The following is a 56,118-nucleotide window of genomic DNA, read 5'->3' on the forward strand; positions in this document are numbered from 1 at the left end:
GACACATCTCTGATGACCACCCAATCTCTCGTAGGAGCTGCCGCAGGCTGCGATCTTTTGGCGTCTGCAAGGGCACCGAAGATCAAAAGATCGCAGCCTGCGGCAGCTCCTACAGATATCACCCACCCACAATGAAGCGGCGTGCCCGCTCCCACCACTCAACAGGCCGAGCGTTAGCTCGCCTGCCGCTGTTGATCTTGATCCACCCGCCCCTTCGGGAGGCCGAGTGGAGGTGTTCAGCAGGGGGTTGGCGCGCAGCGCCGTACGGCGCAGCCGGACACATCGAGAGGAGGTCGTCGCGCAGCAGACCGTAGGCGATGCCCCCTGATGAATGCCGGAGCGAGGGGACGCCGAGCCTAGGCGAGGTGCCGTACGCTCGGGGCGAGCGTTTTTTTGCTTACTTTTTTTAGGCGCTTGTAAAAAAAGTGAGGCGCCGTCAGGGCGAAACCCTAAGTGGCCGTTACCGCAGGAATGGATATGTACACCTGCAAGAGATTGGTCGGCTGTCAGGCCGCCATCGCGAGCAGGCTCGCTCCCACAGTGGATTGGTATACATCTGCAAGAGATTGGTCGGCTGTCAGGCCACCATCGCGAGCAAGCCCGCTCCCACAGTTGAACTGTATACATCTGCGGGAGATTGGTCGGCTGTCAGGCCGCGGCAGCTCCTACGAGTTAACTGACTTCACCTTTGAGAATGTCAAACAACGCCTGCGCCGCCGCCGACAACTCATGACCGGGCTTGGTCAACACCCCGATGGCCCGCTCAATCACCGGATCACTCAAGGTAATGCAGCAAGCGCCAAGCTCGCGCATCTGCTCAACACACAGCGCCGGCACCGCACTAACCCCAAGCCCACTGGCAACCATCCGCCCGACGGTTGCCAACTGATGACTTTCAAACTCCACCGGCAGCTTCATCTGCCGTGCCAGCAAGTGCTCTTCAAGCATCACCCGCACCGTCGACGGCCGCTGCAACGTGATAAACGGCTGCTCCAACAGGGTTTTCCAGTCAATCTCGGCACACTCGGCCAGCGGCGAATCACTCGGCACTACAGCGACAAAACGGTCGATGTACAACGGGGTGAACGCAAGCGACGAACTCTGCATCGGCTCAAAAGCCACACCCAGCTCAACCTGGCGATCACGGACCATTTCCAGCACCTGCTCGTTGATCACGTCATTCACCGTGACGTTGACCTTGGGGTAACGCGCGCGAAAGGTCTTGAGGATCGGCGGCAACAAGTTACCGGCAAACGATGGCATCGCCGCCAGCGTCACCCGACCGCGCTGCAGGGTGAAACGCTGGCGCATCTCATCCTCGGCGTTGTCCCAGTCAGCAATCAACCGCCGCGCCAGCGGCAGCAAGGACTCGCCTTCCGGGGTCAGCGCGACGTTACGGGTAGTACGGCTGAACAAGCGCCCGCCCAGTCCGTCCTCCAGCGCCTTGATGGTCAAACTCAACGCCGACTGCGACAGGTGCAGCCGCTCACAGGCCACCGCAAAGCTCAAACTCTGCGCCACCGCCAAAAACGCCCTGATCTGCTTGACTGTCATCACCGTTCCTCAACATGCAACCGCAACCGATTGCTGAGTTTTATCTATCAATCAACCTTAAAAATCAACTTATCAAATCAATCTGGTAGAGCAACACTCCATCCATACGGCTAGCCAGCCGCCCACAAAGAATAAAAGAGGTGCATATGGCAGGTTTCGACAAGCGCGTGAGTTCCTATGAGGAGGCTCTGGCAGGCCTCGAAGACGGTATGACCGTGATCTCTGGCGGCTTCGGTCTGTGTGGCATTCCGGAAAACCTGATCGCCGAGATCAAGCGCAAAGGTACCCGTGATCTGACCGTGGTTTCCAACAACTGCGGCGTCGACGGTTTTGGCCTGGGCGTGCTGCTGGAAGACCGGCAGATCCGCAAAGTGGTCGCCTCCTATGTCGGCGAAAACGCCCTGTTCGAGAAGCAACTGCTGAGCGGCGAGATTGAAGTCGTGCTGACCCCGCAAGGCACCCTGGCGGAAAAAATGCGCGCTGGCGGCGCTGGCATTCCGGCGTTCTTCACCGCCACCGGTGTCGGCACTCCGGTGGCCGAGGGCAAGGAAATCCGCGAGTTCAAGGGCCGTCCGTACCTGATGGAAGAATCCATCACCGGCGACTTCGCCATCGTCAAAGGCTGGAAAGCCGACCACTTCGGCAACGTGATCTACCGCCACACCGCGCAGAACTTCAACCCGCTGGCGGCCACCGCCGGCAAGATCACCGTGGTCGAAGTCGAAGAGATCGTCGAACCCGGCGAGCTGGACCCTTCGCAGATCCATACCCCTGGCATCTACGTCGACCGGGTCATCTGCGGCACGTTCGAAAAACGTATCGAACAACGCACCGTGCGTAAGTGATCCCCTGCCCCCCAGCTCAACGGAGAATAACAATGGCTCTTACCCGCGAACAAATGGCTCAGCGCGTCGCCCGCGAAATGAAAGACGGCTACTACGTGAACCTCGGCATCGGCATTCCGACCCTGGTCGCCAACTACATCCCGGAAGGCATGGAAGTCATGCTGCAATCGGAAAACGGCCTGCTCGGCATGGGCGCCTTCCCGACTGATGACGAAGTCGACGCCGACATGATCAACGCCGGCAAACAGACCGTCACCGCGCGCATTGGCGCCTCGATTTTCTCGTCCGCCGAATCCTTCGCGATGATCCGTGGCGGCCACATCGACCTCACCGTGCTCGGCGCTTTTGAAGTCGACGTACAGGGCAATATTGCCTCCTGGATGATCCCCGGCAAATTGGTCAAGGGTATGGGCGGCGCGATGGACCTGGTGGCCGGTGCAGACAACATCATCGTCACCATGACTCACGCCTCCAAGGACGGCGAGTCGAAGCTGCTGCCACGTTGCAGCCTGCCGCTGACGGGTGCCAACTGCATCAAACGCGTGTTGACCGATCTGGCCTACCTGGAAATCGAAAACGGCGCGTTCATCCTCAAGGAACGTGCACCCGGTGTGAGCGTCGAGGAAATCGTCAGCAAGACTGCTGGTAAACTGATCGTTCCCGACCACGTTCCGGAAATGCAGTTCGCCTGAACCGCACCCTGAGGAGAAATTCGATGCAAGAAGTCGTGATTGTTGCCGCCACCCGTACCGCCATCGGCAGTTTTCAGGGGTCGCTCGCCAGCATTCCAGCGCCGGAACTCGGTGCCGCGGTCATTCGTCAATTGCTCGCGCAAACCGGTCTGGCGGCGGATCAGGTGGATGAAGTGATCCTCGGTCAGGTACTGACCGCAGGCTCAGGCCAGAACCCGGCACGTCAGGCGTCGATCCTCGCCGGCCTGCCCCACGCCGTACCGGCGCTGACCCTAAACAAGGTCTGCGGCTCGGGCCTCAAGGCGCTGCATCTGGGCGCCCAGGCGATTCGGTGCGGCGACGCCGAGGTGATCATCGCCGGCGGCATGGAAAACATGAGCCTGGCGCCGTACGTGTTGCCGGCCGCTCGCACCGGCCTGCGCATGGGTCACGCGAAAATGGTCGACAGCATGATCAGCGATGGCCTGTGGGATGCGTTCAACGATTACCACATGGGCATCACCGCCGAGAACCTGGTGGACAAGTACAACCTGACCCGTGAGGAACAGGACGCTTTCGCCGCCGCTTCGCAGCAAAAAGCCGTAGCCGCTATCGAGGCCGGGCGTTTTGTTGACGAGATCACGCCAATCCTGATCCCGCAGCGCAAAGGTGATCCGTTGTCCTTCGCGGTCGACGAACAACCTCGCGCCGAGACCACCGCAGCGTCGTTGGCCAAGCTCAAGCCGGCGTTCAAGAAAGACGGCAGCGTCACCGCCGGCAACGCCTCTTCGCTGAATGACGGCGCTGCTGCGGTGTTGTTGATGAGCGCCGACAAGGCCAAGCAATTGGGCTTGCCGGTACTGGCAAAAATTGCCGCCTACGCCAATGCCGGCGTTGACCCGGCGATCATGGGCATCGCTCCGGTGTCCGCGACCCGCCGCTGCCTGGACAAGGCCGGCTGGACGCTGGATCAACTGGATTTGATCGAAGCCAACGAAGCCTTCGCCGCGCAGTCACTGGCGGTCGGCAAAGAGCTGGAATGGGATGCGAGCAAGGTCAACGTCAACGGTGGCGCGATTGCGCTGGGTCACCCGATTGGTGCGTCGGGTTGCCGGGTGCTGGTGTCGCTGCTGCACGAGATGATCAAGCGTGACGCCAAGAAAGGCCTTGCCACCCTGTGCATCGGTGGCGGTCAGGGTGTGGCTCTGGCAATCGAGCGAGCCTAAGCCCGCATGGGTTCAACAGTCAGTGTGCGGACCCACGATATCCGCTCGCTGACTGGCAACACACCCGGCGCGATTTCGGTGGCGCCGGGTCTTTTTTTGCCTCGCGCAAACGCCTTTCCCAAGAATCCTGACTCGATCGCTCAGGATCAAAACCTTGCTGGCCTATCCGTTACGCGACTGCGAATTCCGCTTGCAGCATCGCCACGAAAGCCTCGCGCGCAGGATGGTGCCGAGAGTGCTCGTGCCAGTAGAACAGGTTGTCGATGGCGGTCAGTTCGGGGAATTCGTAGCTGGCCCAACCGGCACCCTGCCCGTACTGTTCGAAAATCCCCCTGGGCACCAGCGCGACCCCGGCACCCGCGCTGACACAACCGACAATGCTGCCATAACTCGCGATGCTGATGATCGGCAATACCTGCCCCTGCCGCTGAAGCCAGCGCTCCAGCGCCGCCCGGTAAGGACAACCCGATGGCCACATGAATATCGCCTTGCCCTGCAGATCCGTCGCATCGCGCAACGGCCCCAATGACGGCGAGGCAATCAGCACCAGATCTTCGCGGTACATCAGCGCCCGCTTGAGCAGCGGACGCTCGACATCCACCGCGACGATGGCACCGTCGAGCTTGTGATTGATCGTGTCCTCGAGCAACTGCGCCCAGGAACCGGTGGTCAACTCAAGGGCTACGGCGGGGTAACGCGCGTGGAATTTGGCCAACAACCGGGGCAAGCGCCCACTCGCCGACGATTCGATTGCGCCAATTCGTAGCGGCCCGGACGGCGGCGCCCCAGGATCAACCGCGCGTTTCGCCTCATCCGACAACGCCAGTATCTGCGAGGCGTAGGTCAGGAAAATCTCGCCGGCCGGGCTGATCCGCAATCCCCTGCCCGCCCTGTAGAACAGGTCGACGCCGAGTTCGGTTTCGAGGGACTTGATTCGCGCCGTGATGTTCGACGGTACGCAGTGCAGCACCTCGGCGGCCCGGGCGATGCTGCCGGTATCGAAAACCGTCTTGAACATTCGAATCCGAGCCAATTCCATACATCACCAAAAGTGAATATTCGACTCAGGTTAAGTCAGTTGTGGTGAATAAGTAAGCCTCCAATACTCAGCAGGCAGAAGCCGTCACGCCGTAACGGTCTTCGTTGCACACCTGAACAGGCAGCCGAACTTCATGCCCTCTCGCTCGACGTTGAAGATCATCTTTGCAGTGATGTTTGTCATTCTGTGTTGGGGCTATTCGCCGACGGGAATCCGCATTGGCTTGCAGGCCTATGATCCCGCTCATTTGGCGTTGCTGCGGTTTCTCATTGCCTCGGCGTTCATGGCCGTCATTGCGGCGTGCAAAGGCATCGCGTTACCGCGAGTGAGTGACCTGCCGCTACTCGCCCTGCTGGGATTCTTTGCCGTGAGCCTGCACCACATCGCGCTGAATTTTGGCCAACGTGGTGTCAGCGCCGGTGCCTCCAGTGTGCTGGCGCAATCCACTCCGCTGTTCAGTGCGCTGCTGGCGCATTTCATCTTCAATGAACGCGTGAGCGCATGGCGGTGGTTCTGTGTTTTTTTAGGGATGTTCGGTGCAGCGATCGTCGTCGCCGGAGACAAAGGCCTGGGCAGCGTTGACCCGCACGGTGTGTTGATCTTGCTCGCGGCGTTGTCCTGGAGCCTCTACTTCGCGCTGCAAAAACGCCATTCTCATCGTTACAGCGGGTTGACCATGGTCTGTTACACGGTGTGGTCGGGCACTGCGCTGTTGCTGGTTTTCTTGCCCGGTCTTGCCGATGAAGTGGCCAAAGCCCCCGCGCAGGCCCATCTGGCGGTCACCCTTCTCGGGATATTCCCGAGCGCGCTGGCCTATCTCGCCTGGGCTTACGTATTGAGGCAGATTGAGGCCAGCCGTGCGTCGATGGCGCTTTACCTGACGCCACCGACGGCCATGTTGATCGCCTCTGTCCTGCTGGGGGAACAACCTGCGTTGATGGTCATTGTCGGGGTATTAATCGTTTTGGTCAGCGTGCTGGCATTGAATCTGGAACGTGTGCGGCTGCTGGCGACTGTTGAGAAGGTCTGATCAAAACAGAAACTAGGACGCCTCGGCTAATACCAGTCAGTCAACAGAAAAGCGCGTCGAACGCAAACCTTGTGGCGAGGGAGCTTGCTCCCGCTCGACCGCGAAGCGGTCGTAATCCGGCAATCGCGTTCCATCTGAATACTTGCGGTGACTGGTTTTAGGGTCGCTTTGCGACCCAGCGGGAGCAAGCTCCCTCGCCACAATTGATCAATCGTCCAAGGGTGTCGGTGGCGCTTCCGGTTTTGCAGCTTTGCCTGCTTTCCCCCCTTTTCCGCCTTTTCCGCCTTTGGTTGGCGTGGCCTCTGGGGGCGGAGGTGGTGGTGGCACCGCTTCTTTCTCGGCGGCGGGCAGTTGGTCAATAGTGCTGAACAAATCCTTGGCCTCTATCGGCCCGAGGTGGTCGAGTTTTTTCTCGCCGTCCTTGCCCACCAAAATGACTTTGGTCTCGCCACTGACGCCCAGTTTCAGTTCACGAATAAGCGCCATGGTGGTTTGCGCATCGAGGTCCTTGCCATCACGTTGGCCCATGAGGTTGACCACGGTGTACAGCACCATATTGCGTTCTTTGAAGGCCTGGCTATTGGCAGGTTCGGCCAGGGACTTTTTCAGGCTGACCAGCGTCGGGTCGATGCTGCTGGGAGCGATGACGATCAGCGGCCGGTTCCTGCCGAGTTCCTGGGCCAGGGGCGTGTCGTTGTCTGCGGCGAATAAAGGGCCGGCGACAGCGAGCAGAGTAGCGAGGGTCAGTGACCGAATGAGCATGCGCATCTCCTTTTGATTTCCACACTTTATGATTGCGCATCAAAGCGAAAGATTCAGGGTCTGTTGACGTTTGTTGCCGAACCGCGTTGCGATGCCAAACGTCAACAGACCCGACTCAGCCGCCTGAAATTTCTATCGCCATGTTGCGAAGCTTAGGTCAGCGGGCTTAATCCGCAACCGTATCCAGCGACGCGGGCTCAGGTCACTCCGTTTGTCCAGGCTCGCGCCGCCAAGGCCAAAACTCAAGGCGCAGTGTTTTATCGCGTACTACACTTAATTTGTCCCCCGTAGGGGGGACGTTGCCAAATCCGGGTCCGTAAGCAGCGAGTCTGCAGATAAACCTCGCTCTTGACGCTGGAGCCACTGGCCTATCGTAATTGTCCTGTGGGGCACGGCCCCACAGTGACATCATGCAGGACGACGTTTTCGCGTCCCACTCGCCCGGACATGTCGTGTGTCCGGGCATTCGCGTGGTAGACGATTTGGCTTCACAACGCGCCTGTACTGTCGCCCTGATCATCCACTCGACCACCGCCTGAAAGGTTGCTGCCTCCACACGCGCCCCCTTCGCCGGTGGTCTTTTTTGAGGAGGACCGGTTATGGACGAAGCCAAACTCAATGACTTCATGGGCAAGGTGGTTTCCGACATGGGCGGCGCAGCGATGCTCGCGAACATGATCCTGGGCGATGAGCTCGGTCTGTACCGGGCCATGGCCGACAGCCAACCCATCACCCCCGAAGCGCTGGCCAGCAAGACCGGCTGCAATGCGCGGCTACTGCGCGAATGGCTCAGCGCCCACGCGGCCTCCGGTTACATGGAACACATTGACGGAAAGTTCCGCCTGCCAGAAGAGCAAGCCCTGGCGCTGGCGATCGAGGACTCACCGGTTTATGTCGCAGGCGGCGCCTCAGTGATTGCCTCGTTTTACCATGACAAAGACAAACTGATCGCGGCCATGCGCGGAAATGGTGCCCTCGCCTGGGGCGATCACCACAGCTGCATGTTCAACGGCACCGAGCGCTTCTTCAGACCCGGCTACCGCGCACACCTGGTCGGCGAGTGGTTACCCGCGCTTGAAGGCGTAGTAGAAAAACTGCAAGCCGGCGCCAAGGTCGCGGATGTGGGCTGCGGCCACGGCGCGTCAACGGTGGTCATGGCCAAAGCCTTCCCGGCCTCGAACTTTGTCGGTTTCGACTATCACGCGCCATCCATCACCACCGCCACCCAACGCGCTGAAGAAGGGGGCGTGGCTGATCGTGCTCGCTTCATTCAGAGCACGGCCAAGAACTACCCGGGCAATGACTACGATTTGATCTGCTACTTCGATTGCCTCCACGACATGGGCGACCCTGTGGGCGCTGCCAAACACGCCTATCAGTCACTCAAGTCCGACGGAACAGTGCTGTTGGTGGAGCCGTATGCCAATGACCAGCTCGACGAAAACGCGACCCCGGTAGGACGACTGTTCTACGCCGCGTCGACGTTCATCTGCACGCCTAACTCTTTGTCTCAGGAAGTCGGTCTGGGGCTCGGAGCCCAAGCCGGAGAAGCACGGCTGCGGGATGTATTCACCAAGGCCGGATTCAAGCATTTCCGCCGGGCAGCAGAGACACCGTTCAACCTGATTCTGGAGGCACGCAAGTAATCGCGGGGGGCATCCCTGAAGCACGGCACTGAGAGGGGCAGCGCCGTGCCGGGGATCAAAAATCGCGGCGCCTGGATCAGTCGCCTGAAAGATAGTCGGTTAACGCTGGATCAAAACGCCAACTTGTAGCCGATAAACACCAGCATGACGGCCAGGCAAGGACGCAAGACGCCATCGGAAATACGCCCGGACAAATGACTGCCGACGTAGATCCCCGGCAATGAGCCCATCAGCAGAAAACCCAGCAAATGCCAATCCATGTTGCCCATGCTCGCATGCCCCAGTCCCGCGACCAGGGTCAGCGGCACGGCGTGCGCGATTTCTGTACCGACCAGGCGTTTGGTCGCCAGAAACGGGTACAGGATAAACAGCGCCACAGTCCCCAGTGCGCCGGCACCGATGGACGTCAATGCCACCATCGCGCCGAGTATCGCGCCCGTGACGATGGTCAGCAGGTTCAGGTTCCGGTTACTGAGGTGATAATGGTCGCCCGCATGTTTCTGGGCAAACGCAAGCAGCTGGGTTTTGAAGAAAATCGCCAGCGCCGTCAGCAGCAAAACAAACCCCAGGGCCTGTTTGATAATCGCATTGGTCGCTTGCGGATCGGTATTGAAGTATTTCAGGAACAACAGGGTCATTGCGACAGCAGGCACACTGCCCAGCGTCAGCCAGCCGGTGATTTTCCAGTCGATGTTCCGGTTCTTTTGATGAACCAGCACACCACCGGACTTGGTGATCGCGGCATACAGCAAATCGGTCCCGACGGCGGTGGCCGGGTTGATGCCGAACCATAGAAGGATCGGCGTCATCAACGAGCCGCCGCCCACACCGGTCATTCCGACAACGAACCCGACAACCAAGCCTGCGACTACAAAACCCAAATTACCGAAGTCCATTGCCATACCTTACAAAACCAGCGCGACGACTTAAAAATCTGGCAGCCAGCATAGCGATTTTTCTTATAACCACTTATACCAATATGATCTGACTTTATAACTTTAGGTCATTAACTTTGGCCTGCCAAGCCTTCTACAGCTCGCTTTTGACATTTTTATTTTCACATAATTGATTTATGAAATAAAACGTGTCAATCATATACGCCATGGACACTTAATCCGCTGCACACCCCGCCAGACCGGAAGGCATTCACCTCTCAATCGCCCCACCCACGGAGTCAACAATATGAACAAGACCGGACTTCTGGCTGCTCTGGCATTTTGCGCCGTCAGCACCCTGGCCCACGCCGACGAAGACAGCCTGCGTATCGGTATCGAAGCCGCGTACCCGCCGTTCTCCTTCAAGACCCCGGAAGGCAATATCAGCGGGTTCGACTACGACATCGGCAACGCCTTGTGCGAAGAAATGAAGATCAAATGCCAGTGGGTCATCCAGGAATTCGACGGGATGATCCCCTCGCTGAAAGTGCGCAAGATCGATGCGGTGCTGTCGTCAATGTCGATTACCGACGACCGCTTGAAGTCAGTCGACTTCAGCAAAAAGTACTACCACACCCCCGGCAAGTTCGCGATGAAGGCCGGCCAGGTCCTCAACGACCCGATGGTCGATCTCAAAGGCAAGAAACTCGGCGTGCAGCGCTCCTCGACCTACGACCGTTACGCCACCGAACAGCTGGCACCCGCCGGCGTCGAGGTCGTGCGCTATTCATCGCAAAGCGAAGCTTCCCTGGACCTGGCGTCGGGTCGACTGGACGCCACCCTCGCCGACAGCGTCAACACCGATGAGAGCTTCATCAAGACCCCGGCCGGGAACGGCTTTGCCCTGGTGGGACCGGATATCAACGACCCGAAATACTTCGGTCGGGGCGCCGGGATTGCGCTGCGCAAAGGCGATACCGCGAACGCAGCGCGCCTGAACGCGGCGATTGATGCGATCCGTGCCAATGGCAAGTACCAGCAGGTAATGGCCAAGTACTTCGCGTTCGATATCTACGGCGAATAAACCTTCCTGAAACACTGGCGTTGGCCTTGCGCCGACGCCGCTTTTCTTGCTGTTCCCGCGCGCCTGCCGGCGCTTCGGGTGAGGAACTTCATCATGCTTCACGGCTACGGATCGAGCATTCTCGATGGCGCCTGGCTGTCGATCAATCTGGCTCTGAGCTCCATGGCACTGGCCATTACCCTGGGCCTGATCGGCGCGGCGTTTCGCCTGTCACCGCTCAAATGGTTGTCGACACTGGGCGAAGGCTACACAACGGTGATTCGCGGCATCCCCGACCTGGTACTGATCCTGCTGATCTTCTACGGCGGCCAGGACCTGGTGAACCGCATAGCGCTTGGGCTCGGTTACACCCACTACATCGACATCAACCCTTTTGTGGCGGGTGTCTGCACCATGGGTTTCATCTTCGGGGCCTACCTCTCGGAAACCTTTCGCGGCGCCTTCATGGCAATCGCGCAAGGTCAGGGTGAAGCCGGGGCGGCCTACGGCATGACCAGCGCCCAGGTGTTCTGGCGGATTCTGGTGCCGCAGATGATTCGCTTCGCGATTCCCGGGTTCACCAACAACTGGCTGGTGCTGACCAAATCCACCGCGCTGATCTCGGTGATCGGCCTGCAGGACATGATGTTCAAGGCCAAGAACGCCGCCGACGCGACCCATGAACCCTTTACGTTTTTCCTCGCGGTGGCGGCGCTGTATCTGGTGCTGACCAGCGTCTCGTTGCTGGTGCTGCGCGCACTGGAAAAACACTACTCGGTCGGCATCAAAGCCGCCGATCTGTGAGTGGGAGCGAACCGACCATGCTCGACTACAACCTGATCTGGGAAAACCTGCCGCTGTATTTCAGTGGCGCGTTATTGACCCTCAAAGTACTGCTGATTTCCCTGGCCTTTGGCCTGATGCTGGCCATTCCGTTGGCGTTGATGCGCGTCTCCCGCTCGCCACTGATCAACTTCCCGGCCTGGCTCTACACCTATGCCATCCGCGGCACGCCGATGCTGGTGCAGTTGTTTTTGATCTATTACGGTCTGGCGCAGTTCGAAGCGGTACGCCAAAGCGTGCTCTGGCCGTATCTGTCCAGCGCGACCTTTTGCGCCTGCCTGGCCTTTGCGATCAACACCAGTGCCTACAGCGCGGAGCTGCTGGCCGGCAGCCTGAAGTCCACGTCCAGCGGCGAGATCGAAGCGGCCAAGGCGATGGGCATGTCACGTCTGACCCTGTACCGCCGCATTCTGCTGCCCTCGGCCCTGCGCCGGGCGTTGCCGCAGTACAGCAACGAAGTGCTGATGATGCTCCAGACCACCAGCCTGGCGTCGATCGTCACCCTGGTTGATATCACTGGCGCGGCGCGCACGGTCAGCTCGCGGTTCTACCTGCCGTTCGAAGCCTTCATTACCGCCGGCCTGATCTACCTCGCCCTGACCTTCATTCTCGTGCGCCTGTTCAAGCTCGCCGAGCGCCACTGGCTGGCCTATCTGGCCCCACGCAAGCATTAAGGAAATCCCATGGAGCACATTCATTACGTCCTGCCCTGGAGCGCCTGCGGCACTGAACGCACGCTGTCGCTGTTTCGGTTCGGCAGCGGCGCGCGCAAGGCTTATATCCAGGCCTCGTTGCATGCCGACGAACTGCCCGGCATGCGCGTCGCCGTCGAACTCAAGCGCCGTCTGCGCGAGCTGGAATCACAAGGCCGATTGACTGGAGTGATCGAGCTGGTGCCGATGGCCAATCCGATCGGTATCGGGCAAATGTTCCAGGCCACCCATCAGGGGCGCTTCGAGTTCAACAGCGGCAAGAACTTCAACCGTGACTTTCCAGAGCTGGCCGAAGCTGTGGCCGTGCAACTGGAAGGTCAGCTGGGCGCGGATGCCGACGCCAACGTGGCGCTGATCCGCCGGGCGATGGTCGAGGTCATCGCCGACATGCCGCTGGCCGAATCGGAACTCGACGGCCTGCGCCGCCTGCTGTTGCAGCACGCCTGCGATGCCGATGTGGTGCTGGACCTGCACTGCGACTTCGAGTCGATCATGCTGCTGTATGCCCTGCCACAAAACTGGCCGCGCCTGCGTTCACTGGCTGCACGCCTCGACGCCGGTGCCGTTCTGCTGGCCGAGGACGCGGGAGGCAATGCCTTTGATGAAGCCTGCGCGATTCCCTGGTTGCGCCTGGCCGAACTGTTCCCGCAGGCGAACATTCCGCTGGCCTGCATCGCGACCACCATCGAACTGCGCGGCATGGCCGACACCGATCGCGAACCGTGCATGGCCAGTGCCGAGCAGATCCTCGGCTATCTGGCCGAACAAGGCTTGATCCGTGGCGACTGGCCAGACGCGCCATCCACCTGCTGCGATGCGACGCCCTTCGCCGGTGCGCAATACGCCTATGCGCCACACCCAGGCGTAGTGAGTTTTCTGCAACCGCTGGGGGCTCGGGTCACGGTCGGCGATCCGCTGTTCGAAGTGCTCGACCCGCTGACCGATCGCCACAGCGTGGTGACGGCCAGCACCGACGGCATCCTTTATGCCCGCGAACGTCTGCGCTTTGCCCAACCCGGGTTGTGGCTGGCCAAGGTCGCAGGCTCTACCCCCATTCGCCAGGGTCGCTTGCTCAGCGACTGACTCAAGAGAATCGACACCATGAACACACTTGAAATTCAGGACCTGCACAAACGCTACGGCACCCACGAAGTGCTCAAGGGCGTGTCTCTGGAGGCGAAGGCCGGCGATGTGATCAGCATCATCGGCTCCAGCGGTTCGGGCAAAAGCACCTTCCTGCGCTGCATCAACCTGCTGGAGCAACCCAATTCAGGCAACATCCTGCTCAATGGCGAGCAGCTGAAACTGGTCGCCAACAAATCCGGTGGGCTCAAGGCGGCCGAGCCGAAACAGCTGCAACGCATGCGCTCACGGTTGGCAATGGTGTTTCAGCATTTCAACCTGTGGTCGCACATGAGCGCCCTTGAAAACGTCATGGAAGCGCCAGTGCATGTGCTGGGCATGGACAAGAAACTCGCCCGGGAAAAAGCCGAGCACTACCTGAACAAGGTCGGCGTGGCCCATCGCATGGGCGCTTATCCGGCGCACATGTCGGGTGGCGAACAACAGCGCGTGGCGATTGCTCGCGCGCTGGCGATGGAGCCGGAAGTGATGCTGTTCGACGAACCCACCTCGGCCCTCGACCCGGAGTTGGTCGGCGAGGTGCTTAAAGTCATGCAGGACCTGGCCCTGGAAGGCCGGACCATGGTCGTGGTGACCCACGAAATGGGCTTTGCCCGCGAAGTGTCGAACCAACTGGTGTTCCTGCACAAAGGTCAGGTTGAAGAACGTGGTAACCCGCGTGAAGTGCTGGTCAACCCACAGTCCGAACGCCTCCAGCAGTTTCTGGCCGGCAGCCTGAAGTAAGCCGCTCGCCGACTGTTGGCCTGCTGCACGCCAACGGTCGGCTTCGGATACACTGGCGCCCATCGGTATCGACACCTCTCTGATAACCACCAAATCTCCCGTAGGAGCTGCCGCAGGCTGCGATCTTTTGGCGTCTGCAAGGACGCCGAAGATCAAGAGATCGCAGCCTGCGGCAGCTCCTACGGGTGATCGGACCAAATGTGTAGATATCCATGCACTCATGCCGGGAACCATGTTTGGTCCCTTCCAATCTTCAGCGGATGTTGAGCCGGTTATGCCTACTCCTTCGAAAAACACCACGGTCTACGCCGCGCCGGTGATGCGCAAACTGGCGGAAATCCTCGCTGATTTGCAGCCGTCGCTGCGCAAGGTGGCGGACTTTATCCTGCGTCACCCGCTGAAGGCCGCGACCCTGACCATCGAGGAGATGGCCTTTGAGACCGCCACCTCGCCGGCGGCGGTCAATCGCTTGGCCAAGGCGTTGGACCTGGGTGGCTACAGCGGCATGAAAGCCGAGCTGGTCGCGACCTTGCAGCAGATGGTGTCCCCGGTGGACAAGCTGCGCAACGAACTGGCGCACCGCCCCGGTGGTGCATTCGGTCTGCATGAGCAAATCCAGAGCGCCACCAGCAACCTCGGCACCGCCGGCACCAACAACCACCCTGACACCTTCGAAGCGGTGGTCACGTGCCTGATCGAGGCGCGCAAGATTTACATCCTCGGGTTTGGCAACAGCGTCTACATGGCGGGTCTCGCGGCCTCGACGCTGATGCCGTTCTGCGCCGACGCCACCGCCATCAGCATGGAGGGCGGCAACGAAAACGCCGCCTACCGACTGGCCGCGATCACTGACCAGGACGTGCTGCTGGCGATCTCGCTGCCGCGTTATTCCCTCGACACCCTACAGCTGTCGCGCTTTGCCCACGAGCGCGGCGCGACCGTGCTGGCGATCACCGACTCCCCCGCCTCACCCTTGACCCACATTGCCCAGCACGTACTGTTTGCTCCGGCCGACCACCCGGTGCTGACCAGCTCCAACATCGCCGTTCTGGCGCTGATCGAAGGCTTGGTCGCCGGGGTGATGGCACGCAACAAGGAAGCCGTGAAACTGGCGACCGAACTCACTGAAAGCGTGATGAATTACCTGCACATTCCCGGCAGCAGCAAAACCTCGAAAAAGTGAGGCTGCGCGTCACAGCCACCAGCGCAGCAGGAAAAAGAACCCCATGCTCAGCAGCATGCTGATCAAGGTACTGCGGGTGTAGAGCACCAGGCCGATGGCGACCAGCGAACTGATCAGGTATGGATTGTCGTACTGCAAATTCAGCTGGTGGTCGGGCATGAACACAATCGGCCCGCAGATCGCCGTGAGCATGCCCGGCACCGCGAAGCCCAGAAATTGCCGCGCATTGCTGCTCAAACGCACCGGTAGCCGTGGTTCTAGGAACACGTAACGGTTGAGAAAAACCAGCAAGCCCATGCCGAAAATTACCGCCCAGACCATCATGTGCGCCCCTCATAAAGCTTGTTGCAGATAAACCCGGCACTCATCCCGAGCAACCCGGCCAGCACCAGTGCCGAACCCCAGTGCCAGTAGTTGAACAACACCGAGCAAAACAGCGACACCGCCACACAGACCACCGTTGGAACGTTGCGCACCACAGGGGTGATCAACGCGATAAACGTGGCCGCGATGGAAAAATCCAGACCCAGATGCTCAAGACCGGGAATGCTGCTGCCCAGCACAATCCCGGCCAGGGTGAAGAGATTCCACGCCACATAAAAGGTCAGGCCCACCCCGAGGGCGTACCAACGATTGAACTGCTGTTTGTCATATTGGCTGGTCAGCGCGAACAACTCATCGGTGAGCAGAAAGCCCAGCCCTACCCGCCAGCGACCCGGCAGCGGCGAAACCACCGGGCGCATGCTCATGCCGTACAGCAAGTGTTGCGATGTCAGGAGCAAGGTGGTCAACAGAATCGAGAAAATCCCGGCGCCGCCCTTGAGCATCCCGATCGCAACCAGTTGCGCAGCGCCCGCAAAGACAATGCTCGACAGGCCCTGGCCTTGCAGTGGAGTGAGGTTGGCCTCAATGGCCATCGAACCCGCCAACAGCCCCCACGGCGCAGTCGCCAGGGACAAGGGCATTACGGCAGCGGCACCGCGCAGAAAAGCACCGCGCGGCAATAAGTTGTCAGACATAGCTCTCTACAACGAAGGAAAGGTCTCTGACTGTGTCAGTCGATCAGCCTTCTGTCTTGAACAATCTTGCGCAATTGCCCTTCCAGACTGGTGGCTAAGCGCGAACAAGCAAAAAGTACTGCTCGATAGACAAGGCAGTCGCAGGAGATGGTCTATTTTTAATGAGTGCCGACTTCGGGTCGTTTGCGCGCTGGTGAACCTTATCGCCGGATATCCGGTCGATAGGTGCAACCCAGCCAGGTTTGCCGGTGACCCCGTCGATGGTAGCAACTGGCCCGTTTCATTTGCTGGAGAATGCCCCTTGATAACGACCCGACGCATGGCCACGCTCAAAGCCTGGGGCGCCCACGGCTTTACCGCTACCGGCGTGGTGACCGCCTTCCTGGCGACTCTCGCCTTGTTCGATAATCAGCCCAGAGCCTGCCTGCTGTGGCTGGGCGTGGCGTTGATCGTCGATGGTGTGGACGGCTCGCTGGCGCGCAAGGTCAATGTCCAAACGGTACTGCCGCATCTCGACGGGTCCGTGCTGGATCTGGTCATCGACTACCTGACCTACGTGTTTATACCGGCCCTGTTCATCTACCGTTACATCGATTTACCGGCCTACACCCCGCTGCTGACCACCTCGGTGATCCTGGTCTCGTCGCTCTATTGCTTCTGCAACGTCAACATGAAGAGCAAGGACAACTACTTCCAGGGCTTCCCCGCCGCGTGGAACGTCGTCACCCTGTGCCTCTACATCATTGCCCCGACACCCTGGCTGACACTGCTCACCATCATCGGCCTGGCGCTGTTGACGGTGACCCGAATGAAGTTTCTTCACCCGTTTCGGGTGCGCAGGTTCATGCCGATCAACATTGCCGTGACGTCCATCTGGTTGCTGTGCAGCCTGTCACTGGTCCTCAACCACCCGACCGTCAACCCTTTGGTGATGGGACTGTGGCTTGCGATGTCGGCTTACTTTCTGGGGATCTGCATCTGCCGCACAGCCGCGGACTGGCTCGAGCGCACCCATCACTAATGGAGCATGAATGCCTATCCATATCGTGCAACTCGGCTCACCCCGAGCCCTCCATGAAGGCCTGCGCCTGGGCACGGTCCGCCGCCCGCCCCGTGGCGTACCGAAAGCCGAGTTCGCCAGCCGTGACTTCTACGACACCTGGCTCCCCATCCTCTCCCCCAGCGCAGAGCTGGTGGCCGAAGCCAAAGCTGCGGAAGACGAAAAAGACTGGGGAGCCTTTCGACGCAAATTCAAGGCCGAAATGAATCAACCGGCCCCCAGCCAACTGCTGGATATGTTGGCCGCCCTGTCCCATCAAACGTCGCTGGCCATCGGTTGCTACTGCAAGGATGAACGCCACTGCCATCGTTCGGTGTTGCGAGAGCTGTTGATTGCTCGGGGGGCGGTGGTTGTAGCGTCTCAAGAGGCGTAGCAGGACGTGCGGTTTTGCTTCGAGGGGCGTTTGCGACGGGATATGAACAGCATTGCGCCAATCGACAGGCTTTGTCGTTTCGGCGGCGACGCTACCGGCTGGCTGCGCAAGGTTGCGGGCGGCGCAATCCCGGCCTATGGTCCAAGCGAGGCATTGCCTGCAACTGGCACGCTTGACTGGCCGCAGGATGCTGTCCATCCAGTGCGAACTCCCGCAGCGAGGTGACGACATGCCGAACGACTCCCGCCCCGCCGTGCTCGAACTGATCGGCAATACGCCGCTGGTGCGCGTCAGCCGCTTCGATACCGGCCCGTGCACGCTGTTCCTCAAGCTCGAATCGCAGAACCCTGGCGGTTCGATCAAGGATCGCATCGGCCTGGCGATGATCGACGCCGCCGAGCGCGATGGCTGCCTGCGACCCGGAGGCACCATCGTCGAGGCCACCGCCGGCAACACCGGCCTCGGTCTGGCCCTGGTCGGCCGCGCCAAGGGATACCGGGTGGTGTTGGTGGTGCCGGACAAGATGTCCACCGAGAAGGTCCTGCACCTCAAGGCGATGGGCGCCGAGGTGCACATCACTCGATCCGACGTCGGCAAGGGCCATCCCGAGTACTATCAGGACGTTGCCGCGCGGCTGGCGCAGGAGATTCCCGACGCTTTCTTCGCCGATCAGTTCAACAACCCGGCCAACCCGCTGGCCCACGAGTGCAGCACCGCTCCGGAGATCTGGGCGCAGACTCAGCATGATCTGGATGCCATCGTCGTCGGCGTCGGTTCGGCCGGCACGCTGACCGGGCTGACCCGCTTCTTTCGCCGCGTGCAACCGAACCTGGCCATGGTGCTGGCCGATCCGATCGGCTCGGTGGTCGCCGAATACAGCCGCAGCGGCACCCTCGGTACGCCCGGTTCCTGGGCGGTAGAGGGCATCGGCGAAGACTTCATTCCATCTATTGCCGACCTTTCCAGCGTGCGCCAGGCCTATTCGATCAGCGACGAGGAAAGCTTTAATCATGCCCGTCAACTGCTGCGCGCCGAAGGCATTCTCGGCGGCTCTTCGACCGGCACATTGCTGGCAGCGGCACTGCGCTACTGCCGCGAGCAAACCGAGCCGAAACGGGTGGTCAGCTTCGTCTGCGACACCGGCACCCGCTACCTGTCGAAGGTCTACAACGACCAGTGGATGACCGATCAGGGTCTGCTGCAGCGCAAGCACTACGGCGATCTGCGCGACCTGATCGCGCGGCGCTTCGAGGATGGCCGGGTGATCAGCGTGGGCCCGGACGACACGTTGCTCACCGCCTTCCAGCGCATGCGCCTGGCTGATGTGTCGCAGCTGCCGGTGCTGGTGGACGGACAGCGGCTGGTCGGCGTGATCGACGAGTCCGATATTCTGCTGGACGTGCACAAAGACGCTTCGCACTTTCGTATGACCGTGGCCAGCGCGATGACCGACAAGCTGGAAACCCTGCCCCCCGGCGCCAGTCTGGCTGAACTGCAGGCGGAGCTCGACCGTGGGCTGGTGGCGATCATCAAAGACGCCTCGGGCTTCCACGGCCTGATTACCCGCGTCGACATGCTCAATCACTTGCGGAGATCCCTCACATGAGTCAGCACGATGAAACCGCCGCACCACGCGCCTTCGCCACCCGTGTAATCCATGCCGGACAGGCGCCGGACCCTTCCACCGGGGCGCTGATGCCGCCGATTTACGCCAACTCCACCTATGCGCAGCAGAGCCCCGGTGTACACAAGGGCCTCGACTACGGGCGCTCGCACAACCCCACGCGCTGGGCGCTGGAGCGTTGCGTCGCAGACCTCGAAGGCGGTACCCAGGCCTTCGCCTTCGCCTCCGGGCTGGCGGCGATCTCCACCGTGCTCGAACTGCTCGACACTGGCGCGCACATCGTCTCCGGCAATGACCTGTACGGCGGTACTTTCCGACTGTTCGACAAGGTGCGCCGGCGCAGCGCCGGGCATCGCTTCAGCTTCGTCGATCTGACTGACCTGGCAGCATTCGAAGCGGCGCTGCAGGACGACACGCGGATGGTCATGGTCGAGACGCCGAGCAATCCGTTGCTGCGCCTCACTGACCTCGCCGCCATCGCGCGCATCTGTCGCGAGCGAGGCATCATCTGTGTGGCCGACAACACCTTTGCCAGCCCGTGGATACAGCGCCCGCTGGAGCTGGGCTTCGATATCGTGCTGCACTCGACGACCAAGTATCTGAACGGCCACTCCGACGTGATCGGCGGCATCGCGGTGGTCGGACAGAATGCAGAACTGGGCGAGCGCCTGGGCTTCCTGCAGAACGCGGTGGGTGCGATCGCCGGACCGTTCGACGCTTTTCTCACCCTGCGCGGAGTGAAGACCCTGGCGCTGCGCATGGAACGCCACTGCAGCAACGCGCTGGAGCTGGCGCAATGGCTTGCGCGTCAGCCGCAGGTGGCGCGCGTCTATTATCCGGGCCTGCCGTCGCACCCGCAGCACGAACTGGCGCGGCGGCAGATGCGCGGTTTCGGCGGGATGATTTCCCTCGACCTGAACAGCGACCTGGCCGGCGCCAAACGTTTCCTCGAGAGTGTGCGGATCTTCGCCTTGGCCGAGAGCCTGGGCGGAGTGGAAAGCCTGATCGAGCACCCGGCGATCATGACGCACGCCAGCATCCCCTTCGATACTCGCGCGCAGCTCGGCATCGGCGATGCGTTGGTGCGTTTGTCAGTGGGTGTGGAGGATGTCGAAGACCTGCGCGCCGACCTGGCCCAGGCGCTGGCACGGATGTGAGCAATGACGGCCTGATCGGCCTGGTGTGTATCGCGCAGGCGCCACGTGTAGTTCTCCTGCACACCGCCGAGCGCTATACCGTCATGCTCTGACATCGTCCCATCGTGTAGACGATGGTTCTCATTTTGCCTGGTTGGTCTCAGATTATAATGTTAAGGCATCTCAACCTGCCCCGGAGAGCCTTGCCATGAACTCGCCCCATCTCTACGAACGCCTGACCCGCGAAAATGCCATCCTGCTATTGGTCGACCATCAGGTCGGCCTTTACACCGGTGTGCGCGACATCGACACACTGGCCCTCAAACACAACGTCGTCGGCCTGGCCAAGGCAGCGCTGGCGCTGAAGTTGCCAATCATCGTCACCACGACAACCGAGGGAATGTGGGGGCCGCTGATCCCTGAACTCGCCGAAGCGCTACCAGGCGTGAAGCGCATCGAGCGCACCACCGTCAACGCCTGGGACGAGCGTCGCGTCGTCGATGCGGTCAAAGCGACCGGCCGCAAGAACCTGATCGTGACGGGTATCTCGACCGACGTTTGCCTCGCCTTCCCGGCGATTTCGGCCATTGCCGACGGCTACAACAGCTATGCAGTAATCGATGCTTCCGGCGGCTTCACCCAGACGCAAGTCGCCATGGGCGTGGCACGCATGCAGCAGGCCGGCGTGATCCCAGTCGGTTACTCGAGCGTTGCCGTTGAGATTCTGGCCGACAACGCCGCGCCCGAAGCCGAGGCCGTCTACGCTGCGCTCGGCATGCCCTTCGCCGGCCTCGTGTATGGCCTGAAGCAGTACTTCTCGCCCAGCTGAGCGCCTGCCGATTCAGCACGTTGGCAAAGCTGGGCCAACAACCGTCTCTTACCCTTGAGTATCTTTCGCAGGGGGTGATCACGAAACGATTCATTGACGGTGACGGGACCTGCAAATCGAACGACCTATTCTCGAATAGGTTATTTCCGACAACCCACCCACTACCGCGAAAGTTTCGCGGCAGTGGGTGCTGATTGACAGGCGGAACTGCATTACGACCCCGTTGGGATAGTTGCCTGTCGATTAAAGGTGAACGTTCAGGAAGGCTTGCGAAAATGGGCTCCCTTAAAAAGAGGGAGTCGTGTCGATTAGTACCGATAGGTTGCCTGCACTGAAACTCCATTCGCACTGTTTTCGTAATTGGCACTGTATGCAGGTTGAAGACCGGAGGTGTTCGGCTGATTTACCGAGGCTTTGGAATCCCAGAGATAACCATAAGCAAAGTCTATTGTCAGATCGGGATTCGGCAAATAAGCGCCGCCCAAAGTCACGGCTTGGCGGTTACCAACCGGAATACGCACGCTGCGATCGGCATTTCCAATTGGCGACGGATCATAGGCGTAGCCTGCGCGCATCAGCCATTGCGGAGTCAATTGATAGGATACGCCAACTGCGGTGGACCAAGTGTCGTGCCAGTTCAATGGTTCGCCCACACTCCCCAGGCCGACACTCTGGCCAGCGGCGGAAACATCGCTGTTGATTGCCTCGAACTTGTCGAGCCGGCTCCAACGTTTCCAGGTGGCCCCCAGGTATCCGGTCCAGCGACTATCGAAATGATGGGTGATGGACGTGTCTACTGATTCGGGCATAACAATAGCTATCTTGGCGGGATAACTTCCGTCCACCGGGAGAACAGCCGGGGAGCCGGAAACCGTAGTATGCCCTTTGAGTTGATAGCTCACCTTCGAGTGATAGTTAACCCCCCAACTCGTTGCCTCACTCAAGTCAACCAAGAGGCCGAGGTTGTAGCCCAGTGCCGTGTCATCGCCCTTGATGGTGACCTGTGTGTCCTGGCCGTTGTTCAGGGCGCCGGTGGCCAAGTAATTCTGAAGATTTGCATTGAAATGGTTTATGGTCGGTCCGCCACCAATGGACACGTAATCATTGATCCGATAGGCAATGGTGGGCTGCAGGGTCACCTCCTTGGTCGAGCTATAGGAACCATGGTAGCGGCCCTGAAAAGTGCTCTCGTAGTCATTGATCAGACCACTCGGAGCATAGAGGCCCAGACCAATCGAAAGACGATCATCAAGCGGCGTCGACATATAGACGAAGGGCACTACCCCCAAAGGTACCGAGTTCCCCTTACTCGTTCCTGCGACACTGCTCTGCGCATCACTAATGTCGTCGCTCACCGAGACGACCGCGGCCCCGCCGGAAATCTCACTGCGCTTCAACTTGGTCAAGCCTGCAGGGTTTCCGAAGATGGTGCTGGCGTCCAGCGCGGATGACGACCTTCCCGCATAAGCAGTTCCCGCACTGCTGGCACTTTGTTCGTTAAGGGCTATGCCATTGGCACCTGCAATTGTAGAGGCGCTGAGTAGTGCCATGGTACTGGTGAACTTAATCCACGCAGCACACTTTCGCTGAGCAGAGATACACGGGATCGCACGGCTATTCAGTTTCATATTCCACCTCTTGTTTATTGTTTTTGTTGATTGCACGCAGGCAAGGCTTCGCCTTCCTGTGCACTTGTCAGCGCCGGTTGGAGTTGATCGAAGTTGTGTAAAAGGCCCTGACTGATTAGTACCAGGGCATGTTTGCTGGACTTACGGAGGCGAATTCGGGCTCATTTAAGCCATTCCACTTGAAAGCTGTAGCGACCTAGAAGGAGGGCCAGGTTTTCCTCATCGGCCCCGGCCCGGATGCATGCGACTAGCCCACGACGACCATCCTGTACCACCTCTACCGCAATCTCCCGCAAACACAGGCGCTCCACTTCCTGCTGGACTACCCTGCCAATCTCCCGCTGCTGCAAGGCAGGCTTGAATATCTTGCCCACGGCAGTCAGTGGCAGCGCTTCGAGGATTTCAATGCGCTTGGGAACTGCTGCTCGCTCGCTGATGTTGAGATGAGCGAACGCCTCAAGTTCTTCGGCGTTGCAGGCGTGCCCAGGTCGCAGTTGAACGTAGGCGACCGGCACCTCGCCCGAGTAGACGTCGGGGCTGCCGATTGCAGCGGCTAAGGCGACGGCGGGATGAGCCTGCAGAGCCTCTTCAATTTGCTTGGGATCGATATTGTGGCCACCGCGGATGATCAACTCCTTCTTGCGTCCGGTCAGCCAAAAGTAACCCTGTGCATCCTGACGACCCAAATCGCCCGTATTCAGCCAGCGCTGACCGTCGATATCGATCCACAAACCCCGGTTATGACTCTCCTCCAGATAGCCATCAAAGAGGTTCGGACCACTGATCGTGATCAGGCCGATCTCATCCACGTCGGCGTCGCGCAAGTACTCTCCGGCGTCATTGAGCAAGACCGCGCGCATATTCTGATAGGCGATCCGTATCCCGATAGAGCCCATACGGCGCTCGCCATGGGGAGGATTGACCGAGGAGACACAGGCGCCTTCCGTGAGGCCATAGCCTTCGAGGATCTTCACCCCGGTCCGGCGCTCGAATTCTCGGAAAAGTTCCGCTGGCATTGGGGCGGCGCCACACATTGCATAGCGAAGACTGGATAGGTCGCGGCCCTGCCATTCATTTTGCAAAAGTGCAGCATAGACAGTGGGTACGCCGGAAAAAAAGTTGATACCGAAGTGCTCGACCATCTCCCAGAATCGCGGGATCACCCCCTCGCCACGATACCCATGAGGCGTCCCAAGGATCACATGGTCGCCTTGAGTCCAAGGCATCAGTCCAGTCACCAGTTGTCCATTGACATGAAATAGTGGCAGACCACAAAAGATAACCTGGCCACCCTTGCGCGGCTGCAAGTGAGCGGCCACGGCCCATGCATTGAATACTTCAGAACCATGGGTGCGCGCGGCGATCTTGGGAAGCCCGGTGGTGCCACCGGTACAGATGTAGGAGGAGCATTCATCCGGGCGGATTTGCCGACCGTTCTTCAGGTGCGTGTGCGGCTGAGTATCCATCAGCGATTGCAAATCGTGGATCGCGATACCGCTGTGTAAGTCTCGCTCCTTCAGGGCCGCTGCTCTCAGGACCTCACGCACAGGTTCGACGACATAGTCCTCCATGCTGACCCAAACGACATGCCTGATTGTTGGTAATTGATCCAGCTGCGAGGCCAATTTTGGCCATAGATCGCTGCCCGCAGTCGGCGCAAGCGTCACCACCACGGTTGCCTTTGCGGCATTCAGCAAGCCAGCCATCTGCTTGGCCTCGAGCAGAGGATTGATCGCCATGACGATGCCTGCCGCCTCGCCGCCCCATATAGTGAAGTGAGTTTCCGGCAAGTTGGGCAGGATGAAGGCAAGCACCTCGCCCGGTTTTATGCCCAGGTCGTGGAAAGCATTTGCCGCGCGGGTTATATCCGCGAAGAGCTCAGAATAGGTCCACTGGTAGATGCGGCTGAAATCGGCGGCATCGGTGAAGAAGCTGAGGGCTGGCGCGTGGGGAGTGCGTTCGACTGCTTGTCGCAACGCGTCGTAGGTACTGGACGCCAAGCCGCGCTCCGACAAGGGGACTCGTTCGAGACTCTCGATGTCGCTCAGGGTCTGTACCGTCATCAGACTTCCTCCACGACTCGGTTACGTTGTACGCCGAGGTCGATCACGCCATCGGCGCTGCGAATGCGCGCCTCGACCATGTCACCTGGCTTGAGATACTGCGGCCGGCTCTCCTGCGCCTTGAGGAAAAGCTTCCACTTGGTGGCTTCCGGCATCAGGGCCGCAATGCGCTGTTTGGCAGGCGAAGGTACCGTTAGAGCACAGCCGGCAGGAGTACCGGTGGCGATCAGGTCTCCAGTGGCAAGATCTTGCACGGAGGAGAGCTCGGTCAGGGTTTCAGCGGGGCCGTAAACCAGGTTCGCCGTGCTGTCGTTCTGTCGCACCTGATCGTTGACCGTCAGGCGCAGCTGCAGTGCTTTCAGGTAATGCATGTCCTTGGCATCCAGCAAGCAGAGGTAGGGACCGACCGGGCCAAAAGTGCGGAAGCTCTTGCCCTTGTAGAACTGCATCTGGGGAATCTGAATGTCACGAGCCGAGTAGTCATTGACGATGACGACGCCTGCGATGAACTCATGCAGATTGGCGTCGGTGACAGTAACAGCGCCGGTGATCTCGCGTTTCATCACCAGCCCCAGTTCGATCTCGTAGTCAAGGAAGCGCACGGTGCGCGGCTTGATCAGGTCGCTGTCAGCCGCCACCAGGCAACTCGTCGCCTTGGTGAAGATCATGTTGAATTTCTTCGCATCCGGGTCCATGCCCGACTCGATCATGTGCTGACGGTAGTTGGCGCCCTGGCAGACGAACTGCTGGTTACGGGTCACCGGCGACAGCAGTTTCACTTCGCCTTCATCCAACTCCGTACCTTTCATTCGAGCAAGGTCGTCGATACTGTTCTGGCGAATGAAGTCACCGGTGGTTTCAAAAGCACCGGGGACAATAGTGATACGGCCTTGGCGAAGCACGCCCCAGTGGATACCGTTCTGAAATTCAAAGCGGACTACGTGTACAGCAGACATTGAAGGTACTCCTGGAGCGGCGTTTGTCCCGCGCTCGGTGGCGCGAGAGCTGTGGTGTTGTTCTGAGGAAGGGCTGGCGGATCTACCCGAACATCCGCATAAGCGTTATCAACTTGCGAACTGTCAGGTCCGGACTGCGTCGCAGGTTACGGATCAGCGCACGCAAATTGGTCAAGTTCATCTTGGGTTTTGTAAAACTCTTGGGCATGCGCTGCCCCCACTGCGCCATCGCCTCGGGACTCACGGGATGAATGCCCGTGGGCTGCATGGCCGTGAAGATATCCCCGTCGCAGTAATGCTCGTGCTTATCGCCCCAAGGGTCTTGCCAGTAGTCGAAGATCTGACTGCCCAGGATGTGCCGGCCAATTCCCCATGAGTGCTCCCAGCCCCGCTCCCGCAGGACGCGCTGCCCCATGCCCACCGCGTCTGCATCGACGACCTCATAAGCGCTATGGCTATAGGTAGCCATGAACCCTTGCGCTATCGCGAGCGTATGGTGAGCCGTTGGAATCTCACCGAGGTCAAGGCGCATGAAGGCGACGATAGGTGTGCCGTCAGGGAGTACCTGCACATCGCTGGGAATAAACCCGAAATGCTGCGTATACCAGGCACAGGTCGCCTGGTAGTCGGCCACTTCAATCACGATGTGGCCAAGTTTGAGTACTTCAGGCGGTGCAATCGGCGGGCGCTGCGTGGAGTTGATGCGCGGCTGCTCTTGCGCCAGATTCCAGGGAAGTGGGGCTCTGTGTACCAGAGCTTTACTTGGAGCCTGGTCGCAAACAGCTTCCACAATGAACCCGCAAGGATCGGTCAGTCTGACGTAATGCCCGCCGCCAGGATGTGCCGATTTCTCGACCGGTGACGCGCCAGGGATTCGAGCCAGCTTTTCCAGATCCTTGAGAGACTGGACTGCCAGTCCGAACCCGACAAAGCGTGCATGTTCTGCACGATGGACACGGTAACAATAGGGAGCCGGTTCAGTGGCGCGCAGATAGAGCGTATCGGCGTTCTGATGACTGACCGTCAAGCCGAAGTCAGTCAGGAAACGCGCCGCCTCGTTCAAGTCCGGCCGTTGAAAGATCAAGTGAGTCAGATCCTGGGCCTTCACCGTCGGCTGCGGATGCCGGGCAGGATGTTGTGTCGCCAACTGGGGCATTTGATTTTTGTTGTTCATTGTTCTTGTTCTCCGGTTTTTCAGGGCAAAGCGATCCCCGACCCCCTGAAAATGCCAGAGGTGTTTTTTGTTGAGTCGGTTACCGCGCTCAGTCGAGAGGGGGAAGTGCCGGCAACTCCTTGGTCGCCAGCGCTCGCGCCTCCTCTGCCGGCACACCCAATGCCCGCAGCACTAGTTCAGCCGTGTCAGAGCCCGATTCGCGCCACGTTCTATGCCCTTCCAGCACCAGGAAAATCGAGCCGAGGACGCTGCTCGATATCAGCGTCAGTACTGAAAGCAATTGATCCTGCGCAAACGTGTACCGCCCACTGGATAGTCCGCTCAGAAGATCAGTAGTCGCTTGGCTGCTGAACATTTCGCGCAACGAAGAGTTGCTCATGGCGAATTTATGTATGAACGCTCCCCACTGGGGGTCCTCGTGAGCTCGACGAATGAAGAATCGAATGCCATTGGCAAGACGCTGAGCCGGATCGGAGAGGGAATTGAAGCTCTTGTTGACGCGCTCATGCATCTCCCTCGCGAGATAGCCGGCGACCTCCTCGAACAGGTTTCCCATGCTGTCGATATTGCTATAGATCGTTCCGCGCGCCACTCCTGCCTCTTGCGCAAGGTCGAGGATGTTCACCTGAGAGGTGCCTTTTTCAGCGAACAGGCGAAAGGCGGCTTGATGAATGCGGCGCTGTATCGGATTTAGGGATTTCACGCTCTCTCTCCAGAATTACCTTATGGCTGAATTGAACACTAGTGTTCAGCAGCCGTCAACAAGGATTTTTGAATCAAGGGCGCTCCTCACAATAAAAACCGTTCTATGCCTCATGAATCTGAATATTATGAGCGATGTGGCGAGGTCCATGAAGGATCTTTAGATTTATACATATTGACCAAAATGAACACGCGTGTTCAGATCCGTTGTACTTCTGGCTCATCTTCTCGGTAGAGCCATCAAACCGGCCCATCGATGTAAACCAGGTCCTCAACAAACCTGAGGAGCACCGTGCCTACGTTGCCCCGAAGGTATTGGCACTTCCCGACGGCTGGCCGATTTTTCATTAACTGAAGGACAGAACATGACCGGCTCAAAGCTCTTCGAACCGCTTCGATTGCCTAACGGCACGGTGATTCCAAACCGAATCGCCAAGGCTGCCATGGAGGAGAACCTTGCCAATGAGGATCACGCGCCAGGGGAAGCGCTGGCCAGGCTCTATCGGCGTTGGGCGGACGGTGGGGCCGGCCTGATCATCACTGGCAACGTCATGGTTGATCGCCACGCCTTGACCGGACCGGCTGGCGTGGTGCTTGAGGACGATCGGAACCTGGGCAAATTCACGCTATGGGCCGATGCTTGCCGCAGTCGCGGAGCCCAGGCCTGGATGCAAATCAATCATCCCGGACGGCAGCTATTGGCTTCAATGGGGCAATCAGCACGGGGGCCCTCCGCGGTTGCCGTCGACATTCCCGGTCTATCAAAGGCTTTTGTGCCGCCCAGGGCCTTGAATGAGCAGGAGATCGAAGAGCTGATTGAGCGCTATACCCATGCTGCAGTGCTGGCCGAGCGTGCCGGATTCACCGGCGTGGAGATTCATGCGGCGCATGGCTATCTGTTCAGCCAATTCCTTTCGCCCTTGACCAACAGGCGTAGCGACCGCAGGGGTGGCAGCCTGGAAAATCGTGCGCAAATTCTCCTGCGAACCATCGACGCCATACGTCAGCGAGTGGCGCCGACCTTTTGTGTCGCTGTGAAGCTCAATTCCGCGGACTTTCAACGAGGCGGTTTCGATGCCGAAGATGCGGCTCGCGTGGTGGAAATGCTCAACGCCAAAGCGGTCGACCTGGTCGAGCTGTCAGGTGGCAGCTACGAAAGCCCGGCGATGCAGGGACAGACCCGCGATGGCAGCCGCCTGGCTCGAGAAGCCTATTTTCTCGAGATCGCGCAGAGAATAGGAAAAATAGCGCGCATGCCGCTGATGGTCACCGGCGGCGTGCGTAGAAAGGAGGTCGCGGAGAGAGTGGTGAGCGGCTCGGTGTCGATGGTGGGGCTTGCCACTGCACTGGCAATCGAGCCGGCCCTGCCAAGCCAGTGGATGGCAGGTCAGAACACCGAAGTGGAGCCCATCGTCGTGCGTTGGAAGAACAAGGCGCTGGCATCGCTTGCATTGGCGTCGGTCGTCAAGAAGCAGCTCGGCTTGTTGAGCCAAGGAAAGCAGACAAAACCCAGGACGTCGCCACTCTTGGCATTGATCGGCAATCAGCTGAAATCTCGTCGCCAGGCGAAGAACTATCGGCAATGGATTGGCCGGGCCTAGGGTAGCGGCTTACCGGCGATTCGCTTGGCTCTGGCAGGTGTTACGCCCAGAGCCTTGAGAATCATCTCGGCGACCCGCAGATCGTGCTCTGGCACCGCACGCCCCTCGACAACCGAGCGCATGGCTCCGGTTGTGCACGATACGACCATGTCCAGGGCGATCCCTTCGTCCTCGTAAGCGAAAATGCCCGCGCGCAGACCTTCACGCAGATCGCCAAGCACATGGGCAGCCAAGCGCGAGCGCATGGCCTGATCGGAATGGATGATGCGCAGCAGTGCGTTGGCCCATTGATGGTCGTACGCGGCCCGGCATACGAACATGCGCACGCCAATCGAAAGCCGCTGTGCGCCGCAGTGCACGTCCGCGCTCAGGGCGGAAATGGCATCGGAGAACTCAGACGCCATGGCGATGCCAACCGCCTCGAGTACTTCGTCGCGTGTTCGAAAATAGTTGTAGATGGTGCCGTTGGATACCTCGGCCTCCGCGGCGACCTCGAGCAGTGCGATCTCCCCCACCTCCTTACGCGCGACAAGACGCAATGCCGCGTCCACCAGGCCGCGACGGGTGCGTTCACGCTTCTTGTGGCCTCGAGTGAGAGGCTCTTGCGCAGTTGCTACTGAAGGAAAAATGGGGGACGGCATCTTCAGGCTCTTAATCGAGGTGGTTCGTTGATGGTAATGGAAACGCTATCGGCAGTGACATCTTCGCTGGCCAAAAGACCTCGGCAGTCTCTGAGGAAACTGGCCGCTTCTGCGCCAGGGGCGTGGTGCATGATGATACGGTCGGGGCGAATCGCGACGAGCGTGCCTTTAGCAGCCAGCGGCAGGATGTCATGGTTCATGTCTTCGATGAAGTCACAACGGCCGCCGGAGCGTTGGCCGCGTGTTCTGATTTCCAGGAAGTGGCCGCCCATTTTTTCCCATGAAACGACTTGAGCAGTGGTCAGCAGTGACAATGGGTCTACGCCGAAACCAACCAGGGTCAGGTTGTCCCCAAGAGCATCGTCGCTCAGTTGGATCTGCTTTTGCATGTTGCGAACCCAAGCCTGGGGAAACAGGCTGCCACGTACCAGCTTGTCGCCCCGACGGTGCTTCACGAACAGGCCGTGTTTGAAGATGTTCTTCGGCTTGATGTCCAACTGTTCGAAGTACCTCCTGGTAGCGGGGGTCAACGTCAGCATGCGCATCAGGCCGTGGATGAAGAAAGCTGCGATCTTGTTCTTGGGCATCACCAGGCGACCCATGAGTTTCGCTAGATTGATCATCGCCTGAGCATGAGGACGGCGCTCTACGTCATAGGTGTCGAGCACCGCAGGCGCGGCATAGCCGCGAAGGACCCAGGCCAGTTTCCAGGCCAGGTTGGCGCCATCTCGAAGTCCCGCTACGAGACCTTGCCCGACAAAAGGCGGGGTGATGTGCGCTGCGTCGCCGGCCAGGAAGATGCGTCCCTTGCTAAATTTGTTGCAGCAGCGTGCGTGGAATCGATACACAGCCTTGCGCTCGATTTCCAGCTCCTGCGGTTTGATCCATGGCGCAATCAGCCGGGCTATGCTTTCCGGGCTTTCCAGCTCTTCCCGTGATTCGCCGGGTTGCAGCATGAACTCCCAGCGCTCCCTGCCACCGGGTGCGGGCATGTGCGGCGTTGGGCGCCGTGGATCACAGAGAAACTCAATGTGATCAATCGCTGACTTATGCCGGTTCATGACATCGACAATCAGCCAATCTTCCGCATAGGTCTGCCCTTCGAACTCCTGGCCAATCAGTGTTCTGACCCTGGAGCTTGCGCCATCCGCACCGACCAGGTACTGGGCGCGAACGGAATGTGAGTGACCCTCCTGATCCCGTATGGAGGCAACGACGCAGTCCGACTCCTCGACCAGGCTTTCGAGTTCGAAGCCGCCCAGGCTGGTCACTGACTTCAGCCGGGAAACCTGGCTGCGCATCGCTCGTTCGAGGTCAGGTTGATAGAACGTCACAAGCTTGGGATGGCCGTCGATACACCCTGCAGTGTTGGCGCGACCGAATTGCCCGAGAACCGGAGAGTGCATCCTCACTTCAGGGATAGCGATCTTCTCGAAAGCGTCCTCCGACAATCCGGCGAGTTGCAGGATACGCAGCGCCTCGTTGTCCAGGGCAATGGCGCGAGGCATCAGTACGATCTCATGGATCTTGTCCAGTACCAGCGTCGTTACCCCGTAGCGGCCGAGCAGCGCCGCGATTGTCGCACCTACCGGACCGTTACCGATAACCAGCACATCGACGGCGGTGGGAGGCAGTTCGGATACTTTCTTGTTGTTGTTCATATCGAGCCCTTGTTGTGATTGAAGTCGTGGGACGCGCAGGTCTCATCGTCAGGCAAGGTGAAGATATGTAAAATTGAGACATATTTCAATATTGATGTTTTTGTCATTAATTTTTGGGATCATTACCACACCGGGATGAGGCCACGTGGGCTGTACTGAGAGTGTCAGGAGGCTTGCGAATCGAGCGGTCCGAAGAGATGAATCCCGAATGCCTGAGGAGAGAAGGCACGCATGCGTCAGTTTCCGACCGGTGAGGCTTGGCTTCTGAGCCGATCAGCGTTGTCATTGGAGCCATGCTTCACAGCGCACAACTATGTTTTAGTCTTCAGGAATCAAACGTGGCGCGTCCGCAGCCCCATCCGAACCCAGTCCAGCTCTGCTTCGTCGAGTTCGAGCTCGACGAGGCCAACGCCTGCTTGTTACGTAACGGAGAAGCCGTGGCGTTGGCGCCAACGCCCTTCACACTGCTGTGCGTACTTGCACGCCAGCCGGGATCGCTGGTGACCAAGGATGCCTTGCTTGATGCAGTGTGGGGGCATCGGTTTGTCAGCGATTCGGTGCTGAAGACGGCCATCAGCGATCTGCGCAAGGTGTTGGGCGACGACCCCAGGCAGCCCCGCTTCATCGAGACTGTGTCGCGGCGCGGCTATCGCTTCATCGCCGCGCCGTCCCCTGCCCCTTCGATGCCGCCTGCATCCACGACGTTACCCGCGGCTGGCGCGCATCCGTCGCCGCCATTCATCGGTCGCACCGACGAGGTTTCAAGGCTGCAACGGGCGTGGGAGCGGGCTTACGGCGGCCAGCGCGCGGTGGTCTGGCTCGCCGGAGAACCGGGGATTGGCAAGACCACGTTGATCGAACATTTCCTCGCCAGCCTTGGCGGCATCGCCTGCGCACGCGGCCATTGCGTGGAACACTACGGTGCCGGCGAGCCGTACCTGCCGGTGCTGGAGGCGTTGGCCGATCTGTGCCGCAGCGACCCCACCCTGCCGGCGCTGTTGCGCGCCGTGGCGCCGACCTGGCTGCTGCAACTGCCGTGGCTGAGCACTATGGAGGAGCGAGATGCATTGCGGCGCGAGCTTGCCGGCATCGGCCCCGACCGCATGCTGCGGGAAATGGGCGAACTGCTGGACCGCTACACAGAGCAGCGCCCGCTGTTGCTGGTCACTGAAGACCTGCACTGGAGCGATCGGGCGACGGTCCAGCTCATCGACTATCTGGCGCGGCGACGTAGCCCCATGCGGCTTATGTGGCTGTCGAGCTTTCGCCTCGCCGAGGTGGTAGCGCTCGATCATCCGCTCAGCTCGTTGCGCCACGAACTGCGCCTGCAACGTCTGTGCGAGGAAGTGGTGCTCGATCCGTTCTCGGAAACCGAGGTCGCTGACTATGTTGCGCTGCATTCCCTCTCGTTGGCACGAGATGAAACTTTCGTACGTGCCCTGCACGAGCGCACTGACGGCGTGCCGTTGTTTGTATCGTCAGTCATCAGTGAAGTGATGGACCCAACGGACGACGACGCCACCATCGAGGCTCGGCTGGCGGGATTGGCGGTCCCCGAGAACCTCGCGGCCATCATCGATCACTACATCACCAAGCTCGGACAGGAGCAGCGTGCGCTGCTCTCGGCGGCAGCGGTGTGCGGCGTCGAATTCCGGGTCGAGACGGTTTCGTTGGCCCTCGAGCGCGACCTCGCATCTGTGGCCGACACCTGCGAAGAACTGGTGCGCGAGCAGGTATGGCTCACACGGTCGCGGGCCACCGACGTCGAAGAGACGGTAGAGCCACCCTACTCGTTCCGGCATGCCCTCTTCCGCCAGGTGCTGTACGACCGCACGCCACGCTCATTGCGCATCCATCTCCATCGCCAGGTTGGCACTGCCCTCGAACGCGAGCGCACGGCCGGCATGCCGGTCGCTGCCACGGAACTGGCAATGCACTTCGACCGGGCTCGGCAACCAATGATCGCGCTGCGCTACTACGCCGACGCCGCAGAAACCGCGCTGCTGCACTTCAGCCCGGCCTTGTGCATCGGCCTCACTGAGCGCGCGTTGGTCCTGCTGACGCAGGCACCAGGAGGGACCGAGCGCGATGCGCTCGAAATCACCTTGGCCACGCTGCAGGGCGTGTCGGCTTTTCACACGTTCGGTGTCGGCAACGAAGCCAGAAACGCGTTCGAACGCGCGTACACGCTGCTAACGGATGTACCCGAGCATCCAATGCGCGGTCGCCTGCTGCACGGATTCGGCTATCTGCTTGGTCTGCGCGGTGACTATGCGCTGGCGTTGGCGGTGGCGGAACGCGCCGAAGCCCTTTCGTCCGAGGCGAACGATCCAGCGCTCATGCTGGCAGCCTGCATCGTGCAGGGCGAGGTGCATCACCTTCAGGGTCGCACACAGACAACCCGTAGCTGGCTAGAGCGCGCCCTCGCGATTGCCGAGCCGCTGGACATCGGGGCGAACGAGATTTTTGCGGCCGATCCTCAGGTCATGCTGCACGGTATGCTGGCCATAGAACTCGTGCGTTCCGGCCTGATTGAGCAAGGCCGAGCCCACATGCAGCGGGCGCGGACCCGCGCGCAGGTGCTTCGCCAACCTATGACCTGGCTGGTCGCCACCTGGCAGGAGGTGTTGATCGAGGTGCGGATGGGCAACCCTGTGCGTGTAGCAGCGCTGGCTGACGACATGCAGAAGCTGGTCGATGAGTATTCACTCGCACTGGGGCGTACGGCTTGCCGCTGGTGGCGCGGCTGGGCCGACGCGCGCAATGGCGCGCCGCGCGACGGCTACCGACGCATCCGCGAGGCCTACGAAGAACACACCGGGCTCGGCATGCGCTCCGGTGCCAGCGAGGTGCTCGGCTACGCCGCCGAGGCGTTGCTGCTGGCGGGTGATTGCGACGCCGCGCGAGTCGAGCTGGAGCAAGCACTACGGGTGGGGGAAGAACTGGGCGAGCGCGTATACCTGCCGCAACTGTTGCTGCTGGAGGCAGCGATTGCGCGGATGCAGGGCCGGCTCGACGCCGGCAACACTGCGGTTCGGCATGCGATTGAGGAGGCTCGTACCCAGGAAGCACCGTGGCTGGAGCTGCTCGCGCTGGTCGAGCTGTGCGAGCACCACGACGCCACGGCCGAGGACCACCAGGCATTGGAGACGCTGGTTAACCAGTTGCCCGAAACTGACGGAACCGAGCTGGTGAAACGTGCACGCTCGCTGCTTCAGGCTGCAAAGCCTGCTTGAAGGGTTAAGGGCGCAAGCTCGCTCCCACAGGGCCGCGGCGTTCAAGCCCTTAACTTACCGGCATTAATTTCTGCGGGAGCGGCGCAGTCCCGACCGAAGTCTGACCTTTCGCTTACGACTCGACCCAGGGGGCGGCCTACGCTGTCGTCGAACTTTCTTGAGCCCCTGGTCTGCGATGATCCTGAACCCTGAATCCAAGTACCCGAGCCGCCGCTCGTACGTAGTGAAGCTGCGTGGCGATGCCGCGCCGGGGGCCCTCGTGGGCCGCCTCGAAAACCTGGTCACCGGACGTCAGCGCGAATTCTCGTCCGCCGAAGAGCTGCTGGAGTCGATTGCCTCGGACTTCGTGTCGGCGGCCGGCGAGCACACGGCAGATGCCGACGGCGAGTGACGCCTCCAACCTGAATGAGCGCTCGATATGGCGACCGAACGGCGACGCTTCGCTGACGACTTCGCGCACACCGGGCCCTACGCTGATGCCATCTCGAATCTACACGAGTCCAATGCGATGCCGCGACTTCCAGTTTCCTTTCCACTGCCCCTCCACACTGGCCGGACGACCATGCAACGGGCCGGGCTCGCCGTTGCGGCCGCCCTTGCCACTTCGATCGCCCTCGCCCTGGCCGGTTGCTCCACGCCGGTCGTCAAGCCGTCGGTCGACCTGCCGAGCAACTTCGCCGCGAGCACAGCCTCCGAGATGGAACCCGAGGCGGCATGGTGGGAGGTTTACCACGACCCGGTGCTGACGGATCTGGTGCGCCGTGCAGCGCGCGAAAACCGCGACGTGAAGATTGCCGCCGAACGCCTGCGCGCCGCGCGTGCCGGCGAAACGGTCAGCCGTTCCTGGTTGCTCCCGAGCGTCGGTGCATCCGCCTCCGGCAGCGATCGCAGCAGCGGCTACAACTCGGCCACAAAACAGGGTTATCCGGATACCAAGACCACCAGTGTGGGCCTGGACGTCTCGTGGGAGCTCGACCTGAGCGGCCGCCTGCGCGCCGGCGCAGCGGCGGCCAACGCCGATGCGCTGGCCGCAGAGGACAGCATGCGCGGCGTACGCCTGCTGGTGATGAGCGACGTCGTCAGCAACTACTTCTCACTGGTCGGCGCACAGCGCCAGGTCGCGACACTGCGCGCCATCTCGGCGATGCAGGACGAGACGCTGCGTCTGGTCACCGCGCGCCAGCAGGTGGGGCTGGCATCCGCCTTCGACGTCGAGCGCGCGCAGACCGACGCCTTGTCGGCGCGGGCGCAGATTCCGCCGCTGGAAACGCTGGCAGCCGTGTCGCGCCATCGTATCGCGGTGCTGATCGCCGACCAGTCCTTCAATACCGCGAACATCCAACCCTCGGGTGGCGATGTGGCGACGGTGCCCGAGGCCAAGCCGGGGCAGCCCGCCGCGCTGCTGCAACGCCGACCTGACGTGCTGGCGCTGATGGCGCAGCTCGACGCAGCCAATGCGCGCCGCCAGCAGGCCGCCGCCGAGTGGTTCCCGCAACTTTTCCTCGGCGCGTCCTTCGGCCGTCAGGGCCTGAACCTGAACGGCGCCGATCTCGGCGTTGCACGCTTCACTAACGTGGCGGGCCTGCTGGCGATGCCGATCTTCAACGCCGGGCGCACACAAGCGATCAACGAGGCTGCCGAAAGTGCTCAACAAGAGGCACTACTGCGCGCCGAGGACGGCATCGTACGGGCGCTCGAGGATGTGGAGAACGCCCTCGTCACGCTGTCACAGGAACGCCGCCGCGCCGGGTCGCTGCAATTGGCCGCCGCGTCCGCGGAGTCTGCGCAGAACCGCGCCCAGTCGCTCTATAACCGCGGGCAGATCGACCTGTTGCCGCTGCTGGATTCGCAGCGGGCGCGCCTGGCGGCACGCCTGAACGCCAACGACAGCAACACCCGCCTGCTGCTCGATAGCGTGCAGCTTTACAAAGCTCTGGGCGGGGGCTGGCAGGTGTTCGAACAACCCGCCACCCCCACCGCAGCCACCGCAGCCGACCGGCCACCACTGTCCTAAGAACCTGTCGCTTTTCAAAGAGGAACCGCCTTGAAGAATTCCCTTACTGCGGCCGGCGCCCTGGCCGTCGCCGTCATGCTGTCCGCGTGTAGCCCGGACCAGCCCACCGTGCAGGCACCACGGCCAGTACGCACCGTTGAAATCAACTATGACAATGCCCGCGAAGTCAGTCGCTACGTGGGCACCGTACAGTCGCGGCATGAAGTCGACCAGGCCTTCCGCGTGGGCGGCAAGGTCGCCCAGCGCAAGGTCGATGTAGGCCAGCTTGTGCACGAAGGCGACATACTGGCTGTGCTGGATGACAGCGATTACCGCCTCGCTGAGGAAGCGTCGCAGCAACAGTGGGCGGTTGCCGTCGAGCAGACGCATCAGGCCGACTCGGACCGCCAGCGCCTGACCGCGCTGAAGGTTGACGGCTCGGTCAGTGCGGCCGACGACGAGCGTGCCCATACCAATGCCCAGACCGCGCATGCAACCGCCGAGGCCGAGGCGCGAAAGCTTGAGCTCGCGCGCAACCGGCTCAAATACACCATGCTGCGCGCCTCTCGAAGCGGCGTCGTCACGGCTGTGCGCTTTGAGGCGGGGCAAATCGTGGCGGAGGGCCAACCGGTTGTCTCGATTGCGAATCCGGATGAATCCGAGATCGTCGTCGATGTGCCCGAGGATCAGCTGTCGGTCTTCAAGGAGGCGCGCTTCAAGGCCTCGCTGGCCAGTGCGCCAAACGAGACCTTCGATGTCACGCTGCGCGAGTTGTCGCCACAGGCTGCGGCGCAGACGCGCACCTATCGCGCGCGGCTTAAGCCGGTGAAGGCGCTGCCGCTAGGCGCCACCGCCACGGTAATGGCCGAACGCATGATAACAAGTGTCTCGGTGGCGGCCGTGCCGGCCACGTCACTGACGCAAAGCGGCGGCCAGCCAGCGCTCTGGGTGGTCACACCCGCGGGCAAGGATCCGGTAGGCACCGTCGAACTGGAGCGTGTGGCCGTTTGGGGCTACCGCAACGACGAGGTGCTCGTCTCCGGGCCGCAGGCCGGCGTATTGGTCGTCACTGCCGGGGTCCAGAAGATGACGTCCGGACTGAAGGTCGCGCTCCTCGGCGCGGCGATTGTTGACGCGAACACCCCGCAGCAGGCCGCCCGATGAACAACTTCAACCTCACCGACTGGGCGCTGCGCCATCGCGCCATCGTCGTGTTCATGCTCCTCATTGTCGCAGTGGCCGGCGCCTTCAGCTTCACCAGGCTCGGTCAGCTCGAGGATCCGAACTTTTCCGTGCCCTCCATGACCGCGATCGTCATCTGGCCGGGCGCAACCGCCCAGCAGATGCAAGACCAGGTCCTCAATCGCATGGAGAAGAAGTTCGAGCAGATCGACAACTTCGAGAAGGTGGTCACCTACGCGCGGCAAGGCTACGCAGGCATGACGCTTACCGTGCGCGGCGGCACCTCCAAGGCCGACCAGCGCGAGGCCTGGTACCAGGCGCGCAAGAAACTCAACGACCTGAGCCGTGAGCTGCCTGACGGCGTGATCGGCCCGATCGTAAACGATGAATACGGCGACGTGTATGGCCTGATGTACGCGGTCAAGGGCGACGGTGTCGGCCACGCCGACCTGTCGGACGCGGCCGAGGACATCAAGCGCCGCATGCTGAAGGTGCCGATGGTCAAGAAGATCGATGTCATCGGCAAACAGGCCAAGCGTATCTACGTCGAGTTCTCGCATGAACGCCTGGCAGCGCTGGGCATTACACCGCTGGCCATCGCCGAAAGCCTCAAGAGCCAGAACGCCCTGTTGCCCGCAGGCCAGATCGACACCAACGGCGACCGCGTCATGGTGCGCGTGAGCGGCCAGTTCGCCAGCGAAGACGCTATCCGCAACGTGCCCATCGCCGCGGGCGGCCGGCTGATCAAGCTCGGCGACATCGCGACCGTCTCGCGTGGCTTTGAGGACCCGCCAACCTACACGGTCCGCCACAATGGCCAGCCGGTGCTGATGCTTGGCATCACGATGACCAACGACGGCAATATCGTAGACCTCGGCAAAGCGATGGAGACAGCGGTCGACAAGATCCAGTCCGAGCTGCCGCACGGCGTGGAACTGGAGCGCGTGGCCGACCAGCCCTCCACTGTGAAGGACGCGATCTGGGACTTCGAGCGGTCGCTGATGGAGGCGCTGATCATCGTGATCGCGGTGAGCCTGGCCAGTCTGGGCTGGCGCACAGGCCTTGTGGTCGCGACCTCGGTGCCGCTGGTGTTGGGTGGCGTGGCGTTGGTGATGCTGGCAATGGGCTGGAACCTTGAGCGCATCTCGCTCGGCTCACTGATCATTGCGCTCGGCCTGCTGGTCGATGACGCGATCATCGCTATCGAAATGATGGTGGTGAAGATGGAGGCCGGCATGGACCGCGTGAAGGCGGCCGCGTTCTCCTACCAGTCCACCGCCATGCCGCGCCTGACCGGTGCACTAATCACCGTCGTGGGCTTCTTGCCCATCGGCCTCTCGAAGTCCACCACCGGCGAGTACGCGGGTGGCATTTTCTGGATCGTCGGCGCCGCGGTGCTGTTCTCGTGGATCTGCTCGGGGATCTTCACGCCGTACCTGGCGGTCAAGATGCTGCCCAATGACTTCGGCAAGCACCAGCATGCCGGCGATCCGTATGACTCGAAGTTCTACCGCAAGCTGCGCGGCCTGATCGACACCGCCATCGAGCGTCGCTGGGTTGTCATCGGTGCAACGTTTGGCGCCCTGGCGCTTGCTCTGGCCGGTATGAAGTTTGTGCCGCAGCAGTTCTTCCCCAACAGTTCGCGCCCTGAGCTGGTCGTCGACCTGCGCATGAAAGAAGGTTCGTCCTTCGCGGCGACCACCGAGCAGGTGAAGCGGATGGAGGCGCAGCTGTCGAAGGACGACGAAGTCAAGTACTTCACCGCCTACACTGGCGCCGGCGCACCGCGCTTCTATCTATCGCTCAACCCCGAACTGCCGAATCCGGGCTTTGCTCAGTTCGTCGTGATGACCAAGGATCTGGATGCGCGCGAGCGGGTGCGTGCGCGGCTGATGGCCGCGGCCGACCAGCAGTTCCCGCAGGCGTGGGTGCGTGTAACCCGGCTTGAGCTGGGGCCGCCCGTCGGCTACCCGGTGCAGTTCCGCGTCGTGGGGCCCGATACACAGGTGGTGCGCCAAATCGCCCGCGATGTGGAGAAGGTGGTCGCGTCCAACTCGAAGGTGCGCGATCTCCAGCTCGACTGGAACGATCCGGTTCGCACGCTGAAAGTGCAGCTTGATCAGGACAAGGCAAGCGCGCTGGGCCTCACACCGGCCGACGTGTCGCTGGCGACCCAGACCGTGATGAACGGCGCAACCCTGTCGCAGCTGCGTGAACACGAGGACCTGATCGACATCGTGGCGCGTGCCGTGCCTGAGGAACGCTTGAACCTCGACACACTGAAAGACACCAACCTCTACACGCGTCAGGGCACGGTGGTGCCGCTGTCGCAAATCGCACAGGTGCACTCTGAACTGGAAGAACCGGTGCTGTGGCGCCGCAACCGCGACATGGCGATCACAGTGCGTGCCGACGTGAAGGATGGCGAGCAAGGTGTATCGGTGACACAGGAAATCCAGCCGTTGCTCAAGGACATCGAAGCCAGGCTGCCGACGGGCTACCGCATAGACGTGGGCGGAGCGCTGGAGGAAAGTGACAAGGCCAACAAGGCGCTGCTCGCCGTGGCGCCGCTGATGCTGATCAGCATCCTGCTGCTGCTTATGCTGCAACTGCAGAACTTTTCCCGCATGTGGATGGTGATGCTGACTGCACCTCTGGGCCTGATCGGTGTGGTGCCGGCGCTGTTGGTGTTCCAGTCGCCGCTGGGCTTCGTCGCGATCCTGGGCATCATCGCATTGGGTGGCATGATCATGCGCAACTCGGTGATCTTGATCGACCAGGTGCAAACCGAGATCGCTGAAGGGCGTGACCCATGGAATGCCGTGCTGGATGCCGCCATTCACCGGGCCCGTCCGGTGATGCTGACGGCGCTGGCCACCGTGCTCGCAATGATTCCGCTAACGCGCAGTGTGTTCTGGGGGCCGATGGCAATTGCGATCATGGGTGGCCTTACCGTGGCGACGCTACTGACGATTTTCTTCGTCCCGACGCTGTACGCCGCATGGTTCAAGGTAGGTCGCCAGACGGCCGCTACCCAACAGGTACGGGGGGACGCCGCGCTCGCTTCTAAGTGATGAGTGCCGTGCACGCTGTTCCCGACATCACCACTAATTAGTAAGAAATGGAGTGATCGCTTAACGCGTGATGTGTTGTCCCCAAGATATCGGCAACCGAGACGACGGCAAGCGATGCGCTACACTTCCTTGGCTCTGCCGCGGCACCTGAGGTGCCAAAACCCCTGTCTCCTGATCTGGAGGTATCCAATGAGCGATAGCACCGAACTCACTTCCTTCACCGGCTGGGCCGCAACGGCGGCCGGCGCGCCACTGGAGCGCTATAGCTACGATCCCGGTCCATTGGGGGACGAGGAGGTGGAAGTCGCAGTGGAATATTGCGGCGTCTGCCACTCCGACCAGTCGATGATCGATAACGAATGGGGCCTGAGCCATTACCCCTTCATCCCCGGCCACGAGGTGGTCGGCAGTATCGTGCGAGTGGGCGCACAGGTACGCGGTCTCGAAGTGGGACAACGGGTGGGCATTGGTTGGTACAAGGGCAGTTGCATGCATTGCTCCTCGTGTATCGGAGGCTCCCACCATCTGTGCGGCACAGCCCAACCCACCATAGTCGGCAGCAACGGAGGCTTCGCCGACCGCCTGCGCTCGCACTGGGCCTGGGCTCTTCCAATACCGAACGGACTCGATCCGGCCATGGCCGGACCACTGTTCTGCGCGGGCTCGACGGTGTTCAACCCGCTTGTGGAATTCAACGTCAAGCCCACTGACCGGGTCGGTGTGGTGGGAATCGGCGGGCTCGGTCATCTGGCACTACGCTTCCTCAACGCTTGGGGCTGCGCAGTCACGGCCTTTACCTCGTCGTTGAGCAAGCAGGACGAAGCCAGGCGCCTGGGCGCGCACAAAGTAGTCGCCTCGACCGACAGTAACGCGCTGAAGTCCATTGCCGGCACCCTGGATTTTCTCCTGGTCACCGCCAACGCCGACCTCGACTGGCCAGCCATGCTCGGAACCCTGCGCGGCAAGGGCCGACTGCATTTTGTTGGCGCAGTGCCCGGCGCTATTCCAGTGCACGTGTTCGACCTGCTTCCCCAACAAAAGAGCTTGTCCGCCTCGCCGGTCGGCTCGCCCGGTACCACGGCGACCATGCTGGAATTCTGCGTACGTCATCAGATCCTGCCGCAGGTTGAGCACTTTCCCATGAGCCGGGTCAACGAAGCCATCGATCACCTGCGCAGTGGCAAGGCGCGCTACCGCGTAGTGCTGGACGCCAGCAAATGACAGACTGGCGCGTGGGGTAACGCCGCACGCGCCTCTAGAGGGTCATTGTCGAGCACCTTCAGTGACTCGTGATGCTCTGCGTTTTCCTGAGCTTGGGCATAAGTGGCAACCGAGGGCTGCGCAATTAAAGATCTGCGAGCCGGCTTACGATCGCGTCGAGAAACGTCCTCGTCTTTGTCGGAACATGGCGTCTGGAAGGAAGCAGTGCGTAGATAGGTGCCGGGGCTGACTCCAACCGTTAAAACTTTTGCACCTCTTCAACAAATCAGGCGATGCAATCAAGCGATCGCCTGCATGCTTGCGGTCTTTTATTGCCTGATTTTTATTGGCCAAGATTGAGTACGATTTTGCCACGTGTATGTCCGGCCATACTTTTTTCGACGGCCTGCTTCACCTGCGAGATCGGAAACACTTCGACCTCTACAGAGAGTTGGCCTGCATCGAACAAATCGGCGATGGCCGTGAGTTGCCTGCCATCCGGCCGAGTGGCGAAATTTTTCGCTGAAGCGCCGTGCACCTTCGCCAACTCCGCGTCCGGCGCGCTGACCGGCGACACCAGGACCCCGCCCCGCTTCAATACCTTCCAGGAACGTCGCTGGGTTTCGCCGCCAATCAGGTCAAGCACGATATCTACATCCGCCACCACATCCTCGAAGGCCTGGCTACGGTAGTCGATCACCTGATTCGAGCCGATTTTTTTCAGGTAGCCATGGTTGCCGATCGAAGCGGTGGCAATGACCGTGGCGCCGGCATGCCTGGCTATCTGCACGGCCATGCTGCCGACTCCGCCGGCGGCACCGTGAATCAGTACTCGCTGACCCGCCTTGATGCCCGCATGCTCATGCAACGCTTGCCAGGCCGTCAGTGCCGCCACTGCCACACCACTGGCCTGCAGGGCAGAAAGACTGCGCGGCCTGAGCGCCAGGCGATCGGCTGGTACGGCAACCTTTGTGGCATACCCACCTGTGATGCCGATAAAACCAAATACCTTATCGCCGACTGCGAAGCCGCTCACCCCCTTGCCGATCGCGGAAATCGTTCCTGCCACTTCGACGCCCGGCGTGTAGGGCAACGGCAACGGGATAAAGGCTTTCATGGAACCCGAAAGAATCTTCCAATCGATCGGGTTGACCGCTGCACCCTCCACGTCGATCAGCACCTCGCCCTCGCCCGCAAGCGGGTCGGCGACGTCTTCCAGGCGCAGCACATCTGGGCTGCCGTATTCATGCACACGTATGGCTTTCATGGAGAATCCTCGGATGATTTCGAAAGATGAAATCTGGGAGGCGCCGCAAACGTTCATCCACTGCGGCGCCATTGGCTCAGCGACGACGGGCATCGAGGCTGAAGCGACCGGCGCCGAACGCGACGATCTGCAACAGGCCGCCCGCCATGGCGATGTTCTTGAAGAAGTGGATGAACTGGTTCTGGTCGCCCAGACTGTTATGGAATGCCAGCGCGGTGACCACGCTGAACAGGGCCAGCACCAGCGCAACGGTACGGGTACGGTAGCCAGCGATCAGCGCAATGCCGCCGCCGATTTCGATGATGATAGCCAACGCTAGAGCGAGTTGCGGGAACGGCAACCCCACCGAACCGATGTAGCCGATCATCATTGCCGGGGCGCTCAGTTTGGAGATGCCCGAGAGAATGAAAATGGCGCTGAGAAGCACACGACCGACCAGAGCAGCCGTGTCGGTGATAGCGACAGAGCTGGACAGTTCATGAGTGTTGCGGGAGGTAGTAGCTGCAGATTGGGACATGGTCGTTCTTCCATCAAGTAGGGCGCATCCACTATGGAGCGCCGCGTTGAAGAAAGTCTGCCACCCACTCTACAATCGTAATAGCCGACTAATTTCGACGATTACGTTCTAGTATTTCGACATGTACTCACGTCCTTCTCGTCGGGTTCTTACGGCACCACTGCACGTGAAATCAGCATAAATGCCCCGCAAGCGTTCAAGGAAATCGAAATGATCTCAGACCCAGGTACTCCCACTCTCGATCAACTGCGTGTATTCCTGACGGTTGTCGAGGTCGGCAGTTTTGCGGCCGCCGCAAGAAAACTGCACCGAGCCACTTCAGTCATCAGCTATTCGATCGCAAATCTTGAGATGCAACTCGGCGTGGCGCTTTTTGACCGACATACGACTCGTAAACCCCAGCTCACCGATGCCGGCCGCACCGTTCTGGCCGAAGCCAGAACCATCGCCAATGGTATTCATGGATTACGCGCCAAAGTAAAAGGCCTGCTTCAGGGGCTCGAAGCTGAAGTTCATGTAGTACTTGATGTCATGCTTCCAGCTGAGCGCGTGGTGGACGCACTCAAATCATTTCGAGAGGAATTTCCTACGGTTGCACTCCACTTGCATATGGAGGCACTCGGCGCAGTCACTCAACTGGTGATCAACGGCGGCGCGTCAGTCGGCGTCAGTGGCCCGATGAATGAGGGGATTGATGGTATCGAAAGAATTGGGGTCGGCAGTGTTGAGTTGATTCCGGTTGCAGCCCCCAATCATCCACTGGCTTCAAGCGAGTCGAATATTCCAGGTGCTGGACGTGAGTTCACCCAGCTTGTGCTGTCCGACCGCTCGCTTCTGACAAAAGACAAGGATTTCGCAGTCCTCAGTACCCGCACGTGGCGGCTGGCAGATCTGGGGGCTAAACACATGTTGCTACGTGAAGGCATTGGCTGGGGGAACATGCCGATCACGATGGTCCGGGAGGATCTGGATACTGGCCGACTCGTACATCTGAAAATGCCGGAATACAAAAGCGGGATCTATACTTTCGACGCTATCTATCGCACTGATCTGCCGCCAGGACCCGCCGCAAGGTGGTTGATTGATCGGTTCGTTCAACAAAGCTCAGAGGGTGATGCGCCAGCGCTTCGAAAGCACGAGGACCATTTGCATCACTGAGCGTAGATCTTCAATCTTTTCTATTTTTTAGAACCTTGACTTCGATTTTAACCTGGTTTTTCTGAACAGAAATCTATGGGAAATTCTCATTAATCACGGCATATGGCCGTGAAATGACGAAGGAATTTCTCCCATGGCTAAAGTTCTCGTTCTCTATTACTCATCTTATGGCCACATTGAGGCCATGGCACAGGCCGTGGCAGAAGGCGCCCGCCAAACGGGTGCACACGTCGATGTAAAACGTGTTCCAGAAACCGTTCCGGAAGAAGTTGCCAAAGGCGCGTACTTCAAACTGGATCAGGCAGCACCTGTGGCCAGTATCGCCGACCTGGAAAACTACGATGCAATCATTGTCGGTACAGGTACCCGATTTGGTCGGATGAGCAGCCAAATGGCCGCCTTCCTGGACCAGGCCGGTGGACTCTGGCTCCGTGGTGCATTGCATGGAAAAGTGGGTGGCGCGTTCACGTCCTCCGCCACTCAACATGGCGGCCAGGAAACCACGCTGTTCTCGATCATTACCAACCTCTTCCATTTCGGCATGACCGTCGTTGGCCTGCCCTACAGCCATCAAGGGCAAATGAATATGACGGAAATTGTTGGCGGTGCACCCTACGGCGCAACGACGATCACCGGGGGAGACGGTTCACGCCAGCCGAGTGAAATCGATTTGGCAGGCGCTCGCCACCAGGGTGAATTGATTGCGAAAACCGCGGCCAAACTTTTCGACTAAGCCGTTGACGGCAGCCGGTGCAAACCGGCTGCCGTGCCCTTGAGGCAAAAGATGAGCAACGCCCAGGAACTGCTCATGGCGCATTTCGACACCTTTGTCGTCGACCATGAAAAGTGGAAGTCGATCATCTCGTTACATACCGCTGGTAGTAACCCGTCGCCTGAATGCAGGCCCGCATTAGAACCACACGCGAACGGCACCCAAAATATCCAGCGGGCGATAGCATTTTTCATCCTGTCGCTCTTCCCCCCTGGATGAAATCGTTCTAAAAAGCCCGGCCTGCGCTTCGGACTTTTTGCTATTCTGAAGGTGTAGGTGAAGACGCAGACTGATGCGCAAGAGGATAGCGAGGAAGCGTGGGGCGCGTTCCGAAGGGTACACGGTTAGAAAGATCTCCGCGCTGAGATCCAGCCCTTATGCCGTGTGAAGCAGAAGAGCACAAAACTGTTCTGTGAGAGTCCTGATAAACCTTGTAAGCCGGAGACCAGCGCCGGCCACCTACTTAATTTCCAGAGCCCGCCATGTGCGGGCTTTTTCGTTTCCTCAGGCGCAAGACTGAGCATGGTCATTTAATACCGGCTCAAGCCCGCGTGGCACAAAAACCCCATTCGTCACAGAACTTCATTGCTTCAGCCAACAAGCGTTTGCCTGCGCCCTTGCCACGCGCTGAGTCATCCAGAATGAAGCACCGGAGAATCGCTTCGCCGCCCTCTCCTTCGCCATCAATTGCAATCGAACCGACAATTCGCTGGCCATCCAGAGCCACCGTTGGCGAACGGCAGCGTGATGACCGCCCGTAACCCTGGATCGGCGTCAGCTCATGCTTCGCTATGCTTAATGACACGCCGCTGGAACGGTTGATTGCAGGCTTGGCGGCGTGAGCGCCAGGAGCAAAGGCAGGGAGACGAGGCAGCCACTTGAATAGAGAATCGAATGATGAAAATGCTACTGATGGTCGAGTTCCCCCATGAACCCTTCAACACTCTCGTCAGAACCGGGAAGGTAGGCGAAATCATCGGGCGTATCCTGGAAAGCATCAAACCGGAGGCGGCCTACTTTACCGAGCAGGATGGAATGCGCGGCGGGATTTTCCTGATCAACGTACAAGACTCATCTGAAATCCCCAGTTTTGCGGAACCGTTTTTTCTCAACTTCCAGGCCAACTGCAAGTTCCGTCTTGTCATGAGTCCGCAGGATCTGCAAAAGGCCGGTCTGGAGGAACTCGGAAAAACGTGGGCGTGAAGGAGCAATCAGTTCGGGTCGGTTACGTACGCTCCCAGTCCGCCCGCTGAACTCACCTTCAGACGTGACCGACACCAGACAATTCTCAAGTCGCTACGAACCCCATGGGCAAAGGCGATTGCGCATAGCTATGATGGGAGACCATGACAGCCTCTCTCCAGATTCGACAACCTTGCCCACCTGGTGCCTGCGACTGCGGGCGTGAACAGCTGGTGGACATACCCAGCGCTGATTTGCGCATTTTGTACCTGACCCGCCAGGAGGAAAAACGCCTGCTCGACCGGCTGGAGAATCTTCAGAGCCTGACCGACCTCGAGCATTTGCAGCGTCGGATGTACGAGCAGTTGGGCATTCGTCTGCAAATCACTCCAAGCTTCCACGAAGTACGAAGCATGCGCGGCATCGGTATTCACCTCCTGGACCTGCCCGGACTGTGTCGCAAAACCCGCCAATCGATCCCGGCAGCCATTCGCCGCGGTTTGGAGAAGCACCCGGAAATCGCCTACGAGCTGCTCAACGCTCACGACCTTTTGCGCGATGCCTGACAATGTAAAAACCTCGGCAGTCAGGCATCCTGGAGTCGCTCACGCAGAAACTCGATAAACCGTTGGGTTTTCGCTGGCAACAGCCGCGTCTCGGTGAGGGCATAAACCGAGATGGGCGAGGCCTGCCATTGCGGCAAGACTCTGCGCAGCGTGCCATTGGCAACGTCCTGCGCAGCGATACCTTCCGCCAGTAACGCGATACCCAGATCCAGAGTCGCCAGACGTCGAATCATTCCCACGCTATTGAGTTCGAATCGACCGCCAATCTCGACGTCTACCTCCCCTTCACTGCTGGAGAGCGTCCAGCGGTCAGCACGCGTTCCGCGCAGCCGCAGGCATTCGTGATTGGTCAGATCCGAGGGATGAGCAGGCTCACCGGACAGTTCCAGATAGCGGGGTGAGGCGTAAAGACAGCGTCGAAAACTGGCGAGCTTACGGGCGATCAGGTTCGAACTTGCAGGCTCGCCCATGCGAATGACCACATCAACCGGCTCACTCACCAGATCGACCTGACGCGGTGTCAGATCGAACTCGAAGCTGATACCGGGATAAAGCCGGGCAAACTCCGCAATCAGCGGCGCCAGGTAGATATTGGCGAAATCCACCGGGAACGAGGCCCGCAGTACACCGCTGGGTCTGGCAAGCATTTCGCCTAGCTGCTCGTGCGCGAGCCTGGCCTCCTCGACGATGCGCTTGCAGCGATCGAAGTACAACTGCCCCGCCTCGGTCAGCTCGATCTTGCGCGTGGTGCGATGCAGAAGCCTTAGCCCGATTTCCTTTTCAAGGCCACTTATCCGGCGAGACAGCGTCGAGTTCGGCATCCCCATCGCCTCTGCCGCCCGGCGGAAACTGCGCGCTTTCACGACCTCGACGAACAGCGCCATGTCATTGAGAAACTCCAATGCGATTGCTCCATTAATGGATCAGTGATTTCAATTTTACCCGGTTTATCCCGGATTCGGATTGATCAATGATAGCCACGTCACTACTGAGGAGCACCGTAATGAATTCGCTTTTTTCTCAAGTCCAGCTCGGTCGCCATCAACTGTCCAACCGTATGGTCATGGCCCCGATGACTCGTTCGCGTTCCGATGACTCCGGAGTGCCTACCGAGTTGGTGCCGACTTACTACGCCCAGCGCGCCGGTGCCGGGTTGATCATCAGTGAAGGTGTGTTCCCTGTTGCCCTGGGCAAGGGTTACGTCCGCACCCCCGGTATCGAAACCGCCGAGCAGGTGGCCGCCTGGAAGCAAGTCAGCGAGGCCGTACATGCTCGCGGCGGACGGATCTTCATGCAGTTGATGCACTGCGGACGCATTTCGCACCCTTCGCTGTTGCCTGATGGCGCCCAGCCACAGGCACCCTCCGCGATCAAACCCGCCGGCCAGACCTGGACAGCGACAGGCCTTCAGGACTTCGTCACCCCACATGCGCTGAGCGTGGTTGAGATTGCCGCGGTCATCGAGGGCTACCGGCAGGCGGCACGACTGGCCATAGAGGCCGGTTTCGACGGTGTCGAGTTGCATGCTGCTTCCGGGTATCTGCCTGAACAGTTTCTCTCGACGGGCAGCAATCAGCGCACTGATGGGTACGGTGGATCGGTTGAAAACCGTGCTCGCTTTGTACTGGAGGTGCTGGCCGCATTGTCGACGGAGATTGGCAGTGATCGTGTTGGCGTCAAGGTCTCACCTGAAATGAACTTCAACGACATCGTCGATACCAACCCACGCGAAACCTACACTTACCTGGTCGAGCAACTGCGCGGGCTCAATCTCGCCTATCTACACGTTACCCTGTTCGGAGCCAGCATCGACTACCACGCCTTGTTGCGCCCACTGTTCGACGGCAGCTACCTGATCGGTGGCGGACTCGATCAACGCTCTGCCGAATCCCTGATCGCTGATGGCCGGGCAGATGCCGCAGTTTTTGGCAGCGCATTCCTCGCCAATCCCGATCTGCCCGAGCGTTTTCGCACAGGCGCCGAGCTTAATGTTCCGGACAAGGACACGTTCTACGCACCGGGCGCGCAGGGGTATATCGATTACCCGGCCCTGAGCCCGGCACAAAACGCCTGAGGAAACTGCCATGACGACCGTCGCACGACTACAGCGCATGAATCAGGGCAGCCACTTCCGGGCTTTCACGCTACGGGGAGGTCAGTTCGCCGAACCCATCGACCCCTTCCTCGCGGTCGACCACGTCTGGGTCAGCGGGCCCACGTTCCCGCCGCACCCTCATGCTGGTTTTTCAGCGGCGTCCTACCTGTTTCTTGATTCCGAAACCGGGATTGATAACCGAGACTCTTTGGGCAACCGCAACCTGATTCGGCCTGGCGGGTTGCATTGGACTGCATCGGGTAAAGGCGTGGTGCATGAGGAAGTGCCCGCCGAACCTGGCAAGACGGTGCACATGCTGCAAATTTTCATCAACCTCCCACGGGATCGGCAAGCGGCTTCGCCGTTTGTGCTTAGCCTCGAAGCGCAGGACGTACCCGTAGTGCATTTGCCGGGGGTCAAAATCAGAGTGCCGCTGGGCAGTTTCGCGGATGTTTCTTCGCCGCTGTCGCTGCCCACCGACGTGCGCATGTTGGACATCTCCATTGAGGAAGGATCTGAAGTGAGGATCTCAATACCGGATGACCATATTGCATTCGTTATGCCGATTGACGGAGAGGTGTTGGTCGATGGTCAGCGCTTCAACCTCATCGAGCCAAAGCTGCCAGTGAACCTGCCGCAGAGCGACGATCGAATAGTCACGTTGCGTGCAAACAAGGGGAACACCAAGGCTGTGCTGTTTTCTGGCGTCCCGCTTCATCAACCGGTGTATTGGCAAGGGCCGCTGGCACTTGCCTCTTCAGAAGCGCTGGCCGAGGCCGTTGAAGGCTACCAGCGCGGTGCGTTCGGAAAGCTACAACCTCGTTGAATGATCGAAACAGCCCAAAGCCCGGAGCGTTAGTGCCCCAACCGTAGAGCCAGGATAATCATAATGACGTACGAAAAATTCAGTGCCTACAATACCGCCCTGCTGTTGATCGATCACCAGGTGGGGACAATGGGATGGGTGAAATCCATTCCTTTCGAAGAGCTGAAACGCAACGCTCTGATGCTCGCAAAGGCGGCAAGCATTCTGAAGCTTCCGGTGGTGCTGACCTCCAGCATGGAGGAGTACGCTCAGGGGCCGCTGCTGAGTGAACTGGAGCAGATCCTGCCCGCCGAGTTCGCTGCCCGCGTCCAACGCCTGGGTATCGTCAATGCCATGGACGATGAAAACTTCGCCGCCGCCGTCAAGGCGACCGGGCGGAAAAAGCTGATCATTGCCGGTGTCACCAATGACGTCTGCACGGTTTATCCGGCGCTGAGTCTGGTGCGCGATGGCTATGAAGTTCAGGTAGTTGCCGATGGTGGTGGCTCACCGAGTGTAATGGCCGATGACATCGCCCTGCGGCGGATGGATAAAGGCGGCGTGACGCTGACCACCACCAACCAACTGATCGCAGAACTCGCCGGAAGCTGGGCTACGCCGCAAGGGGGTCAATTGGTGCAAGTCCTGATGACGGCACTTCAAAGCTAAAGACTTCCGTGAGCGATTGGCAGAACCGCTCTGTGTGGTTCTGCCAATCTTCGGTTGGGCAACACAGCCTGCTTCTGGTCGTTCAAAGCTGTCTGCGCCAGGTTGCTGGTACCCGCCACCTTTTAGTCAACCTCTCATCGTCCGCTTTCGGTCGACCGACGTGTTGAGAGCCACGGCGACGCGAAAGAGCGCCTTCAAGGCGTCTTCATCAATCCTGTCGCCCTCATGGAAATCAATGGCACGTCGGGTGTTGCCTTCGAGGCTGGAGTTGAAGAGACCTGCTGGGTCCTCCAACGAGGCGCCCTTGGCGAAGGTCATCTTCACGGCATTCTTGTACGTCTCACCGGTACAGATGATTCCGGCGTGCGACCACACCGGAACCCCCCTCCACTTCCATTCCTCGACTACTTCGGGGTCGGCCTGCTTGATGAGCGTTCGGACCCTGGCGAGCGTCTCGCCCCGCCAATCACTCAGCTCCTTGATTCGCGCATCGATCAGCTGAGAGGCAGAGCTTGCCTCCTCTCCTTCGTTTGCGCCGATCGTCTCCTTCTTCATGGTGGTTGTCTCCTTTTTCATAATGGTTGTCGCGCTCTTCATGGTGGTTGTCGCTCGCCTGCCACTAGGCTTTGCGGTAAGCCATCGAGTCATCGATACGTTTGAGTATGTAGTCGCCCGCGGCCACCGGCGGATACAGGCTCTGCGCCGGGTCGATACCCAGATCGCAGGGATCGACTCCAGCGCTGTAGGTCGGGTCGTAGAACGTCGCGATGGAGTAGCGCTCATGGCCTGAAGAGTTGATCACCCGATGCAGGGTCGATCGAAAACGATCGTTGGACCAATGCGCCAACAGGTCTCCGACGTTCACCACCAGGCTGCCGGGAATCGGCGTGGCCTCGATCCAGCGATTGGAGCCCAGCTCGCGCACCTGCAAGCCACCGCTGTTGTCTTGATAGAGCAAGGTGATACAGCCGTAATCGGTGTGAGGAGCCACACCGAACTGGTCAGCCTCGGCCTGCGGCGGTTGTGGCGGGTAATAGACCATCTGCGTGCGCTGCAGCGGCTTGGCATATTTATCCGTGAAAAAATCTTCTTCGATGCCCAGCCCCACCGCCACCACTCTCAGCAGGTCCGCCCCGGCCTTGCCGATTTCCGCATAGTACTCAGTCAATGCGTCACGCAGCTGTGGCATGAATGCCGGCCACTGATTCGGTCCACGCAACGCTTCACCGGCGAGGACGCAAGGATCATCCTCCGCCAGCTCCAGACCCATACTGAAAAACTCCTTGTGATCGGGCTTGGTGGCTTCATACATGGTCGCCCCACCCAACGCATGCCAGCCTCGATGGCGCTTGTTCACTGCCACCTGGCGTTTGACCTCGATCGGATAGGCAAAGAACTGCGCGGCAGCCTCCATGGCCCTGTCAATCACCGTTTGCGGCACGCCGTGATTGATGATGTAGAAGAAGCCGGTGTCGCTACAGGCTTTTCGAATGGCGTCACCGGCCCGACGAATACTCGCCTGATCACCTTCGCGGACACCGGACATATCAATCAAGGGCAGATGGGTGCTAGAGGTCATGCTCACTCCTTGGTGCATCGTGCATGCAGTGGCGGGATGAAGGGTTCAGCCAGCGAATGACGAACCGGTATATACAGGACAAAGCACTTACTGTGCCGCTCTGCCAGACAATCGCCGGCAAGCCTCAGGCTAAAGCGAACATCACTTTTTGATAACGGTACAAGACCGCTAAAAACCCGTTACCTGCCGGTTTCCATTCGCCCCAGCCGGGGGCAGAGAGACCACATTTGGTGCAACCGTTGGTTACAAATCTCAAAAGACAGCCGCCCATGATTGTCTTTTCATCGAGGGTAAACAGAGTCTGGAACGCTGGTTGGCGAGTGAAAACGGAATTACGGCCTGCATTTTGCCTTACCTGTATATACATGATCATATAGCTATCCTATTCCCCGTCACCCTGACCTCAGGACACTCTCAATGTACGCACCGTTGCAGCTCAAACCCGGTCAACTCACCCTCGATCAATTGCGCGCCATTTACCAGTTGCAAAGCCCTTTCGAACTGGACCCGGCTGCACGCGACGTGGTCAATGCCAGTACACGTACGGTAGACGACATTATCGCCAACCAGCGCACGGTATACGGCATCAACACCGGTTTCGGCCTGCTGGCACGAACCTCCATTCCCACCGAATCACTGGCCAAGCTGCAACGTAACCTGCTCCTGTCGCACTGCACTGGCACCGGCCCGTTACTGGATGACGCCAGTGTCGGCCTGATCATGGCACTCAAGGTCGGCTCCCTTGCCCGTGGTTTTTCCGGGATTCGCTGGGAAGTCATTCAGGCCCTGAGCAAGCTTTATGCCGCCAGGGTTTATCCCTGCGTACCGTCGCAAGGATCGGTCGGTGCTTCGGGCGATCTGGCACCGTTGGCGCATATGTCCGCAGTGCTGATCGGTGTCGGCCGGGTGCGTCATGAAGGTCGTGAAATGGATGCCGTCGAAGGCCTGGCGATTGCCGGTCTGGAACCGCTGGTGCTGGGCCCGAAGGAAGGCCTGGCGCTGATCAATGGCACTCAGGTTTCGACAGCGCTGGCCTTGCGTGGCCTGTTCGCCTGCGAAAAGCTGTTCAGCGCTGCGGTGATCGCCGGCAGCCTGAGCGTTGAAGCGTTGAAAGGCTCGGACGTGCCCTTTGACCCTCGGATCCAGGCGGTTCGCGGACAACCGGGGCAAATCGACGTGGCGTTGCTCTACCGCGAACTGTTGGCCACCAGCGAGATTCGCGAATCCCATCGTGACTGCGACCGGGTGCAGGACCCTTACTCGCTGCGCTGCCAGCCTCAGGTCATGGGCGCCTGCCTGGACCACATGCGTTTCGCCGCCGGGGTGTTTCTGCGTGAAGCCAACGCCGTTTCGGATAACCCGCTGGTGTTCTGCGCCGACGGGGACGTGCTCTCCGGCGGCAACTTCCACGCCGAACCGGTCGCCATGGCCGCCGATGTACTGGCCCTGGCCATTTCAGAAATCGGTGCTCTGTCAGAGCGCAGGATCGCCCAACTGGTTGATCCGGCACTGTCGGGCCTGCCGGCCTTTCTGGTGCGTGAAGGCGGTCTGAATTCCGGGTTCATGATCGCTCAGGTCACCGCTGCCGCCCTCGCTTCGGAGAACAAGACCCTCGCGCATCCAGCGTCGGTGGATAGCCTGCCGACTTCGGCCAACCAGGAAGACCACGTCTCGATGGCGACTTTTGCGGCACGTCGTTTGCTGGATATGGCCGGTAACAGCAGCGCCGTCGTCGCCATCGAACTGCTGGGCGCCGCTCAAGGCGTGGACTTGCATGCACCTTTGCAGACCTCGAAAAAGCTCGGCGAAGTGCTGACGATGATTCGCCACGAAGTCGCGCATTACGATGAAGACCGCTATTTCGCACCCGACATCGCCGCTGCACGGGCCTGGGTCGAAAACGCAGCGTTCACCCGCTGGTTGCCTGCCGAGCGCCTGTACGCCTGATCTGTACACGTAAGCCGAACCCGTTCGCCGCCGCGTTGCAGCGGCGAACACCGATTCTTTCGTAGTCGATGGGAAATGCCATGCGTCGCTATTATTCAGGCCCCGATTATCGTCGAGCGCAGAGCATTGCCGAGTTGGCGGCGATGGCCCGTCAACGCTTGCCGCACTTCGCCTGGGAATACCTGGAGGGTGGTGCCGAAGAAGAACTGACCTTGCGCCGCAACCGTCAGGGCTTCGCTGAAATCGCCCTGCTGCCACAGACCCTGGTGCCCTGCAGCAAGACGCAACTCCAACGCTCGCTGTTTGGTCGAGAGCTGCCGCTACCCATCGCCATCGGCCCCACCGGCTACAACGCCATGCTCTATCGCGATGCCGATATTCACCTGGCCCGCGCCGCAACGGAGCGCGGCTTGCCCTTTACCCTGAGTACCGTTTCCACCAGTTCACTGGAGCAAGTGGTGGCGGCGGTGCCTGAGGTGAATCTCTGGTTCCAGCTGTATTGCCTGCGTGATCCCAGTGTCCAGGAGGACCTGCTGCAACGCGCTGCCGCCGTAGGTTGCAAAACTTTGTTGCTGACCAGCGACGCGGTGCTGCTGGGTAATCGGGAATGGGACAAACGCAACTTTGTCCGGCCCCGGCAACTGAGCCTGCGCAACAAGTTCGACGTGCTCAATCATCCACGCTGGATGGCCCAGGCGTTGTGGCCCCATGGTCTGCCAAACCTGGGCAACATCGAACGTTATTTGCCACCTGAGCAACGCACTATCGAAGGCGCCGCCCATTTCATCGGCTCGCAAATGGACACCGGGCTCGATTGGGATGCCCTCGCCCGTCTGCGCGACCGCTGGCCACAACGCTTGTTGCTCAAAGGAGTGTTGCACCCGGCAGATGCCGAGAAAGCCGTTGCACTGGGTCTCGATGGGCTGGTGGTGAGCAACCACGGCGGCCGGCAACTGGACGGCGTCCCTGCGAGCATCGACTGCCTGCCGGCAATTGCCGCCGTGGCCAAAGGCAAACTCACCTTGCTGCTCGACAGCGGCATCCGCCGTGGCACTGACATTCTCAAAGCCTGCGCCCTCGGTGCCGACGCAGT

The 56,118-nt window shown here is 60.1% G+C and carries 52 protein-coding genes and 1 pseudogene (1 of these 53 running past the window's edge); 33 read left to right on the forward strand and 20 right to left on the reverse strand.

Annotated elements, in window-relative coordinates; translation table 11 throughout:
* Positions 1–672: 672 nt before the first annotated feature.
* Entirely contained in the window at positions 673–1,554 is an 882-nt protein-coding gene (locus ACIPIN_RS05940; RefSeq protein ID WP_401116584.1) for a LysR substrate-binding domain-containing protein, read from the reverse strand.
* 146 nt (positions 1,555–1,700) lie between these two features.
* Between ACIPIN_RS05940 and ACIPIN_RS05945 the strand changes: the two genes are divergently transcribed.
* The 3 genes from ACIPIN_RS05945 to ACIPIN_RS05955 are packed head-to-tail and all read left to right on the forward strand — an operon-like array spanning position 1,701 to position 4,296.
* On the forward strand, positions 1,701–2,399 hold the full coding sequence (locus ACIPIN_RS05945) for a CoA transferase subunit A (RefSeq protein WP_019689787.1): 699 nt from the start codon (positions 1,701–1,703) through the stop codon (positions 2,397–2,399).
* A gap of 32 nt (positions 2,400–2,431) precedes the next feature.
* Complete coding sequence (locus tag ACIPIN_RS05950) at positions 2,432–3,091, forward strand: CoA transferase subunit B (RefSeq protein ID WP_071550730.1); 660 nt, start codon at positions 2,432–2,434, stop codon at positions 3,089–3,091.
* 23 nt (positions 3,092–3,114) lie between these two features.
* Positions 3,115–4,296: an acetyl-CoA C-acetyltransferase gene (locus tag ACIPIN_RS05955; RefSeq protein ID WP_401116588.1), complete on the forward strand. Its 1,182-nt coding sequence runs from the start codon at positions 3,115–3,117 to the stop codon at positions 4,294–4,296.
* Positions 4,297–4,465: 169 nt separating this feature from the next.
* Here the strand turns inward: ACIPIN_RS05955 and ACIPIN_RS05960 are convergent, their stop codons facing one another.
* Positions 4,466–5,335, reverse strand: a complete 870-nt coding sequence (locus ACIPIN_RS05960; protein WP_401116591.1) for a LysR family transcriptional regulator — start codon at positions 5,333–5,335, stop codon at positions 4,466–4,468.
* A gap of 133 nt (positions 5,336–5,468) precedes the next feature.
* On the opposite strand from ACIPIN_RS05960, the gene ACIPIN_RS05965 reads away from it, so the two are divergent.
* Positions 5,469–6,365 (forward strand): DMT family transporter, encoded by an 897-nt coding sequence (locus ACIPIN_RS05965; RefSeq protein ID WP_401116594.1) that lies wholly within the window; start codon positions 5,469–5,471, stop codon positions 6,363–6,365.
* Between the two features lie 207 nt (positions 6,366–6,572).
* Here the strand turns inward: ACIPIN_RS05965 and ACIPIN_RS05970 are convergent, their stop codons facing one another.
* Positions 6,573–7,127 carry a DUF4174 domain-containing protein gene (locus ACIPIN_RS05970; RefSeq protein WP_401116597.1) on the reverse strand — a complete coding sequence of 185 codons (555 nt, stop codon included), beginning with the start codon at positions 7,125–7,127 and terminating at the stop codon, positions 6,573–6,575.
* A 599-nt stretch (positions 7,128–7,726) separates the two neighbouring features.
* Between ACIPIN_RS05970 and ACIPIN_RS05975 the strand changes: the two genes are divergently transcribed.
* Entirely contained in the window at positions 7,727–8,773 is a 1,047-nt protein-coding gene (locus ACIPIN_RS05975) for a class I SAM-dependent methyltransferase (RefSeq protein WP_401116599.1), read from the forward strand.
* Between the two features lie 110 nt (positions 8,774–8,883).
* On the opposite strand, the gene ACIPIN_RS05980 is transcribed toward ACIPIN_RS05975, so the two are convergent.
* Complete coding sequence (locus ACIPIN_RS05980; RefSeq protein WP_401116602.1) at positions 8,884–9,669, reverse strand: sulfite exporter TauE/SafE family protein; 786 nt, start codon at positions 9,667–9,669, stop codon at positions 8,884–8,886.
* A gap of 286 nt (positions 9,670–9,955) precedes the next feature.
* Here ACIPIN_RS05980 and ACIPIN_RS05985 point away from each other — a divergent pair, with 286 nt between their 5' ends.
* The 6 genes from ACIPIN_RS05985 (at position 9,956) to ACIPIN_RS06010 (ending at position 15,316) form a co-directional block, all read left to right on the forward strand.
* Positions 9,956–10,732 (forward strand): ABC transporter substrate-binding protein, encoded by a 777-nt coding sequence (locus ACIPIN_RS05985; protein WP_401116605.1) that lies wholly within the window; start codon positions 9,956–9,958, stop codon positions 10,730–10,732.
* 93 nt (positions 10,733–10,825) lie between these two features.
* A complete protein-coding gene (locus tag ACIPIN_RS05990) occupies positions 10,826–11,515 on the forward strand; it encodes an ABC transporter permease (protein WP_401116608.1) in 690 nt (229 codons plus the stop codon).
* A 17-nt stretch (positions 11,516–11,532) separates the two neighbouring features.
* Complete coding sequence (locus ACIPIN_RS05995; RefSeq protein WP_401116611.1) at positions 11,533–12,228, forward strand: ABC transporter permease; 696 nt, start codon at positions 11,533–11,535, stop codon at positions 12,226–12,228.
* 9 nt (positions 12,229–12,237) lie between these two features.
* Positions 12,238–13,350, forward strand: a complete 1,113-nt coding sequence (locus ACIPIN_RS06000) for a succinylglutamate desuccinylase/aspartoacylase family protein (protein ID WP_401116614.1) — start codon at positions 12,238–12,240, stop codon at positions 13,348–13,350.
* Between the two features lie 18 nt (positions 13,351–13,368).
* Positions 13,369–14,133: an ABC transporter ATP-binding protein gene (locus tag ACIPIN_RS06005; RefSeq protein WP_401116617.1), complete on the forward strand. Its 765-nt coding sequence runs from the start codon at positions 13,369–13,371 to the stop codon at positions 14,131–14,133.
* Positions 14,134–14,407: 274 nt separating this feature from the next.
* On the forward strand, positions 14,408–15,316 hold the full coding sequence (locus ACIPIN_RS06010; RefSeq protein WP_401116619.1) for a MurR/RpiR family transcriptional regulator: 909 nt from the start codon (positions 14,408–14,410) through the stop codon (positions 15,314–15,316).
* 9 nt (positions 15,317–15,325) lie between these two features.
* Here the strand turns inward: ACIPIN_RS06010 and ACIPIN_RS06015 are convergent, their stop codons facing one another.
* Both ACIPIN_RS06015 and ACIPIN_RS06020 read right to left on the reverse strand, forming a co-directional pair.
* Positions 15,326–15,637: an AzlD domain-containing protein gene (locus ACIPIN_RS06015; protein ID WP_185015364.1), complete on the reverse strand. Its 312-nt coding sequence runs from the start codon at positions 15,635–15,637 to the stop codon at positions 15,326–15,328.
* Positions 15,637–16,335, reverse strand: a complete 699-nt coding sequence (locus tag ACIPIN_RS06020; RefSeq protein WP_401116621.1) for an AzlC family ABC transporter permease — start codon at positions 16,333–16,335, stop codon at positions 15,637–15,639. Before ACIPIN_RS06020 ends, ACIPIN_RS06015 begins: the two co-directional genes overlap by 1 nt.
* 319 nt (positions 16,336–16,654) lie before the next feature.
* Here ACIPIN_RS06020 and pcsA point away from each other — a divergent pair, with 319 nt between their 5' ends.
* The 5 genes from pcsA (at position 16,655) to ACIPIN_RS06045 (ending at position 21,357) form a co-directional block, all read left to right on the forward strand.
* Complete coding sequence (pcsA, locus tag ACIPIN_RS06025) at positions 16,655–17,356, forward strand: phosphatidylcholine synthase (protein WP_401116623.1); 702 nt, start codon at positions 16,655–16,657, stop codon at positions 17,354–17,356.
* A gap of 10 nt (positions 17,357–17,366) precedes the next feature.
* Positions 17,367–17,768, forward strand: coding sequence for a DUF488 domain-containing protein (locus tag ACIPIN_RS06030; RefSeq protein WP_401116625.1), 402 nt, complete (start codon positions 17,367–17,369; stop codon positions 17,766–17,768).
* Positions 17,769–17,997: 229 nt separating this feature from the next.
* A complete protein-coding gene (locus ACIPIN_RS06035) occupies positions 17,998–19,374 on the forward strand; it encodes a pyridoxal-phosphate dependent enzyme (protein WP_401116627.1) in 1,377 nt (458 codons plus the stop codon).
* Complete coding sequence (locus ACIPIN_RS06040; RefSeq protein ID WP_401116629.1) at positions 19,371–20,549, forward strand: cystathionine gamma-synthase; 1,179 nt, start codon at positions 19,371–19,373, stop codon at positions 20,547–20,549. Before ACIPIN_RS06035 ends, ACIPIN_RS06040 begins: the two co-directional genes overlap by 4 nt.
* A gap of 187 nt (positions 20,550–20,736) precedes the next feature.
* Positions 20,737–21,357, forward strand: a complete 621-nt coding sequence (locus ACIPIN_RS06045; protein ID WP_401116631.1) for an isochorismatase family protein — start codon at positions 20,737–20,739, stop codon at positions 21,355–21,357.
* A 308-nt stretch (positions 21,358–21,665) separates the two neighbouring features.
* Here the strand turns inward: ACIPIN_RS06045 and ACIPIN_RS06050 are convergent, their stop codons facing one another.
* The 5 genes from ACIPIN_RS06050 to ACIPIN_RS06070 form a co-directional block, all read right to left on the reverse strand.
* Positions 21,666–22,985 carry an outer membrane protein transport protein gene (locus tag ACIPIN_RS06050; RefSeq protein WP_401116633.1) on the reverse strand — a complete coding sequence of 440 codons (1,320 nt, stop codon included), beginning with the start codon at positions 22,983–22,985 and terminating at the stop codon, positions 21,666–21,668.
* 161 nt (positions 22,986–23,146) lie between these two features.
* On the reverse strand, positions 23,147–25,048 hold the full coding sequence (locus ACIPIN_RS06055; protein ID WP_401116635.1) for an acyl-CoA synthetase: 1,902 nt from the start codon (positions 25,046–25,048) through the stop codon (positions 23,147–23,149).
* Positions 25,048–26,004: a fumarylacetoacetate hydrolase family protein gene (locus ACIPIN_RS06060; protein ID WP_401116637.1), complete on the reverse strand. Its 957-nt coding sequence runs from the start codon at positions 26,002–26,004 to the stop codon at positions 25,048–25,050. The genes ACIPIN_RS06055 and ACIPIN_RS06060 overlap by 1 nt, the downstream gene beginning before the upstream one ends.
* An 82-nt stretch (positions 26,005–26,086) precedes the next feature.
* Positions 26,087–27,178, reverse strand: a complete 1,092-nt coding sequence (locus ACIPIN_RS06065) for a VOC family protein (protein WP_401116639.1) — start codon at positions 27,176–27,178, stop codon at positions 26,087–26,089.
* Between the two features lie 88 nt (positions 27,179–27,266).
* Positions 27,267–27,881 carry a TetR/AcrR family transcriptional regulator gene (locus ACIPIN_RS06070; protein WP_401116641.1) on the reverse strand — a complete coding sequence of 205 codons (615 nt, stop codon included), beginning with the start codon at positions 27,879–27,881 and terminating at the stop codon, positions 27,267–27,269.
* Between the two features lie 364 nt (positions 27,882–28,245).
* Here ACIPIN_RS06070 and ACIPIN_RS06075 point away from each other — a divergent pair, with 364 nt between their 5' ends.
* Positions 28,246–29,481: an NADH:flavin oxidoreductase/NADH oxidase family protein gene (locus tag ACIPIN_RS06075; protein ID WP_401116643.1), complete on the forward strand. Its 1,236-nt coding sequence runs from the start codon at positions 28,246–28,248 to the stop codon at positions 29,479–29,481.
* Here ACIPIN_RS06075 and ACIPIN_RS06080 read toward each other — a convergent pair.
* Positions 29,478–30,122, reverse strand: a complete 645-nt coding sequence (locus ACIPIN_RS06080; protein ID WP_401116645.1) for a TetR/AcrR family transcriptional regulator — start codon at positions 30,120–30,122, stop codon at positions 29,478–29,480. The genes ACIPIN_RS06075 and ACIPIN_RS06080 overlap by 4 nt on opposite strands.
* 2 nt (positions 30,123–30,124) lie before the next feature.
* On the reverse strand, positions 30,125–31,783 hold the full coding sequence (locus ACIPIN_RS06085; RefSeq protein ID WP_401116647.1) for a bifunctional 3-(3-hydroxy-phenyl)propionate/3-hydroxycinnamic acid hydroxylase: 1,659 nt from the start codon (positions 31,781–31,783) through the stop codon (positions 30,125–30,127).
* Positions 31,784–32,121: 338 nt separating this feature from the next.
* Here ACIPIN_RS06085 and ACIPIN_RS06090 point away from each other — a divergent pair, with 338 nt between their 5' ends.
* The 6 genes from ACIPIN_RS06090 (at position 32,122) to ACIPIN_RS06115 (ending at position 42,489) form a co-directional block, all read left to right on the forward strand.
* Positions 32,122–35,019 carry an ATP-binding protein gene (locus tag ACIPIN_RS06090; RefSeq protein ID WP_401116649.1) on the forward strand — a complete coding sequence of 966 codons (2,898 nt, stop codon included), beginning with the start codon at positions 32,122–32,124 and terminating at the stop codon, positions 35,017–35,019.
* 175 nt (positions 35,020–35,194) lie between these two features.
* Positions 35,195–35,410, forward strand: coding sequence for a hypothetical protein (locus ACIPIN_RS06095; RefSeq protein ID WP_401116650.1), 216 nt, complete (start codon positions 35,195–35,197; stop codon positions 35,408–35,410).
* 117 nt (positions 35,411–35,527) lie between these two features.
* Positions 35,528–37,033, forward strand: a complete 1,506-nt coding sequence (locus ACIPIN_RS06100; RefSeq protein ID WP_401116748.1) for an efflux transporter outer membrane subunit — start codon at positions 35,528–35,530, stop codon at positions 37,031–37,033.
* 30 nt (positions 37,034–37,063) lie between these two features.
* A complete protein-coding gene (locus ACIPIN_RS06105) occupies positions 37,064–38,176 on the forward strand; it encodes an efflux RND transporter periplasmic adaptor subunit (RefSeq protein ID WP_401116652.1) in 1,113 nt (370 codons plus the stop codon).
* A complete protein-coding gene (locus ACIPIN_RS06110) occupies positions 38,173–41,268 on the forward strand; it encodes an efflux RND transporter permease subunit (protein WP_401116654.1) in 3,096 nt (1,031 codons plus the stop codon). The genes ACIPIN_RS06105 and ACIPIN_RS06110 overlap by 4 nt, the downstream gene beginning before the upstream one ends.
* Positions 41,269–41,457: 189 nt before the next feature.
* The gene (locus ACIPIN_RS06115; RefSeq protein WP_401116656.1) at positions 41,458–42,489 is read left to right on the forward strand and encodes an NAD(P)-dependent alcohol dehydrogenase; all 1,032 of its coding nucleotides are present in this window, start codon (positions 41,458–41,460) and stop codon (positions 42,487–42,489) included.
* A gap of 322 nt (positions 42,490–42,811) precedes the next feature.
* On the opposite strand, the gene ACIPIN_RS06120 is transcribed toward ACIPIN_RS06115, so the two are convergent.
* Together ACIPIN_RS06120 and ACIPIN_RS06125 are read right to left on the reverse strand one after the other, a co-directional pair.
* Entirely contained in the window at positions 42,812–43,735 is a 924-nt protein-coding gene (locus ACIPIN_RS06120; protein WP_401116750.1) for an NADP-dependent oxidoreductase, read from the reverse strand.
* A gap of 76 nt (positions 43,736–43,811) precedes the next feature.
* Complete coding sequence (locus tag ACIPIN_RS06125) at positions 43,812–44,252, reverse strand: DoxX family protein (RefSeq protein ID WP_401116658.1); 441 nt, start codon at positions 44,250–44,252, stop codon at positions 43,812–43,814.
* A 210-nt stretch (positions 44,253–44,462) separates the two neighbouring features.
* On the opposite strand from ACIPIN_RS06125, the gene ACIPIN_RS06130 reads away from it, so the two are divergent.
* The 3 genes from ACIPIN_RS06130 (at position 44,463) to ACIPIN_RS06140 (ending at position 46,401) form a co-directional block, all read left to right on the forward strand.
* Positions 44,463–45,410, forward strand: a complete 948-nt coding sequence (locus tag ACIPIN_RS06130; RefSeq protein ID WP_401116660.1) for a LysR family transcriptional regulator — start codon at positions 44,463–44,465, stop codon at positions 45,408–45,410.
* A gap of 133 nt (positions 45,411–45,543) precedes the next feature.
* The gene (gene wrbA / locus ACIPIN_RS06135) at positions 45,544–46,143 is read left to right on the forward strand and encodes an NAD(P)H:quinone oxidoreductase (RefSeq protein WP_401116662.1); all 600 of its coding nucleotides are present in this window, start codon (positions 45,544–45,546) and stop codon (positions 46,141–46,143) included.
* A gap of 51 nt (positions 46,144–46,194) precedes the next feature.
* On the forward strand, positions 46,195–46,401 hold the full coding sequence (locus ACIPIN_RS06140) for a hypothetical protein (protein WP_401116664.1): 207 nt from the start codon (positions 46,195–46,197) through the stop codon (positions 46,399–46,401).
* A gap of 328 nt (positions 46,402–46,729) precedes the next feature.
* Here ACIPIN_RS06140 and ACIPIN_RS06145 read toward each other — a convergent pair.
* Positions 46,730–46,909: pseudogene (locus tag ACIPIN_RS06145) on the reverse strand (GNAT family N-acetyltransferase); the annotation flags it as partial.
* A 170-nt stretch (positions 46,910–47,079) separates the two neighbouring features.
* Here ACIPIN_RS06145 and ACIPIN_RS06150 point away from each other — a divergent pair.
* Both ACIPIN_RS06150 and ACIPIN_RS06155 read left to right on the forward strand, forming a co-directional pair.
* On the forward strand, positions 47,080–47,385 hold the full coding sequence (locus tag ACIPIN_RS06150; protein WP_401116665.1) for a panthothenate synthetase: 306 nt from the start codon (positions 47,080–47,082) through the stop codon (positions 47,383–47,385).
* Positions 47,386–47,528: 143 nt separating this feature from the next.
* Positions 47,529–47,930, forward strand: coding sequence for a hypothetical protein (locus tag ACIPIN_RS06155; protein WP_401116667.1), 402 nt, complete (start codon positions 47,529–47,531; stop codon positions 47,928–47,930).
* Positions 47,931–47,950: 20 nt separating this feature from the next.
* On the opposite strand, the gene ACIPIN_RS06160 is transcribed toward ACIPIN_RS06155, so the two are convergent.
* Positions 47,951–48,832, reverse strand: a complete 882-nt coding sequence (locus ACIPIN_RS06160; protein ID WP_401116668.1) for a LysR family transcriptional regulator — start codon at positions 48,830–48,832, stop codon at positions 47,951–47,953.
* 101 nt (positions 48,833–48,933) lie between these two features.
* Between ACIPIN_RS06160 and ACIPIN_RS06165 the strand changes: the two genes are divergently transcribed.
* The 3 genes from ACIPIN_RS06165 to ACIPIN_RS06175 all read left to right on the forward strand — a co-directional run bounded on the left by ACIPIN_RS06165 (position 48,934) and on the right by ACIPIN_RS06175 (position 51,499).
* A complete protein-coding gene (locus ACIPIN_RS06165; RefSeq protein ID WP_401116670.1) occupies positions 48,934–50,004 on the forward strand; it encodes an alkene reductase in 1,071 nt (356 codons plus the stop codon).
* 10 nt (positions 50,005–50,014) lie between these two features.
* On the forward strand, positions 50,015–50,851 hold the full coding sequence (locus ACIPIN_RS06170) for a pirin family protein (protein ID WP_401116672.1): 837 nt from the start codon (positions 50,015–50,017) through the stop codon (positions 50,849–50,851).
* Between the two features lie 63 nt (positions 50,852–50,914).
* Positions 50,915–51,499, forward strand: coding sequence for an isochorismatase family protein (locus tag ACIPIN_RS06175; protein WP_401116674.1), 585 nt, complete (start codon positions 50,915–50,917; stop codon positions 51,497–51,499).
* A gap of 126 nt (positions 51,500–51,625) precedes the next feature.
* On the opposite strand, the gene ACIPIN_RS06180 is transcribed toward ACIPIN_RS06175, so the two are convergent.
* The 3 genes from ACIPIN_RS06180 to ACIPIN_RS06190 form a co-directional block, all read right to left on the reverse strand.
* Positions 51,626–52,054, reverse strand: a complete 429-nt coding sequence (locus ACIPIN_RS06180) for a DUF1801 domain-containing protein (RefSeq protein WP_401116676.1) — start codon at positions 52,052–52,054, stop codon at positions 51,626–51,628.
* Positions 52,055–52,118: 64 nt separating this feature from the next.
* Positions 52,119–53,078, reverse strand: coding sequence for an isopenicillin N synthase family dioxygenase (locus tag ACIPIN_RS06185; RefSeq protein ID WP_401116678.1), 960 nt, complete (start codon positions 53,076–53,078; stop codon positions 52,119–52,121).
* 124 nt (positions 53,079–53,202) lie between these two features.
* Complete coding sequence (locus tag ACIPIN_RS06190; RefSeq protein WP_401116680.1) at positions 53,203–53,451, reverse strand: hypothetical protein; 249 nt, start codon at positions 53,449–53,451, stop codon at positions 53,203–53,205.
* Positions 53,452–53,495: 44 nt separating this feature from the next.
* Here ACIPIN_RS06190 and hutH point away from each other — a divergent pair, with 44 nt between their 5' ends.
* Together hutH and ACIPIN_RS06200 are read left to right on the forward strand one after the other, a co-directional pair.
* Positions 53,496–55,025 carry a histidine ammonia-lyase gene (gene hutH / locus ACIPIN_RS06195; protein WP_401116682.1) on the forward strand — a complete coding sequence of 510 codons (1,530 nt, stop codon included), beginning with the start codon at positions 53,496–53,498 and terminating at the stop codon, positions 55,023–55,025.
* Positions 55,026–55,105: 80 nt separating this feature from the next.
* Positions 55,106–56,118, forward strand: the 5' portion of a protein-coding gene (locus ACIPIN_RS06200; RefSeq protein WP_401116684.1) for an alpha-hydroxy acid oxidase. It continues 184 nt past the right edge of the window; only the first 1,013 of its 1,197 coding nucleotides appear in the window; the start codon lies at positions 55,106–55,108; its stop codon lies beyond the right edge, outside the window.

The organism is Pseudomonas sp. NPDC087697 (genome assembly GCF_044743155.1).
Lineage (GTDB): Bacteria > Pseudomonadota > Gammaproteobacteria > Pseudomonadales > Pseudomonadaceae > Aquipseudomonas.

Excerpts from the sequence above, each read along its gene's own strand:
- ACIPIN_RS06170 (WP_401116672.1), top strand. The coding sequence starts at position 50,015 with ATGACGACCGTCGCACGACTACAGCGCATGAATCAGGGCAGCCACTTC.
- ACIPIN_RS06055 (WP_401116635.1), bottom strand. The coding sequence starts at position 25,048 with ATGACGGTACAGACCCTGAGCGACATCGAGAGTCTCGAACGAGTCCCC.
- ACIPIN_RS05950 (WP_071550730.1), top strand. The coding sequence starts at position 2,432 with ATGGCTCTTACCCGCGAACAAATGGCTCAGCGCGTCGCCCGCGAAATG.
- ACIPIN_RS05960 (WP_401116591.1), bottom strand. The coding sequence starts at position 5,335 with ATGGAATTGGCTCGGATTCGAATGTTCAAGACGGTTTTCGATACCGGC.
- ACIPIN_RS06080 (WP_401116645.1), bottom strand. The coding sequence starts at position 30,122 with ATGCCGTCCCCCATTTTTCCTTCAGTAGCAACTGCGCAAGAGCCTCTC.
- ACIPIN_RS05970 (WP_401116597.1), bottom strand. The coding sequence starts at position 7,127 with ATGCTCATTCGGTCACTGACCCTCGCTACTCTGCTCGCTGTCGCCGGC.
- ACIPIN_RS06150 (WP_401116665.1), top strand. The coding sequence starts at position 47,080 with ATGAAAATGCTACTGATGGTCGAGTTCCCCCATGAACCCTTCAACACT.
- ACIPIN_RS06180 (WP_401116676.1), bottom strand. The coding sequence starts at position 52,054 with ATGAAGAAGGAGACGATCGGCGCAAACGAAGGAGAGGAGGCAAGCTCT.
- ACIPIN_RS06140 (WP_401116664.1), top strand. The coding sequence starts at position 46,195 with ATGAGCAACGCCCAGGAACTGCTCATGGCGCATTTCGACACCTTTGTC.
- ACIPIN_RS06045 (WP_401116631.1), top strand. The coding sequence starts at position 20,737 with ATGAACTCGCCCCATCTCTACGAACGCCTGACCCGCGAAAATGCCATC.
- ACIPIN_RS06020 (WP_401116621.1), bottom strand. The coding sequence starts at position 16,335 with ATGTCTGACAACTTATTGCCGCGCGGTGCTTTTCTGCGCGGTGCCGCT.
- pcsA (WP_401116623.1), top strand. The coding sequence starts at position 16,655 with ATGGCCACGCTCAAAGCCTGGGGCGCCCACGGCTTTACCGCTACCGGC.
- ACIPIN_RS06050 (WP_401116633.1), bottom strand. The coding sequence starts at position 22,985 with ATGAAACTGAATAGCCGTGCGATCCCGTGTATCTCTGCTCAGCGAAAG.
- ACIPIN_RS05990 (WP_401116608.1), top strand. The coding sequence starts at position 10,826 with ATGCTTCACGGCTACGGATCGAGCATTCTCGATGGCGCCTGGCTGTCG.
- ACIPIN_RS06010 (WP_401116619.1), top strand. The coding sequence starts at position 14,408 with ATGCCTACTCCTTCGAAAAACACCACGGTCTACGCCGCGCCGGTGATG.
- ACIPIN_RS06060 (WP_401116637.1), bottom strand. The coding sequence starts at position 26,004 with ATGTCTGCTGTACACGTAGTCCGCTTTGAATTTCAGAACGGTATCCAC.
- ACIPIN_RS06175 (WP_401116674.1), top strand. The coding sequence starts at position 50,915 with ATGACGTACGAAAAATTCAGTGCCTACAATACCGCCCTGCTGTTGATC.
- hutH (WP_401116682.1), top strand. The coding sequence starts at position 53,496 with ATGTACGCACCGTTGCAGCTCAAACCCGGTCAACTCACCCTCGATCAA.
- ACIPIN_RS06125 (WP_401116658.1), bottom strand. The coding sequence starts at position 44,252 with ATGTCCCAATCTGCAGCTACTACCTCCCGCAACACTCATGAACTGTCC.
- ACIPIN_RS05985 (WP_401116605.1), top strand. The coding sequence starts at position 9,956 with ATGAACAAGACCGGACTTCTGGCTGCTCTGGCATTTTGCGCCGTCAGC.
- ACIPIN_RS06065 (WP_401116639.1), bottom strand. The coding sequence starts at position 27,178 with ATGAACAACAAAAATCAAATGCCCCAGTTGGCGACACAACATCCTGCC.
- wrbA (WP_401116662.1), top strand. The coding sequence starts at position 45,544 with ATGGCTAAAGTTCTCGTTCTCTATTACTCATCTTATGGCCACATTGAG.
- ACIPIN_RS06130 (WP_401116660.1), top strand. The coding sequence starts at position 44,463 with ATGATCTCAGACCCAGGTACTCCCACTCTCGATCAACTGCGTGTATTC.
- ACIPIN_RS06000 (WP_401116614.1), top strand. The coding sequence starts at position 12,238 with ATGGAGCACATTCATTACGTCCTGCCCTGGAGCGCCTGCGGCACTGAA.
- ACIPIN_RS05995 (WP_401116611.1), top strand. The coding sequence starts at position 11,533 with ATGCTCGACTACAACCTGATCTGGGAAAACCTGCCGCTGTATTTCAGT.
- ACIPIN_RS06190 (WP_401116680.1), bottom strand. The coding sequence starts at position 53,451 with ATGATCATGTATATACAGGTAAGGCAAAATGCAGGCCGTAATTCCGTT.
- ACIPIN_RS06030 (WP_401116625.1), top strand. The coding sequence starts at position 17,367 with ATGCCTATCCATATCGTGCAACTCGGCTCACCCCGAGCCCTCCATGAA.
- ACIPIN_RS06155 (WP_401116667.1), top strand. The coding sequence starts at position 47,529 with ATGACAGCCTCTCTCCAGATTCGACAACCTTGCCCACCTGGTGCCTGC.
- ACIPIN_RS06115 (WP_401116656.1), top strand. The coding sequence starts at position 41,458 with ATGAGCGATAGCACCGAACTCACTTCCTTCACCGGCTGGGCCGCAACG.
- ACIPIN_RS06110 (WP_401116654.1), top strand. The coding sequence starts at position 38,173 with ATGAACAACTTCAACCTCACCGACTGGGCGCTGCGCCATCGCGCCATC.
- ACIPIN_RS06005 (WP_401116617.1), top strand. The coding sequence starts at position 13,369 with ATGAACACACTTGAAATTCAGGACCTGCACAAACGCTACGGCACCCAC.
- ACIPIN_RS06085 (WP_401116647.1), bottom strand. The coding sequence starts at position 31,783 with ATGAACAACAACAAGAAAGTATCCGAACTGCCTCCCACCGCCGTCGAT.
- ACIPIN_RS06095 (WP_401116650.1), top strand. The coding sequence starts at position 35,195 with ATGATCCTGAACCCTGAATCCAAGTACCCGAGCCGCCGCTCGTACGTA.
- ACIPIN_RS05980 (WP_401116602.1), bottom strand. The coding sequence starts at position 9,669 with ATGGACTTCGGTAATTTGGGTTTTGTAGTCGCAGGCTTGGTTGTCGGG.
- ACIPIN_RS06100 (WP_401116748.1), top strand. The coding sequence starts at position 35,528 with ATGCCGCGACTTCCAGTTTCCTTTCCACTGCCCCTCCACACTGGCCGG.
- ACIPIN_RS05965 (WP_401116594.1), top strand. The coding sequence starts at position 5,469 with ATGCCCTCTCGCTCGACGTTGAAGATCATCTTTGCAGTGATGTTTGTC.
- ACIPIN_RS06120 (WP_401116750.1), bottom strand. The coding sequence starts at position 43,735 with ATGAAAGCCATACGTGTGCATGAATACGGCAGCCCAGATGTGCTGCGC.
- ACIPIN_RS06040 (WP_401116629.1), top strand. The coding sequence starts at position 19,371 with ATGAGTCAGCACGATGAAACCGCCGCACCACGCGCCTTCGCCACCCGT.
- ACIPIN_RS06185 (WP_401116678.1), bottom strand. The coding sequence starts at position 53,078 with ATGACCTCTAGCACCCATCTGCCCTTGATTGATATGTCCGGTGTCCGC.
- ACIPIN_RS06035 (WP_401116627.1), top strand. The coding sequence starts at position 17,998 with ATGCCGAACGACTCCCGCCCCGCCGTGCTCGAACTGATCGGCAATACG.
- ACIPIN_RS05940 (WP_401116584.1), bottom strand. The coding sequence starts at position 1,554 with ATGACAGTCAAGCAGATCAGGGCGTTTTTGGCGGTGGCGCAGAGTTTG.
- ACIPIN_RS05955 (WP_401116588.1), top strand. The coding sequence starts at position 3,115 with ATGCAAGAAGTCGTGATTGTTGCCGCCACCCGTACCGCCATCGGCAGT.
- ACIPIN_RS06075 (WP_401116643.1), top strand. The coding sequence starts at position 28,246 with ATGACCGGCTCAAAGCTCTTCGAACCGCTTCGATTGCCTAACGGCACG.
- ACIPIN_RS05945 (WP_019689787.1), top strand. The coding sequence starts at position 1,701 with ATGGCAGGTTTCGACAAGCGCGTGAGTTCCTATGAGGAGGCTCTGGCA.
- ACIPIN_RS06165 (WP_401116670.1), top strand. The coding sequence starts at position 48,934 with ATGAATTCGCTTTTTTCTCAAGTCCAGCTCGGTCGCCATCAACTGTCC.
- ACIPIN_RS05975 (WP_401116599.1), top strand. The coding sequence starts at position 7,727 with ATGGACGAAGCCAAACTCAATGACTTCATGGGCAAGGTGGTTTCCGAC.
- ACIPIN_RS06015 (WP_185015364.1), bottom strand. The coding sequence starts at position 15,637 with ATGGTCTGGGCGGTAATTTTCGGCATGGGCTTGCTGGTTTTTCTCAAC.